General features: G+C 62.4%; 42 protein-coding genes and 13 pseudogenes. 37 read left to right on the top strand and 18 right to left on the bottom strand.

Annotation, left to right across the window (positions count from 1 at the left end):
- Window positions 1-185, top strand: a pseudogene (locus BVER_RS05000) (IS5/IS1182 family transposase); the annotation flags it as partial.
- Between the two features lie 74 nt (window positions 186-259).
- Here BVER_RS05000 and BVER_RS04995 read toward each other — a convergent pair.
- The 3 genes and pseudogenes from BVER_RS04995 to BVER_RS04980 all read right to left on the bottom strand — a co-directional run.
- Window positions 260-1,222: pseudogene (locus BVER_RS04995) on the bottom strand (NAD(P)/FAD-dependent oxidoreductase); the annotation flags it as partial.
- A gap of 31 nt (window positions 1,223-1,253) precedes the next feature.
- Window positions 1,254-1,562: a non-heme iron oxygenase ferredoxin subunit gene (locus BVER_RS04985; RefSeq protein WP_050452336.1), complete on the bottom strand. Its 309-nt coding sequence runs from the start codon at window positions 1,560-1,562 to the stop codon at window positions 1,254-1,256.
- 39 nt (window positions 1,563-1,601) lie between these two features.
- Window positions 1,602-2,673 (bottom strand): annotated as a pseudogene (locus tag BVER_RS04980) (fatty acid desaturase family protein).
- A gap of 146 nt (window positions 2,674-2,819) precedes the next feature.
- On the opposite strand from BVER_RS04980, the gene BVER_RS33425 reads away from it, so the two are divergent.
- Both BVER_RS33425 and BVER_RS33420 read left to right on the top strand, forming a co-directional pair.
- Complete coding sequence (locus BVER_RS33425; protein WP_232316386.1) at window positions 2,820-3,371, top strand: LacI family DNA-binding transcriptional regulator; 552 nt, start codon at window positions 2,820-2,822, stop codon at window positions 3,369-3,371.
- Between the two features lie 3 nt (window positions 3,372-3,374).
- A complete protein-coding gene (locus BVER_RS33420) occupies window positions 3,375-3,872 on the top strand; it encodes a substrate-binding domain-containing protein (protein ID WP_232316385.1) in 498 nt (165 codons plus the stop codon).
- Between the two features lie 4 nt (window positions 3,873-3,876).
- Here BVER_RS33420 and BVER_RS04970 read toward each other — a convergent pair whose 3' ends face one another.
- Complete coding sequence (locus BVER_RS04970) at window positions 3,877-4,515, bottom strand: TetR/AcrR family transcriptional regulator (RefSeq protein ID WP_050452335.1); 639 nt, start codon at window positions 4,513-4,515, stop codon at window positions 3,877-3,879.
- A gap of 101 nt (window positions 4,516-4,616) precedes the next feature.
- On the opposite strand from BVER_RS04970, the gene BVER_RS04965 reads away from it, so the two are divergent.
- Together BVER_RS04965 and BVER_RS04960 are read left to right on the top strand one after the other, a co-directional pair.
- The gene (locus BVER_RS04965) at window positions 4,617-5,456 is read left to right on the top strand and encodes an NmrA family NAD(P)-binding protein (RefSeq protein WP_050452334.1); all 840 of its coding nucleotides are present in this window, start codon (window positions 4,617-4,619) and stop codon (window positions 5,454-5,456) included.
- 60 nt (window positions 5,457-5,516) lie between these two features.
- Window positions 5,517-5,774, top strand: a complete 258-nt coding sequence (locus BVER_RS04960; protein ID WP_050452333.1) for a hypothetical protein — start codon at window positions 5,517-5,519, stop codon at window positions 5,772-5,774.
- Here the strand turns inward: BVER_RS04960 and BVER_RS04955 are convergent.
- Window positions 5,769-7,172, bottom strand: a pseudogene (locus BVER_RS04955) (HdeD family acid-resistance protein). The gene BVER_RS04960 and the pseudogene BVER_RS04955 overlap by 6 nt on opposite strands.
- Window positions 7,173-7,297: 125 nt before the next feature.
- Between BVER_RS04955 and BVER_RS04950 the strand changes: the two are divergent.
- From BVER_RS04950 to BVER_RS04915, 6 genes and pseudogenes are all read left to right on the top strand, one after another.
- Window positions 7,298-7,903 carry a DUF1349 domain-containing protein gene (locus tag BVER_RS04950; RefSeq protein ID WP_232316384.1) on the top strand — a complete coding sequence of 202 codons (606 nt, stop codon included), beginning with the start codon at window positions 7,298-7,300 and terminating at the stop codon, window positions 7,901-7,903.
- Window positions 7,904-7,987: 84 nt separating this feature from the next.
- The gene (locus BVER_RS04945; RefSeq protein ID WP_050452332.1) at window positions 7,988-9,088 is read left to right on the top strand and encodes a LacI family DNA-binding transcriptional regulator; all 1,101 of its coding nucleotides are present in this window, start codon (window positions 7,988-7,990) and stop codon (window positions 9,086-9,088) included.
- 82 nt (window positions 9,089-9,170) lie between these two features.
- Window positions 9,171-10,145, top strand: coding sequence for a substrate-binding domain-containing protein (locus tag BVER_RS04940; protein ID WP_050452331.1), 975 nt, complete (start codon window positions 9,171-9,173; stop codon window positions 10,143-10,145).
- 49 nt (window positions 10,146-10,194) lie between these two features.
- Complete coding sequence (locus BVER_RS32350) at window positions 10,195-10,671, top strand: ATP-binding cassette domain-containing protein (protein WP_050452329.1); 477 nt, start codon at window positions 10,195-10,197, stop codon at window positions 10,669-10,671.
- Between the two features lie 31 nt (window positions 10,672-10,702).
- A pseudogene (locus BVER_RS33415) lies at window positions 10,703-11,443 on the top strand (ATP-binding cassette domain-containing protein); the annotation flags it as partial.
- A 424-nt stretch (window positions 11,444-11,867) separates the two neighbouring features.
- Entirely contained in the window at window positions 11,868-13,049 is a 1,182-nt protein-coding gene (locus tag BVER_RS04915) for an ABC transporter permease (protein ID WP_232316390.1), read from the top strand.
- Here the strand turns inward: BVER_RS04915 and BVER_RS04910 are convergent.
- Window positions 13,050-13,779 (bottom strand): annotated as a pseudogene (locus tag BVER_RS04910) (aldolase).
- Window positions 13,780-14,043: 264 nt separating this feature from the next.
- Here BVER_RS04910 and BVER_RS04905 point away from each other — a divergent pair.
- Together BVER_RS04905 and BVER_RS04900 are read left to right on the top strand one after the other, a co-directional pair.
- Window positions 14,044-14,247: a cold-shock protein gene (locus tag BVER_RS04905; RefSeq protein WP_008347993.1), complete on the top strand. Its 204-nt coding sequence runs from the start codon at window positions 14,044-14,046 to the stop codon at window positions 14,245-14,247.
- A 317-nt stretch (window positions 14,248-14,564) separates the two neighbouring features.
- Window positions 14,565-14,990: a hypothetical protein gene (locus BVER_RS04900; RefSeq protein ID WP_050452325.1), complete on the top strand. Its 426-nt coding sequence runs from the start codon at window positions 14,565-14,567 to the stop codon at window positions 14,988-14,990.
- 139 nt (window positions 14,991-15,129) lie between these two features.
- Here the strand turns inward: BVER_RS04900 and BVER_RS04895 are convergent, their stop codons facing one another.
- The gene (locus BVER_RS04895; RefSeq protein WP_050452324.1) at window positions 15,130-15,897 is read right to left on the bottom strand and encodes a sulfite exporter TauE/SafE family protein; all 768 of its coding nucleotides are present in this window, start codon (window positions 15,895-15,897) and stop codon (window positions 15,130-15,132) included.
- Window positions 15,898-15,978: 81 nt separating this feature from the next.
- On the opposite strand from BVER_RS04895, the gene BVER_RS04890 reads away from it, so the two are divergent.
- The gene (locus tag BVER_RS04890; RefSeq protein WP_050452323.1) at window positions 15,979-16,863 is read left to right on the top strand and encodes a LysR substrate-binding domain-containing protein; all 885 of its coding nucleotides are present in this window, start codon (window positions 15,979-15,981) and stop codon (window positions 16,861-16,863) included.
- Between the two features lie 4 nt (window positions 16,864-16,867).
- On the opposite strand, the gene ppk2 is transcribed toward BVER_RS04890, so the two are convergent.
- Both ppk2 and BVER_RS04880 read right to left on the bottom strand, forming a co-directional pair.
- On the bottom strand, window positions 16,868-17,887 hold the full coding sequence (gene ppk2, locus BVER_RS04885) for a polyphosphate kinase 2 (RefSeq protein ID WP_050452322.1): 1,020 nt from the start codon (window positions 17,885-17,887) through the stop codon (window positions 16,868-16,870).
- A 133-nt stretch (window positions 17,888-18,020) separates the two neighbouring features.
- The gene (locus tag BVER_RS04880; protein ID WP_050452321.1) at window positions 18,021-18,242 is read right to left on the bottom strand and encodes an HP1242/YdcH family protein; all 222 of its coding nucleotides are present in this window, start codon (window positions 18,240-18,242) and stop codon (window positions 18,021-18,023) included.
- Window positions 18,243-18,449: 207 nt separating this feature from the next.
- On the opposite strand from BVER_RS04880, the gene BVER_RS04875 reads away from it, so the two are divergent.
- The 12 genes and pseudogenes from BVER_RS04875 to BVER_RS33380 all read left to right on the top strand — a co-directional run bounded on the left by BVER_RS04875 (window position 18,450) and on the right by BVER_RS33380 (window position 28,829).
- Entirely contained in the window at window positions 18,450-18,752 is a 303-nt protein-coding gene (locus BVER_RS04875) for a hypothetical protein (RefSeq protein WP_050452320.1), read from the top strand.
- Between the two features lie 15 nt (window positions 18,753-18,767).
- A complete protein-coding gene (locus tag BVER_RS04870; RefSeq protein WP_050452319.1) occupies window positions 18,768-19,673 on the top strand; it encodes a LysR family transcriptional regulator in 906 nt (301 codons plus the stop codon).
- A 249-nt stretch (window positions 19,674-19,922) separates the two neighbouring features.
- Window positions 19,923-21,242, top strand: coding sequence for an MFS transporter (locus tag BVER_RS04865; protein ID WP_050452341.1), 1,320 nt, complete (start codon window positions 19,923-19,925; stop codon window positions 21,240-21,242).
- 31 nt (window positions 21,243-21,273) lie between these two features.
- Window positions 21,274-22,300, top strand: a pseudogene (locus BVER_RS31175) (amidohydrolase family protein).
- Window positions 22,198-22,965, top strand: a complete 768-nt coding sequence (locus BVER_RS31170) for an RraA family protein (RefSeq protein ID WP_157055927.1) — start codon at window positions 22,198-22,200, stop codon at window positions 22,963-22,965. The pseudogene BVER_RS31175 and the gene BVER_RS31170 overlap by 103 nt, the downstream one beginning before the upstream one ends.
- A 63-nt stretch (window positions 22,966-23,028) precedes the next feature.
- Window positions 23,029-23,658: a VC0807 family protein gene (locus tag BVER_RS04850; protein WP_050452317.1), complete on the top strand. Its 630-nt coding sequence runs from the start codon at window positions 23,029-23,031 to the stop codon at window positions 23,656-23,658.
- Window positions 23,659-24,016: 358 nt separating this feature from the next.
- Window positions 24,017-24,562 (top strand): annotated as a pseudogene (locus BVER_RS33410) (cache domain-containing protein); the annotation flags it as partial.
- A 142-nt stretch (window positions 24,563-24,704) separates the two neighbouring features.
- Window positions 24,705-25,580: a PAS domain-containing protein gene (locus BVER_RS33405; protein ID WP_232316383.1), complete on the top strand. Its 876-nt coding sequence runs from the start codon at window positions 24,705-24,707 to the stop codon at window positions 25,578-25,580.
- Window positions 25,481-27,139: pseudogene (locus tag BVER_RS33395) on the top strand (response regulator); the annotation flags it as partial. The gene BVER_RS33405 and the pseudogene BVER_RS33395, both read left to right, overlap by 100 nt.
- Before the next feature lie 292 nt (window positions 27,140-27,431).
- Window positions 27,432-27,875: an Hpt domain-containing protein gene (locus BVER_RS33390; RefSeq protein ID WP_332309067.1), complete on the top strand. Its 444-nt coding sequence runs from the start codon at window positions 27,432-27,434 to the stop codon at window positions 27,873-27,875.
- A gap of 2 nt (window positions 27,876-27,877) precedes the next feature.
- Window positions 27,878-28,180, top strand: a pseudogene (locus BVER_RS33385) (response regulator); the annotation flags it as partial.
- A 112-nt stretch (window positions 28,181-28,292) separates the two neighbouring features.
- The gene (locus tag BVER_RS33380; protein WP_232316387.1) at window positions 28,293-28,829 is read left to right on the top strand and encodes a diguanylate cyclase; all 537 of its coding nucleotides are present in this window, start codon (window positions 28,293-28,295) and stop codon (window positions 28,827-28,829) included.
- Here BVER_RS33380 and BVER_RS04830 read toward each other — a convergent pair.
- A complete protein-coding gene (locus BVER_RS04830; protein WP_232316381.1) occupies window positions 28,764-29,402 on the bottom strand; it encodes a response regulator transcription factor in 639 nt (212 codons plus the stop codon). The two genes, BVER_RS33380 and BVER_RS04830, sit on opposite strands and share 66 nt — an antisense overlap.
- Window positions 29,399-29,719 (bottom strand): response regulator, encoded by a 321-nt coding sequence (locus tag BVER_RS33375; RefSeq protein WP_232316380.1) that lies wholly within the window; start codon window positions 29,717-29,719, stop codon window positions 29,399-29,401. The genes BVER_RS04830 and BVER_RS33375 overlap by 4 nt, the downstream gene beginning before the upstream one ends.
- 441 nt (window positions 29,720-30,160) lie before the next feature.
- Between BVER_RS33375 and BVER_RS04825 the strand changes: the two are divergent.
- Window positions 30,161-31,539: pseudogene (locus BVER_RS04825) on the top strand (sigma-54 dependent transcriptional regulator).
- Here BVER_RS04825 and BVER_RS04820 read toward each other — a convergent pair.
- On the bottom strand, window positions 31,481-32,770 hold the full coding sequence (locus BVER_RS04820) for an acyltransferase family protein (protein ID WP_083452040.1): 1,290 nt from the start codon (window positions 32,768-32,770) through the stop codon (window positions 31,481-31,483). The pseudogene BVER_RS04825 and the gene BVER_RS04820 overlap by 59 nt on opposite strands.
- Window positions 32,771-32,911: 141 nt before the next feature.
- Window positions 32,912-34,093, bottom strand: coding sequence for an alpha/beta hydrolase (locus BVER_RS04815; protein WP_198155158.1), 1,182 nt, complete (start codon window positions 34,091-34,093; stop codon window positions 32,912-32,914).
- Window positions 34,094-34,220: 127 nt separating this feature from the next.
- Between BVER_RS04815 and BVER_RS04810 the strand changes: the two genes are divergently transcribed.
- Complete coding sequence (locus BVER_RS04810; protein ID WP_050452314.1) at window positions 34,221-35,099, top strand: isocitrate lyase/PEP mutase family protein; 879 nt, start codon at window positions 34,221-34,223, stop codon at window positions 35,097-35,099.
- Window positions 35,100-35,193: 94 nt separating this feature from the next.
- A complete protein-coding gene (locus BVER_RS04805) occupies window positions 35,194-35,487 on the top strand; it encodes a DUF1330 domain-containing protein (RefSeq protein WP_050452339.1) in 294 nt (97 codons plus the stop codon).
- Window positions 35,488-35,533: 46 nt separating this feature from the next.
- Here BVER_RS04805 and BVER_RS04800 read toward each other — a convergent pair.
- Window positions 35,534-36,256 (bottom strand): annotated as a pseudogene (locus BVER_RS04800) (haloacid dehalogenase type II).
- Window positions 36,257-36,325: 69 nt separating this feature from the next.
- Window positions 36,326-37,918, bottom strand: a complete 1,593-nt coding sequence (gene treA, locus BVER_RS04795) for an alpha,alpha-trehalase TreA (protein ID WP_050452313.1) — start codon at window positions 37,916-37,918, stop codon at window positions 36,326-36,328.
- A gap of 297 nt (window positions 37,919-38,215) precedes the next feature.
- On the opposite strand from treA, the gene BVER_RS04790 reads away from it, so the two are divergent.
- Both BVER_RS04790 and BVER_RS04785 read left to right on the top strand, forming a co-directional pair.
- On the top strand, window positions 38,216-38,506 hold the full coding sequence (locus BVER_RS04790; RefSeq protein WP_050452312.1) for a hypothetical protein: 291 nt from the start codon (window positions 38,216-38,218) through the stop codon (window positions 38,504-38,506).
- A gap of 288 nt (window positions 38,507-38,794) precedes the next feature.
- Window positions 38,795-40,171: a GntT/GntP/DsdX family permease gene (locus BVER_RS04785; protein WP_083452043.1), complete on the top strand. Its 1,377-nt coding sequence runs from the start codon at window positions 38,795-38,797 to the stop codon at window positions 40,169-40,171.
- A gap of 10 nt (window positions 40,172-40,181) precedes the next feature.
- Here BVER_RS04785 and BVER_RS04780 read toward each other — a convergent pair whose 3' ends face one another.
- The gene (locus BVER_RS04780) at window positions 40,182-41,318 is read right to left on the bottom strand and encodes an aldose epimerase family protein (protein ID WP_050452310.1); all 1,137 of its coding nucleotides are present in this window, start codon (window positions 41,316-41,318) and stop codon (window positions 40,182-40,184) included.
- A gap of 148 nt (window positions 41,319-41,466) precedes the next feature.
- On the opposite strand from BVER_RS04780, the gene BVER_RS32340 reads away from it, so the two are divergent.
- The 5 genes from BVER_RS32340 to BVER_RS04770 all read left to right on the top strand — a co-directional run bounded on the left by BVER_RS32340 (window position 41,467) and on the right by BVER_RS04770 (window position 45,114).
- Entirely contained in the window at window positions 41,467-41,643 is a 177-nt protein-coding gene (locus BVER_RS32340) for a hypothetical protein (protein ID WP_198155157.1), read from the top strand.
- 228 nt (window positions 41,644-41,871) lie between these two features.
- Window positions 41,872-42,297: a PAS domain-containing protein gene (locus BVER_RS33370; protein ID WP_232316379.1), complete on the top strand. Its 426-nt coding sequence runs from the start codon at window positions 41,872-41,874 to the stop codon at window positions 42,295-42,297.
- Between the two features lie 70 nt (window positions 42,298-42,367).
- Window positions 42,368-42,571 carry a hypothetical protein gene (locus BVER_RS33365; RefSeq protein ID WP_232316378.1) on the top strand — a complete coding sequence of 68 codons (204 nt, stop codon included), beginning with the start codon at window positions 42,368-42,370 and terminating at the stop codon, window positions 42,569-42,571.
- Window positions 42,568-44,478, top strand: a complete 1,911-nt coding sequence (locus tag BVER_RS04775; protein WP_232316377.1) for a PAS domain-containing hybrid sensor histidine kinase/response regulator — start codon at window positions 42,568-42,570, stop codon at window positions 44,476-44,478. Before BVER_RS33365 ends, BVER_RS04775 begins: the two co-directional genes overlap by 4 nt.
- 48 nt (window positions 44,479-44,526) lie before the next feature.
- Window positions 44,527-45,114: a peroxidase-related enzyme gene (locus BVER_RS04770; RefSeq protein ID WP_050452309.1), complete on the top strand. Its 588-nt coding sequence runs from the start codon at window positions 44,527-44,529 to the stop codon at window positions 45,112-45,114.
- Window positions 45,115-45,124: 10 nt separating this feature from the next.
- Here the strand turns inward: BVER_RS04770 and BVER_RS04765 are convergent, their stop codons facing one another.
- The gene (locus BVER_RS04765) at window positions 45,125-46,933 is read right to left on the bottom strand and encodes a GGDEF domain-containing protein (protein ID WP_050452308.1); all 1,809 of its coding nucleotides are present in this window, start codon (window positions 46,931-46,933) and stop codon (window positions 45,125-45,127) included.
- Window positions 46,934-47,054: 121 nt separating this feature from the next.
- A complete protein-coding gene (locus tag BVER_RS04760) occupies window positions 47,055-48,173 on the bottom strand; it encodes a 3-deoxy-7-phosphoheptulonate synthase (RefSeq protein ID WP_050452307.1) in 1,119 nt (372 codons plus the stop codon).
- 176 nt (window positions 48,174-48,349) lie between these two features.
- Here BVER_RS04760 and BVER_RS04755 point away from each other — a divergent pair.
- Window positions 48,350-49,022, top strand: a pseudogene (locus BVER_RS04755) (HAD family hydrolase).
- The last annotated feature ends 167 nt before the right edge of the window (window positions 49,023-49,189 follow it).

Raw genomic sequence — 49,189 nt, 5'->3', positions numbered from 1 at the left:
TCAAGGGGCAAACCGGCGACGCGCTGCATGCGGTGCTGTGTGCGGCCGGCTACAACCTGCGCTGGCTGCTGCGCGCGATCGTTCGTCTGGGCCTTGGCCCTATATTCTTTTTGCTGCTCGCGTGGGCGCGTTTTCAGCTCAACGTCATGCCTCAACCTCTACTCGTGCGCTGCAGACCTGGCTGAGATGTGCGTTTACGTCTGCACCAGACTGCGTCGTTGGGTCCATTCCGGCAAATTCAATTTTGCAGGCCAGACTATTGATCCGACCAGAACCACGGCGTATCGTCATAGCCTGCATGCTGACCAAGCATGTTGCACGCCGCGATGCGTGCCTGCGTTTCGGCGTTGTGCCATGTCTCCTGACGAATCGGCTGGCCAGACAAGCGGCTTGGAAAGATCGCCACGTCGCCCGCGGCAAAGATGCCTTGTGCAGACGTCTCGAGTTCCGCGTTCACGATCACGCCACGATTCACGGCAAGACCAGAAGCGCGCGCGAGTTCATCGGCTGGCTCGATGCCTATGCCGACCAGAACCGTTTCCGCGCGCAGACTCGAACCATCGGCAAGCAAGACTTCGAGCGTGCCATCGCTCAGGCGTTCGATCGCGACCGGCATCGTATCGACGCGTACGGACACGCCGTTGTGTTCATGCAATGCCTTGACCTTCGACGCGATATCGGCAGGCACCGCACGTCCTAGCAAGCGCGACGCGCCTTCGATCACGCAGACGTCGCAACCGCGCTTGCGCGCCGACGCCGCCACTTCGAGTCCGATGAAGCCACCGCCCACGATCACCACGCGCGCGCCTGCTACGAAGCGTTGCGCGATGCACGCGGCATCGTCGAGCGTGCGCAGCGTGAGCACGCCTTCTAGGTCCGCGCCTGGAATCGTCAGGCGCCGGACATGGCCGCCCGTCGCGAGCAGCAGCGCTTCGTAAGCGATGACACGTCCATCGTTCAAAACGATCTCGCGCGATTCGTGCGCGATGCGTTCGACCTTCGCGACGACATGCTCGATACGATCGGCTTGCTACGCATCGGGCGTGCGCAACTGACAATGCGATGCTTCGCGTTCGCCGGTCAGCAATTGCTTCGACAACGGCGGACACTCATACGGCAGATGCGTCTCCACGCCGATCATCACGATGCGCCCTTGCCAGCCGAATTCGCGCAAGGCCTGCGCCACGCGGCCGCCGACATGTCCTGCGTCGACGATCACCATCGCGCGTGCGTTGGAATCGACGCTCGTCACGTCACACCTCGATCAGAATGCGACCGCCTTCCACTTTGGCGGGATAAGTCCTGAGCTTTTCGCAGACGGGCGCGCAGAGCGGCCGGCCGTCGCGGATATCGAAGCGTCCGTTGTGCTTGGGACATTCGATCACATGGTCCATCACAAAACCATCGCTCAGATGAACGTGCTCGTGCATGCACAGGCCATCGCTCGCATAGACCGCGTCGTCCACGCGATAGATGGCGAAGGTGCGCCCATCGTGATCGAAGCGCGTCACGTCTTCGTCGTCGATATCGTCGAACGCCACGGTGTCGATCCATTGCGTCATGGGGCGTGTCTCCTGCTTCTTAGAATGATGGATATTGCGTCACACTTGCGCGGCAACGGGCATCGGCCGCTCGACGTGATAGGACGGATCGCGCGTCTGCCGCAGCAACGTAGGAATGATTTCCGCGTAAGCGGCAATGGTGCTCGAATAAGGCGGCGGCATATCGTGCTTGACCACTTCATGCAGACGCGGCAACGCGTGATACGGCACCATCGGGAACATGTGATGTTCGACGTGGTAATTCATGTTCAGATAGAGAAACCGGAAGACCGGATTCATGCGGATGGTGCGGCAGTTCTTGCGATGATCGAGCACGTTTTCCGGCATGCCCGCGTGTTGCGTCAAACCGAAATACTAGTAAAGCCACGCGCCGTAAAGACTCGGCAAGCCGACATAAAGCAAGGGCAAGACGCTTTTGAGCACGACGCACATTGCAATCACGACGGCGTAAATCGCCAGCCAGATGCGCGCCTCGCGAATCACCGCTGGCCATTCGGATTCGGGCACGAAGGTCTTTTCTTCATCGCCGATATCGCCGAACGCCGAGCGAACGAACTTCGGCAATTCGTTGACGACATGCTTGAGCGCAAATACGTTAAGCGCCAGACCGAGCCAATCCGTCGGCACTTGCGCGCCGATTTCCGGATCGCGTCCGACAACCAGCGTATCGGTGTGATGACGCGCATGACTCCAGCGCCAGATCGTCGGACGACGAAACACCTGAAACGACGCGGCTTGATACAGCGCCTTGTTCATCCAGCTCGTCTTGAACGCGGTGCCATGACCGGCTTCGTGCCAACGCGAATCGGCTGGGCTGCAATAGAGCGAGAAAAAATGCGGGAACGGCCCACCACGAATGCGCGCGCCAGGCGAAATAGGCCAGCACGCCGCTCGCGACGATGCATGCGTACCAGATCACCGTATCTCGGATCGCGCGTGCGTCTTCGCGCTGAATGAGGGTCTTCATCACGGGACGTGGAACGGCGCACTTGTACCACTCCGCATTGGCTAGGCCTGCCGCCTTGGCACGGTCGCCGGCTCCGCCGATCAACCTATACGCGCGATGACGCGCCTGTGCGTCCGCACCTTCGAAATGCCCTGATTCCATCATGTCGCCTCATCCGATGATTGGATTTACATCATTTAGTTTTTGTTGAATCGATGATAGAAGGCGTAATCAGGCTGCGCAATAACTCTGCGAATTTGCTATCTTTAGGCATCATCGCGCCTTTATAAAATCCATCATTTACATCAAAGATGAGCAAGCGCCCTACGCTGCAATCGGTCGCGGATGCCGCTGGCGTCAGTCCGGCCACGGTGGATCGCGTATTCAATGGTCGGCTTAGCGTGCGCGAAGGCACGGCTTTGCGCGTGATCGAAGCGGCGGAGCGCATCGGCTACCACGGCGCGGATTTGATGCGCGAACGGCTGCGCGCGCAACTCGGCGAACGCAACGAGCGCTATACGCTGGGGTTTTGTCTACAGAAACGTGCCGATCCGTTTTATCAGACATTTGCGCGCATCCTGACCGAAACCGCCGCGTATCACGAACCCGAACGCTGCACTGCGGTGATCGAATATATGGATGAACTCGATCCGGCATCGATCGCGCGCACGTTGCTGTCTCTAGGCGAGCAAGTGGACGCGCTCGGCGTCGTAGCCGTTGATCATCCGCATGTCACGGCGGCCGTCGAGGCGCTGCACGCGCAGGGCAAGCCTACGGTCACGCTGTTATCCGATCTGAGCGCGCCGTTGCGTGCGGGTTATATCGGCGTGGATCCGCGTAAAAGCGGCCGCACGGCAGCATAGGCAGTGAGCCGTCTGACGCGCCGCGACACCGGCACGGTCGGCGTATTCGTCGGCACGCCGCGCTATCTCGGTCAGGAAAGCTGCGAGATCAGTTTCAGGTCTTATCTGCGCGAACATGCGCCGGGGCTGCGCGTGCTCGATACGCAAATTAATCTCGAAGACAAACAACTCGCGTATGAGGCCACGCTTGCCATGCTGGCGCGTCACGACGATCTCGCCGGACTCTACATTCCCGGCGGCGGCGTGGGCGGCGTGATTCGAGCTTTGCGCGAAGAAGCAGCGGGACGGCGCATCGTCACGGTCTGCTCTGATCTGATGCCCGATCGCCATGACGCGCTCGTCGATGGCGTGATCGATCTCGTCATCGATACGCCCTTGCAGCGCATTGCAGAAACCGCCACGCAAGCGATGCTGCGCGCCTTGCAAGATTTGCCGGGCGAAGCCGCGCAAGCGAGTCAGTATCCCTTGCCCGCGCAACTCTATACGCTCGAAAATGTTTAAGCGCTTAGCAATCTTCCATTGCTCGCAGGCTCATTTGCTTGTACGCATCCACTAAAAGCGCACCTTCCGCGCGTTTATGCGCAATGGCGAGCCGCATGGTTTCCTCGCCCAATTGCCAGATCAGAAACGCGAGCGGGCCGACGCGTTTTGCATCGGCGTTCGGCTTGACGCGTCGGATCGCGGCAGCCAGCAGCGCGCCGCATGCCTTGCTCTCCGCGAGCTCGATATTCATCAGTTCCTTGTCCGAACGCATCGCGGACGAGATATCGCGCATCACCGGCTTCTCCATCACGATTCGGTAATACACATCGACGAGATCGGAAAAGGCCTTGAGCAATTCCTTCCGATTGCGCACGGATTCCAGCGCTTCACGCACACATGCCCTGCTTTGCGCGCCATACGTTTCCGCAAGCGAGCGGACGATTGCGCGCTTGTCGGGAAAATATTGATAAAGCGAGCCGATCGATATCTCCGCCAGATCGGCGATCTCGCTCATCTTCACGTGCTCGCTGCCCTTCTCGGCGATCAGGTTCTGCGCGACCTCCAGAATGCGCTCGAGCCGCTCGCGGCTGCGCTGTTGCGTGGGCTGCCGCCGTGACGCCGCGTTGTCGGCATTCGTCTGCCGAGGCTTTTTCTCTTGCATGCTGGTTTTCCCTCGATCGATTCGGCTTGACTCTCAAACGTGAGTATCTATCATGTTTTTAACGTGAGCAACTCTCACGTTTTAATTTCAAGGAGCCAGCCATGTCGATTTCGCATTCAGATGAAGCCCCCATCCTCGTTCTCGGCGCTAACGGCAAGACCGGAAGCCACGTCAGCCAGCGTCTGCGCGAGATGCAACGCAATGTGCGCGCGGTCTCACGATCGACGCATCCGCGCTTCGACTGGAACGATCGCGCGACGTGGGACGCCGCGCTGCAAGGCGCGAACAGCGTCTACGTCACGTATCAACCGGATCTCGCGGTGCCCGGCGCACTGGAAACCGTAAGTGCGTTTTTTGAAATGGCCGTCGAGATGGGAGCGACGCGCATCGTGCTGCTGTCGGGTCGTGGCGAGGAAGAAGCGCAAGCGGCCGAGCATGCATTGACGCAAATCGGCGCGCGCTGGACGATCCTGCGTTGCAGCTGGTTCATGCAGAACTTCAGCGAAAGCTTTCTGCTCGGACCCGTGCTCGATGGCACGCTTGCGCTGCCCATCGGCAACATCGCCGAGCCGTTCGTCGATGTGGACGACATCGCTGACATCGCCGTTGCCGCGCTGACGCAACCCGGACACGAGCAGCAGCTATACGAACTGACCGGCCCGCGCGCGTTGTCCTTCGCCGATGTCGCGGCTTGCATCGCACGTGAAACAGGACGCGAGGTTCGCATCGAGCCTATTGCGCCCGATGCATTCCGCGTGGGCCTGCTGGACGCCGGCGTGCCGCCGCCCGAAGTCGATCTGGTGCTCTATCTATTCACGACCGTACTCGATGGCCGCAACGAAAAGCCCGCCGACGGCGTGCGTCGCGCGCTGAATCGCGAACCGCGCGCGTTCGAGGACTATGCGCGTCGATGTACGGCAAGCGGCGTCTGGAATCCATGAAATAAGGCACCTTGAAGGCACGCTGAACGAATCGGTCACGATTTCGCGTAGACTGTGCAGATGGAAAAGTGCCCTTACTGCGAGCGAATCCGTGACGAATGGGACTGTCACGGGCAAGAGTGCCGCACCGCAATCGCCCGTGCGCTGCGTCGTCAGCGCACGGGTTTGCCATTGGTGGCCAAGGTCATTCGCAACGAGATTCCGCCAGGCGCGAGCACGGGCGAAGTCATCGCTCAGCTTTCGCGGCAACGGTTACGGGCGCGTCGCGCGAACGAAGAACGACGCGCGAAAAAGGAAATGGACGATCTCGATCTATAAGGCGTTCGCAGGCGGATCGATCTGCGAAGCGCGATTCCCTTCATCGCGCCAGGCGCGGCGCGATGCCCGCATCGTCGTCAGCGCCATGCGCGCGACCTTGAGCCATCCGTAAGGACGCGGATCCGCCACCATGCTGAGCGCGCGCGCATAGTCGAGCGTGAGTCCCGGCGTCCACGCCATCGTCACCGCGCGCTTGCGGATTTGCGCGGCCACCCATAGCTCGGGCGTGACGATCATCCTGAACAACACGCCCCAACCCGTACGCGCGCCGTGCAGACGTCCCGCCGCGCCTTCCAGCGCGACTTCGAGCGCGCGCGACACGCTGCTCGAACAATTGCGATGCGTGAGGTTATACGTCGTATCCGTGCGATACACGCGCCAGAAAGACGTCAGCCGCGCCGGATCGTAATTGCGGATACGCACGCGTACCGTCGACGGACACCATGCTTTCGATTCGATCGGATAGCTCGGCTGAAATTGCCCGGGCACGTCGTTCTCGTGCGTGGCGCGTAGCAGTCGCGCAAAATCATCAGGACTACGATCGATTTCGATTGCAGGATACAGACTGATATACACGTCGCCGGGCGCTTCGAGCGCGGCGTGTCCTGTCGATATCACGCCATTGCGATCCACCGCCGCGATATATCGATCCACAATCGGATGCCATTGCGTTTGCGCCTTCGACGAGCCGACCGGCGTCCACACATGCACGGTCAGCGCGGGTTCGTCGTCGGCGGGCGGGCCGTCCCATTCATGCGCATCGAACGCGGGACGATTCGCATCGATCGCCGCGCCCGATGCGCTCGCCACTTCCGCGCTTGCATCGCCCCACACTGCCGGATTGCTCGTCAGCTTGCGCACGCGCAATGCGATCAGAATGACGTTTCATCCCGCGAACATAAACAGCAGGCCGATGCAATACGGCACCGTGCCGACGTAATGCGTCGGATACGGTTGAAACATGAATACGGCAAGGGCAATTTCGAAGATCGCAAAGCCCAACGCAACGCGCCAGCGCCGATAACGCACCACCAACGCGGAAGCGGCCTGCAACAGGCCATCGCTAAGAAAAGCCGCGCCGATCACTAAAGACAAAATGAAATTGCCGTGATGCGAGCCTTCGAGTACGAGCACGGCGGCCAGCACGAACACGATGCCTTTCGCATAACGCAACCTGCGCTGTCCGCCGACGCCCGCCCACGCAACGGAGAGCGTCGCGATGCCTTCGATCAGCAGCACCCAGCCGACCAGCGCGATAGGAAAGCCAAACGCGCCATCGAGCGCATCGATAAATACGCCGATGCCCGCGACGAGCAGCAGCCAGCCGATCGCCATCAGACTGCGCCAGCGGTTGCGCAAATAATCCACGCCCAAAAGGATCATGATCAGTTTGACCATCGCGTCCGTCTCTGGGAAGAAGGTATGCGTATGGTAGTGCAGATACCCACTGGCCGTTTTACTTATGACCATTCGAATCCGGCGCGTGTGACATACTGCTGTCCACTCATCGCGACGAGGCCGCCATGTTCGAACAGTGCCGCTGGATCAACGAACCCGCCGACTGGCGCATCGAAAACGACAGGCTCCTCGTCACCACCGATGCGAACACGGATTTCTGGCGCAAGACGCATTACGGCTTTGTTCGCGATACCGGCCACGTCTTTGCCGCCAGCGTCCAAGGCGATTTCACCGCCGAAGTCACCGTCGACGGCAAGTTTTCCGCGCTCTACGATCAAGCTGGTCTGATGGTGCGCGAAAGCGCCGAACGCTGGGTCAAGGCCGGCGCGGAATACAACGACGGCGCGCTGACCTTCAGCACGGTGCTCACGAACGAGTCGTCCGACTGGTCGCTCGGGTCGACCGCGCGCACGAATCGTTTTCGCTTGCGCATCACCGTCGCGCAAGGCGTGCTCAAAGTGCAAAGCAGCGCCGACGACACCGCCTGGACGCTGATGCGTCTCCCGCCCTTTTCCGCAAGCGATGCCGGCACAGGCTGGCTGGTCGGCCCGATGTGCTGCACGCCGGAACGCAGCGGACTGCAAGTCGGCCTCGGACTTCCGAATCGGTCCGCCCATCGTGAAGGATCTGCACGACGTCTCGCTCTGACGCACGCCTTCCCCGCTCCGTAAAAACACTCACTTGCTCCGTCGGCGAACGCTTCCTAGAATTCTGAAACGTTTCAGAATACGGCGTTTAACACGATCTCGAGCACTGTGGATTCCAGAAAAAAACCGGCCACCACACTCAAGGACGTCGCCAGCACGACGGGCGTCTCGCTCGGCACGGCGTCGAAAGTGCTGGCGGGTGCGGACGGCGTCAGCGAAGCGCGACGGCAACAGGTCTGGCATGCCGCGCGCCAGCTCGGCTATCGGCGCAACAGCCTGGCCGCGGAATTGCGCAGCAGCCGTTCGACGTCGATCGGTTTCGTCGTGCCGGATCTGACCAACTCGTTCTTTATCGAATTGCTGTGCGTGGTCGAGGATCATGCTTTGGCAAGCGGGTATCGATTGCTGCTGGCACATGCGCAGGAAGACCCCGAGCGCGAGGCGGAACGCATCCGCTTCGTGTTGTCGCGGCAGGTGGCGGGCATGATCATCATTCCGTGTCACGGCTACGAACATGCGATCGAAGAACTGCGCGCGTGCGACGTGCCGCTCGTGATGGCCGATCGCGTCGACAATACTTTTCCCGCCGATACGGTCACAACGGACAGCCGTCGCGCCGCGCGCGATGGCACGCAACATCTGATCGCGCTGGGCCACAAGCGCATCACGTTCATCGTCAACGCGCTCGATCTCGTCAACAGTCGCGAGCGCGCCGACGGCTATCTCGATGCAATGAAGCGCGCGGGCCTGACGCGTCACGCGCGCATCGTCGTATGCGGCATGACGGATACAGAAAGCCATGCGGCCACGCTCGGCCTGCTGGCAGAACGCGAGCGTCCGACCGCGCTTTTTACCGGCGCGAACGTCGCGACGCTCGGCGCATTGCGCGCCATTCGCGATGCCGAACTGCACTTGCCCGATGACATCTCGCTGCTCTCCTTCGACGACGCGCCGTGGATGTCCGTGCTGCAGCCGCGCATCAGTTCGATTCATCAGCCGGTCGAGGCCGTCGGGCGCGCGATCTGGCAATTGCTGCACAAGCAACTAGAAGGTGAGGCATCGGAGCCGGTGCATCTGCGCATGAAGGCGGATTTGCTGGTGCACGAAAGTACCGCGCCACCGCCGAGAACAAGCAGCAAGGAGACCATCGCGGCGCAATCGAACGCCGCACGAACGGAGCGTGCGGAGAGGAAACGCCAGGCACTATAACGTTTTAGTTTTTCGAGGGCTGCCACCCAACCAGCGGACCCGCGATGCACGAGGACCGCATCCATAACAGGAGAGAGACGCAATGGACAGCAAACGACGCATCGTGACCGCGAGCCTCATCGCCGCGCCGCTAGCCGACGCGGTGGGAACGTTCTCGGCGCTCTTCACGCAGGCCGCGTTCGCGCAGGGCAAGAAGCTTCGCTTCGGCTTTTCTCAAGTCACGACTGTCGAGCCCTGGCCCGTGCAATTCAACAAGGACATGAAGGCCGAAGCCGCCAAGCATCCCGAAGTGGAATTGATCATCTCGGATGCGGGTGACAGAACCGACAAGCAGAACGCCGACATGGAGAACTTCATCGCGCAGAAAATGGATGCGATCTTCATCTCGCCCAAGGAGTCGGCGGGTCTCACGGGCGTCGTCGAAAAAGCCTTTAAGGCCGGCATTCCCGTCTTCGTGCTCGATCGCGAAGTCAATGGCGACCAGTTCACGCAATTTATCGGCGGCGACAATGTGCAGATCGGTCAGGAAGCCGGCAATTTCATCGTCAAGCTGCTAGGCGGGCAAGGCAAGGCGCAAGGCAATCTGGTGGAAATCTGGGGCGGTTTCGGTGCGCAACCCGCGCATGATCGTCATGACGGCGCGGACAAGGCGATCAGCCCTGAAAAAGGCATCAAACGCGTGGGCGAACGCGTCGATTGCGACTGGAAGCAGGACAAGGCCTACGACTATATGAAGACCGTATTGCGCGTGCAACCGAAGATCGATGTGGTCTACGCGCATAACGATCCGATGGCTTACGGCGCGTATCTCGCCGCCAAGGATGCGGGTCGCGACAAGAGCATCAAGTTCGTCGGCATCGACGGCTTGCCGCAGGAAGGCGCGACATGGGTCGAGCAAGGCCTGCTCGCGGGCACCTTCATGTATCCGACGCCGGGCGCGGAAGGCATTCGTCAATCGCTCAAGGTCTTGCACGGCGACAAGGTGCCTAAGAAAGTCGTGTTGCCTACGCAAGGTATTTTTGCCGATAACGCCAAGCAATATATTGCGAGCCACTAAAGCGCAGACGCGGCGTTCTTAGCAACGCCGCGTTATCTGGAGGACCTCGATGGCAACCAGCACCGCGCCGCTCATCGAAGCCGCCGGCTTGTCCATCTCGTTCAACGGCAGCGCCGCGCTGACCCACGTCGATTTCGATGTGACCGCCGGCGAAGTGCATGCGCTCGTCGGCGAAAACGGCGCGGGCAAATCGAGCCTGATGAAAATACTCGGCGGGCTCTATGCGCCCGATGCGGGCAGCATCCGCGTGCAAGGCGAAAGCGTGCGCCTCGCCAATGTGAACGATGCGGCGCGCGCGGGCGTGGCGATCATTCATCAGGAATTGAATCTCGTCGATACGTTGTCCGCCGTCGACAATATTTTCCTCGGCAAGGAATTGCGCACGCGCATGGGCTTTCCCGATCGTCGCGCGATGCATGCGGCCGCTAAACAGGTACTTGCGCAATTAGGCTTCAAGGAAGGCTGCGCCCACCGCATTGGTCGGGACTTTGCGCGTCGGCGAGAAACAACTCGTCGAGATCGCTAAAGCGCTGCTTGCGGATGCACGCGTGCTGATCATGGATGAACCCACATCCGCCCTATCCGACACGGAAACGAAGGCGCTGTTGTCGCTTACGCGCGATCTGCGCGCGCGTGGCATGGGCATCGTGCTCATCAGTCATCGACTAGGCGAAGTGTTCGAGGTCGCGGATCGCGTGACCGTGCTGCGCGATGGACGACGCATCGCCACGCTACAGATGCGGCAAGTCGAATCATCGCAGGCATTGGTCTCGATGATGATCGGCAAGGACTTCGCGCCGCCCGAACGCAGCGAAGCCGAAGCGCCGCGCGAGCGCGCGCTGGCCGTCGACGTGCGCGGACTCACGCTATGGAGCGCCGCGCGTCCGATCGTCTCCGACGTGTCGTTTGCCGTGCAGCAAGGCGAAGTGTTCGGCATTTCCGGGCTGCTCGGCGCGGGCAAGACCGAGATACTCGAAGCGATCTTCGGCGTGTCGCGTTATCGGCATGAAGGCGAGATTCATGTGGCAGGCAGCGAGCGCGCCTTTGATTCGCCCGAACGCGCGGCGGCGGCCGGTCTTGCTTTCGTCACCGAAGATCGCAAGAAGGACGGCCTCGTGCTCGATCAGTCGCTCGAAGCGAATCTGCTGCTGCCTTCGCTTTCGCGCGCGCCGGGCTTTCCGTTTTATCGACGCAAGCGGCTGCATGCGTGGGCGGCATCGCAGGCGCGCACGTCGAATGTGAAGCATCGCAGTCTCGCGCAGGATGCGAGCACGCTATCGGGCGGCAATCAGCAGAAGCTCATCATCGGCAAATGGCTGATGACGAAACCGCGCGTACTGCTGCTCGACGAACCGACGCGCGGCGTCGATGTCGCGGCGAAAGCAGAAATCTATCGGCAAGTGCTCGCGGCCGCGCGCGAAGGCGTGACGGTGATCGTCGCGAGTTCGGAGATCGACGAACTGATGCTCTTGAGCGATCGCATTCTCGTCATGTGCGAAGGACGCGCGCGCGGCGTGCTCGCACGCGAGCAGTTCTCGGGCGAGTTGCTTGCATGGCTTCGCCCTGACTTCACAGCATACGCACGGCATATGCACGGCATACGATTCGGAGACTCACACCATGCTCGAAGCGTAGGAACAACTCGCGGAACCGGCGGCAACGGCCCGCGCGCGGCACCTGAGCACCTTTCTGACGGTCCTCAAGTTCTATCTCGGCTTGATTGTGCTGCTCGTGGTCGGCGCGCTGACATCGCCGCACGCGGCCGATGGCAGCAACATCTTTCTGTCGAGCGCGAATATCTCCGATGTCTTTCGGCAAGTGGCGAACGTCGGCGTGATTTCGATCGGTATGACGCTCGTCATCATTACGGCGGGCATCGATTTGTCGGTGGGCGCGATCATGGGGCTCGGCAGCGTGCTCACCGCGATGTTGCTTACGACCGATGGATGGAATCGCGCGGTGTATGCATCGCTCGTGCTGGATGCGATCGCCGTGTTCGCGATCATCCTCGCGATGCTCAACGTGCTGCGCGGCTTCATGCGCGCACGCGAAGGTCAGGCGAACCGGCTCGCGCCCGCCGCCCGCACGCCGCTTGCGATGGATGCGGGCATCGCGCTCGGCGTCGCCGCCTTCGCGTGCGCGTATATCGCGCTGCATGGCGGACATCGCATGCCGCTGTTCGCCGTGCTGTGGATCGTGCCGCTCGCGGGCTTCACGCTCGGCGCGCTCAATGGCTGGATCATCACGCGCGGACGCATGCAACCGTTCATCGTGACGCTCGCGGCGATGGTCGGCGTGCTCGGCGCGGCGCGGCTGATCGCGGGACAGGACACGGCCGTCTATTCGATCTATAGCGGCACCAACGCCACATCGGATATCGAAATGCTGCGCGCGCTGCTGTTCAACGTCGTGCCGGTGCCCGCGCTGTTCTTTCTGGTGATCGCGGCAATCGTGAGCTTCGTCATGAATCGCACGGTGTTCGGCAAATATCTTTATGCAATCGGCGGCAACGAGAAATGCACGGTCGTGTCGGGCCTCGACGTCGCGCGCCACAAGATGGCCGCTTATGCGATCTCCGGGCTGTTGTCAGCGCTCGTCGGCGTGCTCTATGCGGCGCAGTATCGGCAAGGCAAGGCCGATGCAGACATGGGCTGGGAACTCGACGCCATCGCCGCCGTGGTGATCGGCGGCACGAGTCTGTCGGGCGGTGTCGGACGCGTGTCGGGCACAGTCGCCGGCGTGCTGATATTCGGTTTCCTAATCAATATCCTTTTGCTAAAAGATATCGACAGCAATACGCAACTCGTGCTCAAGGGTTTGATCATCGTGATTGCCGTGTTTCTGCAGCAGACCGATGTCGGCAAACGGCGCGGCTGGCTCAAGCGCCTGGCCGCGCGCCGATGATCACGCCTCGAACGAAATGCCCTTCGCCCGCAATTGCCGCATGCCGCTGACGAGATGCGCCCGCGCGCATCTGCTCGTAACTGCGCTGGGCGATATCGTGCGGCACCTGCTTGAGCGGGAGATTGCTGCTCATCGCGCGCAACTGCACTTCGGCGGCGCGCTCGAGATAATAGAGATCGTCCCATGCCTCTGCGATGCTCGCGCCCGCGACCATCACGCCATGATTCTTTAGGAATAGGATGTCGGCATCGCCCATCGCCTGCGCGATACGATCGCCTTCCGATTCATCCAGCGCGAGGCCGTTGTAGTCTTCATCGACTGCCGTGCGGCCATAGAACTTCAGCGCGGTTTGTCCGAGCCACAACAGCGGCGGCCCTTCGATCAGACACAGCGACGTCGCAAAAGGCATATGCGTATGAAACGCGGCCTTCACGCGCGGCATCAGCTTATGCACGCGTGCATGAATAAAGAACGCCGTCGCTTCGGGCTGACCTTCGCCGTCGATCACGCGGCCGTCGAAATCGCAGACGAGCAAGCGCGACGCGGTGATCTCGCCGAACGCATAGCCATAAGGATTGACGAAGAACAGATCGTCATGACCCGGCACCACCGCCGAGAAATGATTGCAGATGCCCTCTTCGAGTCCATGCAATGCTGCAAGCTGAAAGCACGCGGCGAGCTGCGTGCGCGACGAAACGAGCGAAGCGGATTGAGCGAGCGTATGAGCCATATCGGTATGCGAATTCCAAGCAAAAGAACGCGAATGCGAAGCTTAACTGGCAGACGTGTCAAAAAACAAATGTCGCAATTGCCGGAAAATTAGACCGACTAGATTTTAAGCATCGAGTAATTTCTACGACTATGACGAGCATATGTCCGCCCTCTTAGCAAAAACGCTTATTGGACTTCGGCTTTCCGGCATGGTAAAAGTCTATGCCGCTCGAGATTTCGAAGCGCATTTTCAACGTAATTCGTCTCAATGGGATTGGGTCAAATGGCAACAGGTACTGTGAAGTGGTTCAACGACGCAAAGGGTTTTGGTTTCATCACGCCGGATGACGGCGGCGAGGACCTGTTTGCGCATTTCTCCGAAATCCAGTCCAAGGGTTTCAAGTCGCTGCAAGAGAACCAGAAGGTGAGCTTCGAAGTCAAGCAAGGCCCCAAGGGCAAGCAAGCTTCGACGATTCAGCCGCTGTAAGCTCAGCGACATTGCCGTAAAAAGCAAGGCGGCCCTGCGGGGCCGTTTTCCTTTTCTTGGCTCGGTATACTTCGATGCGCCCAAGGCGATTGCTTGCCCGTTTCACTAAAGACGTTTTGGTATACCGGCGTTAAATCGCTAAGGATTTATCCGCTTAAGCCAAATTAATCAGTAGAATCAGCGCGACCCAGCCTGCGTCGTTTGAAAAAGCTGCCGGGTGCCCGATAAATTTGTTTATAGCGTGCGTGAATATCCTTAGAACTCTTCCGAGGCGTGAAGCCCCGGCGCGGCTCGCGACTTTCTTCTTGTGTGCTGCCTTGCTCGCATGCCCGGCTATCCGCGCTCAGGCGCAAACGTTTCTCTCCAATGCGCGCGCGGCGGGCTTAGTAACCAGCGTCGTCCTCGACGACTTCCATACTGCTCAGGCCGGCGGCAGCTATGTGTTCTCTTACGACCGCAATGAAACCGACGACACGCTGACCGCCAAACTCGTCCGATGGTTCTCGGGCAAGGAGCCGGGCGCGCTTCGCATGCATCCCGGCGAGAAACAGACGCTATTCAATTTCTATTGGGCGGCGTGCATGATGCCGCCGAACTCGCCCTGCTTTGCCGCCATGACGCGCGACGGCTGTCAGGACCAGCTTTCGACATGGATCGCCCGCGCGTCCGACGACGATCCGCGCTTCGTCGATGCCTACGAATCAGCGCGCAAGCCGTTGGGCCTGCCGCCGCTCGGACGCTAACGGCGTAACGCGTGCTCGTCTCGCAACCACGCGACCTTGGCCGCAATGCTCGCCAGCACTGCCAGCGCACCGAGCGTCTGTAGCAGGACAGTCATCATGATCTTCCTCACCGCACCTTCGCACGCGAGCGCAGGGCGCATCAACGTCGAGCAAGCATCGGCCCGTAGGTCTTCACGAAAAACGCGAGCGTGATGCACGCGCTGAGCAGCAAGGTGCCCGCTCGAATCACCTTGGCGGGTGCGCGTCGGCCGATCTGCGCACCGCCATAACCGCCCGCCACGGCCGCGAGCAGCATCGCCAGCGTCTCGGGCCAGCGCACCGCATGCGCGAAGGCGAAGGTCAGCACCGCGACCGAATTGGCCGCGCTCACCAGCAGCGTGCGCGGCGCATTGAGGCTCTTGATGTCGCGCGTATCGAGCAGGCCCCATACGGCGAGCATCATCAGGCCGACCGCACCGCCGAAATACCCGCCGTAAATGCCGAGCAGAAACTGGATGGACAGCACCACCGCCGCGCCGATTCGCACCCGCCGACGCAACGCGTCGCCGATTCTGCGTCCGAACGCCAGCGCCAAACTCGCGCAAAGCAGCAGCCACGGCAGCAAAAAGGAAAACGTCGCGGACGACGTCGACAACAACAGCACCGCGCCGATGAATCCGCCGATCAGCGTGACGACGAGCATCATCCGGATCGAGACCGGCCCGACCGGCGTCAAGCCCTCGCGATACGCCCACGCGCTCACCACGCCGCCGGGAAACAGCGCCACCGTCGACGATGCGTTCGCCTGTACGGGTGGCAAACCCGCCGCGATCAACGCAGGCAGGCTGACGAACGAGCCGCCGCCCGCCAGCGCGTTCATGGCGCCCGCAACGAAACCCGCAACGATGACAATCAGAATGGCTTCCATGCGGCAAATCGTAGCCGTGCGCGCAGGCTCGTACAATCTGGCAATTCCAATGCGAGACTTCGGCGCAGCCGAACCCAGCCCATGCGCTTCGATCTGACCGATATGCGGCTCTTTCTCACCGTGATCGAACGCGGCAGCATCACAGCCGGCGCGCAGGCGATGCATCTCGCGCTGGCATCGGCGAGCGAGCGTATCGCCGGCATGGAGGCCGCCCTCGGCGCGCCGCTGCTCGAACGCAACCGGCGCGGCGTGCAGGCGACTCCCGCGGGCGAAGCGTTCCTGCGCCACGCGCGCGCCATCCTCGGGCAAGTCGAGCAGATGCGCGGCGAATTGCGCACTTATGCGACGGGACTCAAAGGCCGCATCAAGCTGATGTCGAACACGGCCGCGCTCGCCGCGTTTCTGCCGCCGCGCCTCACGCGCTTTCTGGCGGCTTATCCGGGCCTGTTGATCGATCTCGAGGAACGGCCGAGCTTCGAGATCGTGCCGGCCGTAGCCGAAGGACGCGCCGATCTCGGCATCGTCGCAGATATCACCGATCACGCGAGCCTGGCGACGCATGTCGTCGCGCTGGACCGGCTGGTCGTGGTGGCCGGCCGCGCGCATCGGATCAGCGGGGAACGGGAGGTGTCGTTCGCGGAGATCATCGGCGAGCCGTTCGTCGGACTCGCGGATGCCGCGCTGGAAATGCATCTGGCCGAACGCGCGTCGCGGCTCGGCCGACAGATCGATTACCGCATCCAGATGCGCGCCATCGACAATGTGGGAAACATGGTCGAGGCGGGCATCGGTCTCGCAATTCTCTCGGAAGTGACCGCGAATCTACTGCGCCGCCCGGGCCTCGCGATCGTGCCACTATCCGAGCCGTGGGCGACGCGTCGCCTGCTGTTGTGCGCCCGCGCCTTCGACGCCCTCACGCCGCACGCCAGCCTGCTCGCCCGTCAACTGATGAGCGATACGGCGTGAGCCTTCAAAACGCGCGGCCGACGATCAGCGGATCCACCGGTCCGATCGAATCGATTTCGCGCTTGTCGTAAGGCAGCCGATGCAGCACATAGCGCATGGCGTTCAGACGCGCGCGCTTCTTGCAATCCGAACGCACGACCGTCCACGGCGTATCGGCGGTATCGGTCTGCGCGAACATGGCTTCCTTCGCGCGAGTGTAGTCGTCCCACTTGTCGAGCGACGCGAGATCGACGGGACTGAGCTTCCACTGCTTGAGCGGATGCACCTCGCGCTCCTTGAAGCGGCGACGCTGTTCGTCGCGGCTAACCGAAAACCAGAACTTGACGATATGCACGCCGCTCTGCGTCAACTGCCGCTCGAACGACGGCGCCTGCTGCATGAAGACGTCGTATTCCTGCGACGAGCAGAAGCCCATCACGCGCTCGACGCCCGCGCGGTTATACCAGGAGCGGTCGAACAGCACGATCTCGCCCGCTGTCGGCAGATGCTCGACGTAACGCTGGAAATACCATTGGCCGCGTTCCGCTTCGCTCGGTTTCTCCAGCGCGACCACGCGCGCGCCACGCGGATTCAGATGCTCCATGAAGCGCTTGATCGCGCCGCCCTTGCCCGCCGCATCGCGCCCTTCGAACAGGATCACGACGCGCTGGCCCGTTTCCTTGACCCACGCCTGCAGCTTCAGCAACTTGACTTGCAGACGATACTTCTGCTTCTCGTAGTTCTGCCGCGACATCAGATGCCGGTACGGATAGCCGCCGTGACGCCAGTCCGATGCCAGCTCTTCGTCGCGACGCGGTTTGGCAAGCGCGGCTTCGCCATCGAACAGCGCGGCGCGCAGGCTCGCGACTTCATCCGGCGACAGTCCGCCGATCAGCGCTTTCATGCCGTCGCGCTTCGACTTGCCGCCTGCGGTCAGAATGTCTTCGATGCTGCTATGGATGGCAGTGTGCGCGGCGTCGGTGGCGTCTTGCGTGGCCTGCGTCGCCAGCTTGTCACCGCGCTCCGACGATTCGGCGATACTCACGTCGCCGTCCGTTTCCTCTCGACCCGGTTTCTTCTTTCCATGCCCGGCATGATGCTCTGCGGATGTCACTGTTCTTCTCCTTGTGGTCAGGTGCGGCGTCTCTGCCGGCTACGTCAATCGCGGAACGTCATGGTCAGGCGGCTTCGTGCGCCTTCTTCAATACGACATACAGCTTGTCCTTGAGCAGCAGTTTTTCTTTCTTGAGCGTTTCGATGGCAAACGAATCGGCCGGCGAGACACCCGATTCCATATTCCTGATCTCGTGATCGAGTTCGTTATGACGCTCGAACAAGCGCGAGAAATGCGCGTCTTCGGTTTTCAGGCGAGAGATGAGATCGCGATATTCGGGAAACATGATTCCTCCGTTGCGTGGTTGAAGTCAGTACTTCAAAGAAGATATTACCGAGGGGAAATCACGCGTCCCGTGCGATATCTCAATTTTGCGTGGCGTGTGTGCGCGAAGGCGTTTATCGTCTGCTTTATCGGGCGAAACCCTGCTGCGCGCGGGTATCATCCTTGCGGACAATGTGGTGGAACGTGCATCACATCAAGGAGGCCAACGATGAAAACGAACCGCAAACATAAAGTGGCGAACGCATTGATCATCGGCGCGACGATGCTGGGCGTCGTTGCATCGGCGCATGCGGATAGCGCCGCGCGCAAGCTCGGGCAAGTGGGCCTGATCAATCAGACCTTGCAACCGAAGCCGCCGAAGTCATCGCTGGGATATGAGCCGAACACCAACTCGACCTACAACGCGAACGATGCCGCCAACGCGAACACGCGCAACGCGGTGAACGCCGGCAATCCCGCTGCCGCCGCGCCGCCTGCGGGCGCGTATCCGCTCAAGCCTAATACGCGCTGACGCCTTCTTAAACGCATGAACCTGCACGCGCTGCAATGCTTCATCGTGCTGGCTGAAGAGCTCAACTTCAGCCGCGCGGCCGAGCGTCTGTATATGGCGCAACCCGCGTTGAGCCAGCAGATTCGCGCGCTCGAAGAACGGCTCGGCAGTCAGCTCGTCGATCGCGGCAGCCGCCCGCTGCGTCTGACCGAAGCGGGCAGCTACTTTCACACCGAAGTGCGCACGATTCTCGAACGCATGGAAGCGGCGACGCAAGACGTGCGCGCCATCGATGCAGGCACGCACGGCTGGCTCGCCATCGGCTTCACGCGTTCGGCGATGTACAGCGTCTTGCCGCCCGCGCTGAAGGCTTTTCATGCGGCATATCCGCTGGTCGAGCTCAAGCTCTTTGAAATGCTGACCGAAGAACAAGCCGACGCCTTTCGCGATGCGCGCATTCATATCGGTATCGGCCGCGAAGCGCCCGCGTGGCCCGGTTGCACGACGCGCACCTTGCTCGACGAACGCGTGATGGCCGTGCTGGCGTCCGATCATCCCTTGAGCGCGCGTAGCGAAGTGCGCGTCGACGAACTCATCGATTCGCCGCTGGTCGTGTATCCGAAGCATCCGGCCGCGCAGTTTCCGCGCTTCATCGGCTCGCTGTATCGCGATGCGGGAGTGACGCCGGTCGTCGCGCATGAGGCGTATGAAATTCAGACGGCCATCGCGCTCGTCGCGGCGGGACTGGGCATTACCTTCGTCGGTGAATCGGTGGCGAAGCATGGGCGCGCGGATGTCGTCTATCGGCATCTCACCGGACCGGGCGCCAGGCGCTTCAGCTCTCTGACGGCGAGCTTTCGAACCGGCGACACTTCACCGCATCTGCACGCGTTTCTCGCCTGCCTTCCGCATGCCGACGACATTGCGCGCGAGTCCGCCTGAGCGCTTTTGAAAGCGCTTTGCAATGCTGCGCCCCATGATTGCGGCGCTATAAGCAAAAACGCATAGAAGCATACGCAATCGCTCTTGGACGTTTGCGCACGCGCGTCCTTATCATGTTCGTTCCCCGCCGACGACGCGCGGCTCGTCATCGCTTACGCGCGCGCGACGGGACATTCACAGACGCTTGCATCGAGCGAGCGCAGGGAGACGATCATGATCGAGCAAACCCGGCCCGCGCCGCCTATCGCGGTGACACCCGAGAGCGAAGCCGCGACCATGCGCAAGGTGTACCGCACCATGCCGCTCTTGTTCGCGATGATGTTCTTCAACTACCTCGATCGCATCAACATAGGCTTTGCAGCGCTCGACATGAATCACGCGCTGAACTTCAGCCCCGCCGTGTTCGGCTTCGCGGGCAGCGTGTTCTTCGTCGGCTACATGCTGCTCGAAGTGCCGAGCAATCTGTTGTTGCATCGCGTGGGCGCGCGACGCTGGCTCGCGCGAATTCTCATTACATGGGGCGCGGTGGCGGCGGCCACGGCATTCGTGCGCAACGACACGAGCTTCTATGCCGTGCGCTTTCTGCTCGGCGTGATGGAAGCGGGCTTTCTGCCGGGCGTCGCGGTGTATCTGACCAAGTGGTTTCCCGAGCGCTATCGGGCGCGCGCGGTGGGCGGCTACATCATCGCGGGATCGTTCTCGGCGGTGCTCGGCGGTCCGCTGTCGACCACGCTGATGACCTACGCCGACGGCGCATTCGGTCTCGCGGGATGGCAATGGATGTTCATCTGCGAAGGCGTGCCCGCGATCCTGCTCGGCCTGCTCACTTTGCGCGTGATGCAGGAGCGTCCCGCCGACGCCGACTGGCTCACCGACGCCGAAAAGCAATGGCTCGAAAGCACGCTCGACGCGGAACGCAACGCGCTGGGCACGGCACATGTATCGATCTGGCGCGTGGCGGGCGATATCCGCGTATGGAGTCTCGCGTGCCTGTTCGGCTGCGCGCTGGTCGGCATCTACGGATTGTTTCTGTGGTTGCCGCAGATCGTCAAAAGCATTGGATACCTGAGCAATATCGAAGTCGGCTTTCTGTCCGCCGCGCCGCCTTTGCTCGGCGTGCTCGGCACGTTTCTCATCAGCCGCAGTTCGGACCGCACCGGCGATCGCAAGAAGCATCTCGCCTTCGTCTACGGCATGAGCGCTGTAGCGATCACCGCGAGCGCGTATGCGCCCTCGCCGGTCGTCGCGTATCTGCTGCTGTGCGCGACGGGGTTGTTCATCTATGCGGGCAATCCGCTGTTCTGGAGTCTGGCGGCATCGTTCCGTACGGGTGCGGCGGGCGCGGCGACCATCGCGCTTATCAACACCATCGCGCAGTTCGGCGGACTGGTCGGCCCGTGGAGCATCGGGCTGGTGCGCAACGCGACCGGCAACTTCAAGCTCGCGCTCGTGACCATCGCCGCGTTCCTCGTTATCGCGACGATCATCGCGCTGGTGATGCGCGTGCGTCCTCCCGACGACGAAACCACCGGCAACGAAGAACGCGGCAACACCGCGCATTCGCTCTGACCATCATCATCATCATCACGCGAATCACATCATGATCATTGACTGTCACTGCCATTACACGACTTCGCCCAAGGAACACGAAGCCTGGAGAACGCAACAGATCGCGGCACTGAAGGACGGCACGCCGGTGCCACCGCGTCCATCTATCAGCGACGACCAGATCCGCGAGACCATCGAAAGCGGACAATTGCGCGTGCAAGGCGGGCGCGGCATCGACCTGACGATCTTCTCGCCGCGCGCGGCCGGCATGGGACATCATCTCGGCGATGCGAACGCCAACGCGCTGTGGTTGGCTGAATGCAACGACCTGATTCATCGCGTGGTGTCGCTGTTTCCGACGCATTTCGTCGGCGTGTGCCAGTTGCCGCAAGCGCCGGGCGTCTATCCGTCGAACTGCATCGCGGAGTTGAAGCGCTGTGTCAACGAACTCGGCTTTATCGGCTGCAATCTGAATCCCGATCCGTCGGGCGGCCACTGGTCCGGCCCGCCGATGACGGACAAGCACTGGTATCCGCTCTACGAAGCGCTCGTCGAACTCGACGTGCCCGCGATGATTCACGTCTCATCGTCATGCAATCCTAACTTTCATGCGACGGGCGCGCATTACATCAACGGAGACACGTCGGTGTTCATGCAACTGCTCGCGGGCAATCTCTTCAAGGATTTTCCGACGCTCAAGTTCATCATCCCGCATGGCGGCGGCGCGGTGCCGTATCACTGGGGACGCTATCGCGGGCTCGCGCAGGACATGAAGCAACCGCCGCTCAAGGAACATCTGCTCGACAACGTGTTTTTCGATACCTGCGTCTATCACCAGCCGGGCGGAACTGCTCGCCAAGGTCATTCCGGCAAAGAACATCCTGTTCGCATCGGAGACCATCGGCGCGGTGCAAGGCATCGATCCGGACACGGGACATCACTACGACGACACGCGCCGCTATATCGACGGTATCGAATGGCTCGCGGACGAAGACCGCCGCCGTATCTTCGAGCACAACGCGCACGCCGTGTACGGACGACTGAATACTCAACTCGAACGACAAGGAGTCACGTCATGAGCACTGTCGGATGGCGGCAAAACGAATCCGCTCCGCAAGCCGATGCGCAAATCGTCGCCGCGCTTAAATCGCTCGCGGTCTCGCTATTGAGCGACAACATGGCGCGCGCCTGCGGCACGGTCGGCCTTACGCCTTATCATCGGCCGCGCGCGTTTGCGGGCACGGCCGTGACGGTGCACACGCGTCCCGGCGACAACCTGATGATCCATCGCGTATTCGACTTCTGCCGTCCCGGCGACGTACTGGTGATCGACGGCGGCGGCGATCTGAATCAGGCGCTGATGGGCGACATCATGGCGAGCTACGCGGAAAGCATCGGCGTGGCCGCGCTCGTGATCGACGGCGCGATCCGCGATGTCGCCGCCCTGCGCGCGCGGGATTTTCCGGTGTATGCGCGCGGCGTCACGCATCGCGGGCCGTATAAAAACGGGCCCGGCGAAATCAACGTGCCGGTGACGGTCGGCGGCATGGTGGTGCATCCGGGCGACATCATCGTGGGCGATGAAGACGGCGTGATCGCCATCGCGCCGCAGGACGCGGACGATGTGATCGAGCGTGCGCGGCTTCAGGAGCAGAAGGAAGCGCAGGCGCTGAGCGCGATCGCAGAGGGCCGGCTCGATCGTTCGTGGGTCGAAGCGGCGGTCGAGCGCGCGATGAAGGGATAGCGCTTTAGAAAGGTCACTTTCATTGCGTATACTTGGCACTCACGCCCCGCCCGCCGTGAGTCCATGAAAAAGATCAAGCCAGGCCTCCTGCTCGAACTCGCCGCGAATCTGCTGCTGCCGTGGCTCGCTTACCGACTCGCGCTGCCGCATTGGGGCGAAGTCGGCGCGCTGTACGCATCGGCGCCGCCGCCGCTGGCGTGGAGTCTCATCGAATTCATCCGTTCGCGACGCATCGACGCGCTCTCCGCTCTGGTGCTGTTCGGCATCGCGCTATCCATCGTGACGCTCGCGCTCGGCGGCAGTCCGCGCGTGTTGCTGCTGCGCGAATCGCTCGCGGCGGGCGCGACGGGCATCGTCTTTCTCGCGTCGATGTACTTCGAGCGGCCGCTGATCTTCTATCTGGCGCGCGCCACGGTCACGCGCGAACACGCGGGCGGCGCGGCGCATTTCGAGGCGTACTGGCGCGACAGCGCATCGCTGCGCGCGTCGCTCAGGCTCATGACGCTCGTCTGGGGCATCGGTCTCACGCTGGAGATGCTGCTGCGCGTATGGTTCGCGTGGAACTGGCCGATCGAGCGCTATCTGGTGGTGTCGCCGATCATCAGCTATACGATCTACGGCGGACTGGTCGCGTGGACATTCTGGTTTCGCGGGCGGCTCGTCGCGCGGCAAGCTGCAGCGGTCAGTCAATGATCAGACAAAACAACCGAACCGGCCGAGTCGCGCGGGAAAACCCCGAAAAAATTTCCTTATCAGCTCTATCAAGTTTTGGGACGCCATAGCCGTTAAAGCGTCTTGATCACCACGCAAAACCCCGTACACGCCAGGCCCGCCCTCAAACGGTCTCTCCGAATGGCGCGATAAGATACGGCAGCGTTCGCTATAGAACCCCGGTTTGCGTCTTGCGACATCGGTATTCGGAGAACCCGGTTTGGCCACTCGCCATTCGCTCACTTTCAGGCTGACGAGCTTCATCATCATCGTATGCGTGCTGTTGATCGGCACCGACGTCTGGCGCAGCATCGCCGCGCGCCATGTGCAGATCCACGAGATGACGACGGCGACGTCGAATCTCGCGCGCGCGATGTCGCAGCACGCGAACGACACCTTCAAGGAAGCCGACACCACGCTGATCGGCATGGTGGAACGCGTCGAACAGGACGGCCTCGGGCCCGCCACGATCGAGCGCATGCATCGCTCGCTGGTGGAGCGTTGCGCGCAACTGCCGCAACTCAACGGCCTGTTCATCTACGACAAGACGGGCCAGTGGATCGTCAACTCGCAGCCCACGCTCGATACGCGCTACAACAACTCGGACCGCGAATACTTTCAGTATCACCTGACGCATACGGATCAGAACGCGCATATCGGCCCGCCGGTGCGCAGCCGTTCGACCGGCAAATGGATCGTGCCGATCTCGCGCCGCATCGACGCGCCCGATGGCAGCTTCGCGGGCGTCGCGCTCGCGACTATCGACGTATCGTTCTTCTCGCGCTTCTACGAGAGCCTCGACCTCGGCAAGAACGGCGCGGCGGCGCTCGTCAGCAACAGCGGCCTGATGATCGTGCGCCGTCCGTTCGACGATCGTTTCGTCGGCAAGAGCGTGGTCGATACGACGATGTACCGCACGCACGCCGCGCGGCCCGCGGCCCGCGGCGGGCAACTTTACGATCAACTCGGCGCAGGACGGCATTACGCGCATCAACAGCTATCGCGAACTGGAGGACTATCCGCTGTTCGTGACGGCCGCCCTCTCGCGCGACGAAGGCCTGTGGCCGTGGTGGCACGACACGCTCTGGCATGCGGGCGTGACCGCCATGCTGGCGCTGGTGATCGGCTTCTTCGGCTCCACGCTGGTGCGTCAGACGACCTCGCGCGGCAAGGTGGAACAGGCGCTCACGCGCAGCCTGCTGACCACGCGCACGGTGCTCGATACGGCTATCAATCCGATCATCACCGTGAACGAGCGCGGCGCGATCCGCTCGTTCAACAATGCGGGCGAGCGCGTGTTCGGCTATGCGGCGAGCGAAGTGATCGGACAGAACATCCGCATTCTCGTGCCACCGGTACAACTCGATTCGTACAACGAATATATCAAGCAGTTCATGACGGGCGTCGGCATGCCCAATGCCGAATGCGAACTCGCTGGCTTGCGCAAGGACGGCACCTCGTTCCCCGCGCATGTCTCGACCGGCGCGATGCGCGTGGACGGCGCGCCGCATTTCGTCTCCGTCATCACGGATATCTCGCGTCAGAAGAAGGAACGCAGCGATCTGGCCGACGCGCGCGATCAACTGCTGCTCGCCGCCGATATCGCCGAAATCGGCATCTGGTCGTGGGATCTCGCATCGGGCCGGCTGCACTGGAACGCGCGCATGTTCGAGATTTATCAGTATCCGCGCGAGTTGCTCGATAACGGGCTGAATATCGAACACTGGCGCACGCGTCTGCATCCCGCCGATCGCGAAGCGATGAACACGCGTCTGCAGGCCGCCTCGAAGGCAAGCTGCGCGACATGCCGCCGTTTCGCATCGTGCTGCCCGACGACACCGAGCGCCGTATCCAGACCGGCCTGCACATTCAGCGCGATGCCTATGGCGCGCCGATTGCCATGACCGGCGTGAACTACGACATCACCGCGCAATACGAACTCGAAAGCGCGCTGCGCGAAGCGAAGGAACAGGCCGATGCCGCGAGCGCCGCGAAGTCGTCCTTCCTCGCCAACATGAGCCACGAAATCCGCACGCCGATGAACGCGGTGCTCGGCATGCTGCATCTCGTGCAACTAACGACGCTCAATCGCCGTCAGCAGGACTATGTGAGCAAGGCGGAAACCGCCGCGAAATCGCTGTTGAACCTGCTCAACGACATCCTCGATTATTCGAAGATCGAAGCGGGCAAACTGCAACTCGACAGCCATCCGTTCCAGCCCGAAAACCTGATGGAAGAACTCGGCGTCGTGCTCTCCGGCAATCAGGGGACGAAGGATGTCGAAGTGCTGTTCGACCTCGACCCGGAACTGCCGCGCACGCTGATCGGCGACGGCTTCCGCCTGCAACAGGTGCTGATCAATCTCGCGGGCAACGCGCTCAAGTTCACCTCGGCGGGACAAGTGGTCGTGAGCATGCATCTGCTGCATGGCGCGGACGACCAGGTGCAGGTGCGCGTCGCGGTGTCGGACAGCGGTATCGGCATCAGCGAAACGCAGTTGCAGCGTATTTTCGAAGACTTCACGCAAGCGGAAGCATCGACCACGCGGCGCTTCGGCGGCTCGGGTCTCGGGCTCGTCATCTGCAAGCGGCTCGTCACGATGATGGGCGGTTGCCTCGACGTGGAAAGCCGCGTGAACGAAGGCAGCCGCTTCTGGTTCGACATTCCGCTCGGCGTGCAGCACGATGCCGTCGAACCGCGCGATGCCGACGATCTGCTCGCGCGTCCGGTGCGCATCCTGATCGCGGACGACAACCTCATGGCGGGCGAGATTCTGTCGCGCACGGTGCGATCGCTCGGCTGGCAAGCGGATCTCGTGACCTGCGGTATCGACGCGGTGGAACGCATCGGCGATGCCATGCGCGGCGAGACGCCTTACGACATCGCGCGGCTCGACTGGCGCATGCCCGACCTCGACGGTCTAAACGCGGCCAAACTCATCAACACGATGCGCGGTTACGCCGAGCCGCCGCGCGTGCTGCTCGTCACCGCGTTCGGCCGGGAAGTGCTGCAGGAAACGCAGGACAGCGGCGTCGCGCCATTCGTAGGATTCCTGACTAAACCGGTCACGCCGAAGCAACTGATGTCGGCGATCCGCACCGCGATGTCGCGCGACGTGCATGCGCCGGCCGAAGCGCTCGCGCCGCGTCATGCGAAATCGCGCCGTCTGCGCGGGCTCGACGTGCTCGTCGTCGAAGACAACGCGCTCAATCGTCAGGTCGCGGAAGGCTTGCTGCGTGCGGAAGGCGCCAAGGTCACGCTCGCCGAAAGCGGCCGCGAAGGCATCGAAGCGGTGCTGATGGGCGATACGCGCTTCGATGTCGTGCTGATGGACGTGCAGATGCCCGATCTCGACGGCCTCGAAGCGACGCGCCTGATTCGTGCCGACGGCCGCTTCGATACGCTGCCGATCGTCGCGATGACGGCCAACGCATCGAACGCGGATCGCGATACCTGTCTCGACGCGGGCATGAACGATCACGTCGGCAAGCCGATCGACGTCGAACGGCTGGTGGCGGTGCTGCGTCAGCAGGTCGGGCTCGACACCGTGCAGGACGAACCGGCCGATGCCGCATCGCAGAGTCAGGACGACGACACGCTCACCGAGCCTTACGATTCGATCGTCACGCGCTTCGGCGGCAATGTCGATCTGATTCGCAGCTCGCTGGACGGCTTCGGCGCGCAGACCGAGAAGCAGCTGACGCGCCTCGCCGCCCTGCTCGCGGCCGGCCCGCGATGTTTCCGGCGCGGCCTCCGTGCTGCACGGCGTGAAAGGCACGGCGGGCACCGTGGGCGCAACCGTGCTGGCCAAGCTTGCCAGCAAGCTCGAACGCGATCTGCTCGATACCGGCGACACCGCCCGCACGCTCGCGTCCGTCGCGGAAAACGTGCCGCGCATGCAGCGGCTGCTGGCGGCCAGCGCCGAGCGTCTGACGAATGCGTTCGCGCACGCAAAGCCCGCATCGCGCGAGCCCGCCTATGTCGAGCCGATCGCCGACGACGCCTGGCGCGACCGGCTTCATGCGATCGTCACGCTGCTCGACTCATCGAACCTGCAAGCGATTGCGTTGTCAGAGAATCTATCGCCGCATACGCCGGACACGCATCGCGCCGACTTCGAACGCTTCCTCGCACGCGTTCGGGCGCTGGATTTCCCGCGTGCGTCCGCCATCGCGCGGGAACTGCTGGAGCAAGCCTGATCATGGAAGCGCTGCTGCAAAGCTGGCTACTGCATGCGAATCGTCGGCCCAAGCTGCTGATCGCCGATGACCAGCCGGTGAATATTCGCGTGCTGTACGAGCTGTTCCGCCACGAGTGCGACGTGTTCATGGCGACCACCGGCGCGCAGGCCGTGCAGATCGCGCAGGCGGAATCGCCCGATCTCATCCTGCTCGATGTCGTGATGGACGATCTCGACGGCCACGAGGTCTGCCGCCGTCTCAAGGCCGATCCGCTGACAAGCGATGTGCCGGTGATTTTCATCACGGCGCAGGATCGCGAAGACGACGAGGTGCAGGCGCTCGAACTCGGCGCGGTGGATTTTCTGAGCAAGCCGATCAATCCGGTCATCGCGCGCGCGGGTGCGCACGCATCTGACGCTCAAGCTGCAAGGCGACATGCTGCGTGCCAATGCGCTGCTCGACGGCCTGACCGGCGTCGCGAATCGCCGCAAGTTCGACGAAGACCTGTATGCCGACTGGCGGCATTGCGCGCGCGAAGGCGCGTCGCTCGCGCTCTTGCTGGTCGATGTCGATTACTTCAAGCGCTTCAACGATCAATACGGCCATCAGGCCGGCGACGCGTGCCTCAAGTCGATTGCGAAGGCGCTCGTGCAAGCCTTGCGCTGCCCTTACGACAAGGTCGCGTGTTATGGCGGCGAAGAATTCGCGTGCCTTTTGCCGAATACCGATTTGTCGGGCGCGCAGTCGATCGCGCAACGCATGGTCGATCAGGTGCGCGCGCTCGCGATCGAACATCTGCCGTCCGGCGTCGATCCGCACGTGACGATTTCGGTCGGCGTGGCGGCCCTGCACGCGGCCGCCGCCGACGCCTCGCCCACCGATCTGCTCAAGGCCGCCGACCTGGCGCTATACGAAGCGAAACGCGCTGGACGCGCGCGCATTGCCTGCGCGCCGTCCGCGTCGATCGAATGACGCGCTAGCGCGCGCGTTCGGAAACGGATGCACGCTCGCGTGCTTCGACGGATCGAGCAGCGCGCGAATCTCCTCTTCCGCGCGCAGCGCCGAGGCGAGCGCGGCACGCATGCGCGCCTGCAAAATCGCCGAGCGCACCGGATGCGCGATCATATCGGCCGCGCCGGCATCAAGCGTGGCGCGTTCCGTGCCGATATCACGGTTATCGGCCAGCACGACGACCGGCACATGCGGATGCGCCGCGAGTAGCGCGCGCACGGCATCGCCGGTATCGCCCGCGCAGCAACGCGCGTCGAGCACGATGATGCCCGGCGGCGTGTCGCGCGCCGTGACCAGCGCGCTCGCGCAGTCGCTCGCGAGATCGAGCGCGCCGATGGCTTCGAGCGCGTCGTGATGCGTGTCGGCGGTGGATTTATCGAGAATGGCAAGCACGCGCGTGCTGGCTTGCGGCGGCTCGATAGTCGCGCCGCCACCGTGTTGCAGACGCGCCGCGATGTCCTGCACGCGCTGACGCGGCCGCAGTTGCGCACGCACGCGCGCCTGCAGACGCGCGGCGACGAGCGGCTTGATCACGTATAGTCGGACGCGCCCATGCGGAAGGCGTCGGCTTCGAGCGCGGGCGCATCGTGGCTCGTGACGAAGATGACGGGCACGTTGGCGAGCTTCGCGTCGCGTTTGAGGACTTCGCAGACGTCGAAGCCGGTCATGTTCGGCAGGTTGGCGTCGAGGAGAATCAGATCGGGCATGGATTCGCGGGCCAGTGCAATGGCCGACTCGCCGCTCGTGGCGAAACGCTGGTCGGGGAACTCGGCGAGCATTTCGCCGACGATGCGAATCATCGCGGGATCGTCGTCCACGAGCAACAGGCGCGGCTGGCTGGTCGGGGTCATGGGTTCGGCAGTGTCCATGTTTCGACAGATATTCGTCAGAGGTGAAAGTTCTCGAAGTGCGGGTTGAAGTGCGTATCGCCAGGTTCGAATCGCCGTGTTGATGAACGCGTTTCAGTCTGATGGTTTAATTATCTGATATTTCAGCTAAACGCCAAATCGGGTCGTCACTAATGTACTCACAGAAATTTTCCGCACGATGCGTCGATTCAGTAAAAGCTGCCGACATCATTGCTTAGGCATTTTCATGCGCAAACTGTTTGCTAACGCTTATACCGCATTCTCCATACGAGACAAGCATGTCGAAAAAAATTCCCAAGCGTTTTTAATCGAATTCGGCTGATCAATTCAAACATTCAAATTGCGCCAATCGTTTGCGCCATGTTTTAGGCTGGCCGATAAAAGCGCATACTTGGCGCATATCAAAGAACAACGAGAAAACTCATGAACGGGGAAACAAGAACACTGTATTTCGCCGGTCGGACCGTACCGGAAGATCTATCCGAACGTCTCGGCGCGCGGGGCTGGACGATCGAATATGTCGATCCGGCCAAGCCGCCCAAAAATGGCGGCGCACGCAGCGGCAAGCGCGCGGCGGCGGGCATCGTCGATCTGACGAGCCGCGGCTTTGCGAAGGACACCGGCGCGCTGACCGAATTGCTGTCGTCCATTCAGATCGGCTGGGTCGCGACTGTCGATGCCGAGCATGTCGAGAACCCGGACATCTGCCGTCTGATCCGCGATTTCTGCTTCGATTACGTGACGCTGCCTTCGGGCGCGGACCGTATCGTCGATGCAGTGGGCCATGCATACGGCATGGTGGCACTGCACGACGCCGCAAGCAACGACCCGCGCCGCGACGACGCCAAGGAAAGCGCGATGGTCGGCTCCTGCGACGCGATGCAGGCGCTTTATCGTTCGATTCGCAAGGTTGCGATGACCGACGCGCCCGTGTCATCTCCGGCGAATCCGGCACCGGCAAGGAACTCACCGCGGTCGCCATTCACGAACGTTCGGTGCGTCGCGATCAGCCGTTCGTCGCGATCAACTGCGGCGCGATTCCACCGCATCTGCTGCAATCGGAGCTGTTCGGTTACGAGCGCGGCGCGTTCACGGGCGCGAATCAGCGCAAGATCGGCCGCGTCGAAGCGGCCAACGGCGGCACGCTGTTTCTCGATGAAATCGGCGACTTGCCGCTCGAAAGCCAGGCGAGCCTGTTGCGCTTCCTGCAGGAGCGCAAGATCGAACGGCTCGGCGGACAGACTTCGACCGATGTCGATGTGCGCATCATCTCCGCGACGCACGTCGACATGCAGGCCGCGATGATCGAAGGCCGCTTCCGCGCGGACTTGTATCACCGTCTTTGCGTGTTGCAGATCGACGAGCCGCCGCTGCGCGTGCGCGGCAAGGATATCGAGCTGCTTGCCAATCACATGCTCGAGCGCTTCCGCAAGGATGCGAGCCGCCGTCTGCGCGGTTTCTCGCCGTGCGCGATCGCCGCGATGCATAACTACGGCTGGCCGGGCAACGTGCGCGAGCTTATCAATCGCGTGCGCCGCGCCATCGTCATGTCGGAAGGCCGGCAGATTCTGGCGAGCGATCTCGAACTCGGCGAATACGCCGAAGCGCCGCCGATGACGCTCGCGCAAGCGCGCGAAATGGCGGAGCGTCAGGCGATCGAAGTGGCGCTGCTGCGCCATCGCGGACGCCTCGGCGAAGCGGCCGACGAACTCGGCATCTCGCGCGTCACGCTGTATCGCATGCTTACGGCGTACGGTCTGCGTACGAAGGCCGAACGTCCGCTGGAAGTGTCGGGCGGTTGAGTCGTGCCGTCAGCGTGTCCCGTGCGATGCGTGTATCGCGCATCGCATGGAAACGCCGATCGACCGATGCAAGCAGCCGTCGCGACAAACGCGTCGCGCGTCCCTGAATCAACCGGTCCGATACGCGCGACAACACATACGACGCGAGCAGCACCACGGTAAGCGTCGTCACGTACAGCGCGATCGACGTCTCGTGATCCTCGGCGTGAAAACGGCCTTCGAAGAAATGGAAGGTCACGTACACGCAGATAAAGTGCCACAGATAGATGCCGTAGCTCTCGCGGCCCAGCGCCGCCGCGCATCGACGCACGGCACGTTCGCCCGGCACCGTTCTCTTCTCCCCTTCCGCGCGATGCACGCGCGCGCGCCGCGTGCAGACGAACAGCAGAAACGCCACCGCGCTGCATGCGGCGACGATCGGCGCGAGCGCATGCGCCTTGTCGAGCCACACGCCTAACGCGGCGGTCAACAACGCGAAGCCCGCCGCGAGCGACAGATACATCCACGGCGCGCGGCGCGTCAAGGTCGATGCGCCCAGCAAATGCTCGCGAAACGCATACCATCCCCACATCCCGACGATAAAGCACGGTCCCTGCACGGGCGGCCAGAAATAGCTGAACGAGTTGTTGTGGACGTTGCATTCGAGCGTGCCGTTGCAATCGCTCATCGATAAAACGGCGGCGGATACGGCGAGCAGCACGACGGTCGCGAACATCAAGCGCACGCGATTCATCGCGAGGAAGAACAGCAGCGGCGCGATCATGTAGAACAGCATTTCGACGCCGATCGACCAGCCGCCGGGCACCACGTTGTTGATCGCCGTCGGCGACAGCGCATGCAGGAACAGCATGTTGAGCAGCACATCGACGGGACCGTGCACGCCCAGAACCCATGCCCGCTCGATACCCGAACGCGCCGCGCCGTAACTGATCAGCCCGTAGATCGCGATGGCCGCGTAATAGAGCGGCGCAATGCGGAAGAAACGTTTGATATAGAAACGCAAGGTGACATGACGCACGCCCGCGCAGCGAGCGTGATCCGTTTCGAGCGTCATGAAAATGGTGATCGCGCTGATCACGAAGAAAAGCTGTACGCCGTATTGCCCCATGCGCGCCATCAGCGTGACGCCGCCGGGCAGATTGGGAAACTGGAACGACAAATGTACGGCCACTACCCCGACGATCGCGAGCGCCCGGCCTGCATCGAGCGCGGCAACGCGGTTGTTGTCCATCGGTATTCTCCTCTTGGTTCACGCGCCTTTTATGAATGGCGGGCGCGCGGTGCGTGGACCAAAAGAAAAATGCCTAAGTTCCGATCGTTTCTTTTCGTAGGATGCAGTTACAAGATGAAACGGTTTCAGTTTTCGTGCATATCAGAAGTCCGGCGATTCCTGCCTGAGAAAGCGCACGATGCGATTCGCCACCGTCTTCGGCTGCTCCTGCTGCACCGAATGCCCCGCGCCCTCGATCAGATGCACGTTGCGAAAGCGCGTGCAGACGCGCACGCGCATCTGTTCGACATCGCCGGGGCGCTGGTACACGCCCCAGTCGCTGCTGCCCGCGATGAAACACGCGGGCACATCGATCGTGCAGCCGGACCACAGGCGTAGCGCGGCGACGAAGCGCTCGTCGGTGCCGCATCGATACCAGTTGAGGCCGCCCTGAAAACCCGTGCGCGCGTATTCGCTCGCGTAGATCGCGAGTTCGTCATCCGAAAGCCAAGCGCAGCGCGCGACGTGCTCTGCATCGGGCATATGCTCGGCGACGGTCTCGGGCATGGTGCGATCCGCCTGCATCACGTAATACGCCGGCAATTGCGCCAGTTCCTGCGCCGACATTTCCTTGAGCGGATGCGTCTGATTGCCGGACCAGTCCGCGCTCTTCATATGGAAGTAGGCACGAAGAAACGCGGCGAGTCCTTGAGGCGCGCGCAGCATGTCGTCGTTCGCCTGTGGTCCCGAGTAATACCACTGATAATGCTTGCGCGGCGGCGTGAGCGTGGCGAGTCCCGCGACGGCATGCGCCATCGCGGCAGCAGGCGATTCGGCCGGCTCGTGCGGCAGATCGTCCGATGCGCCGCCGAACGCGAAAGTCGGCGGTCCCGCGAAGGGCGCGCTCATCATCACGACGGCGGCGAACACATCGGGCCGAATCAGCGCGCACCATGCCGCGACCGGCGAACCGAAGTCATGTCCGACGACCGCCGCGACGCGGCCGATGCCCAGCGCCGACAACAGGCCGAGCACATCGCGCACGAGGTTCGGGAATGCGAAGGCATCGAGATCGTTCGTGCCGTACGATGCATCGCCGCCCGTGGTGCGGCCATAGCCGCGCTGATCCGGCGCGATCACGCGATAGCCCGCATCGGCCAGCGGCAGCATCAGCTTGCGCCAGCTATAAGCGAGTTCGGGAAAGCCGTGCAGCAACACGATGCACGGACGCCCCGACGTTTCGAAACCCGCCTCGAGCACATGCATAGCGAGGCCATTGCCGTTATCGACGATGCGCGAGCGGATGCGCTCCGGCAAGGGCAGATCCTTCAGCGGTTCATTCATGCGATGCTCCTGTTTCGTTCGTGCTCATTGTCCATCCAGACGCGCGATCATGCTGCGTGCATCGTGCGGAAGCTTTAGCATGACGGAGGCGCCCAGCGCTCATTCCAACTTTTGCGGACCTCAAGCCATGACCACCACTTCCTCCCGCCGCGCCGCGTTTCGCGAACGCGTGAACGCGCGCAATGCCCTGCTGCTGCCGGGCGCGTTCAACGCGATGAGCGCGCGCGTCGCCGCCGATCTCGGTTTCGAAGCGCTCTACATCACGGGCGCGGGCGTCACCAACATGTCGCTCGGCTTGCCGGATCTGGCGTTTATCGGGCTGACGGAAATCGCGGAGCATACCTCACGCATCCGCGATGCGGTGGACCTGCCGCTGATCGTCGACGCCGATACGGGCTTCGGCAATGCGGTAAACGTGCGTCATACGGTGCGCACGCTGGAGCGCGCCGGCGCCGATGCGATCCAGCTCGAAGATCAGGTGATGCCGAAAAAATGCGGCCACTTCGCGGGCAAGGGCGTCATCACGACGAGCGAAATGGTCGGCAAGATCCGCGCGGCGGTCGATGCGCGCGAGGACCCGAACTTTCAGATCATCGCGCGCACGGATGCCTGTGCGGTCGAAGGCTTCGATGCGGCGATCGAGCGCGCGCGCGCTTTCGTCGACGCGGGCGCGGACATTCTCTTTATCGAAGCGGTGGAAACGCCGGAACAGATCGCGTCCTTGCCCAAGCTGCTCGATGCACCACAACTCATCAATATCGTGATCGGTGGCAAGACGCCCGTCACGGGCCGCGACGAACTCGCGCAACTCGGCTTCAGTCTCGTGCTGTACGCCAATACCGCACTGCAAGGCGCGGTGCGCGGCATGCAGACGGCGCTCTCCGGTCTCAAGCAGCAAGGCCGGCTCGATGAAGACCCAGCTATCGTCGCACCATTCGCGGAACGTCAGCGGCTAGTGAACAAGCCCTTCTTCGACGAACTCGATCGCAAGTACGCCGCCGATTGAAGACGAGCGAAGACATCAAGCGATTCTTTGCTATGCTGGCCGACGCACCGAACGCATCGCGGCACGCGCCGCACAACGAACATAGGAGATGGACATGGCAAAAGGATATTGGGTCAGCGCATACCGAAAGATCAACAAGCCCGAACAGGTGCAGGAATATTCGAAGCTCGCGACGGAAGCCATCAAGGAACACGGCGGCCGTCCGCTCGTGCGCGGTACCGCTGCAATGACGCAAGGCTACGGCATCAAGGAGCGCACCGTGTTGATCGAATTCGATTCGCTCGATCAGGCCATCGCGACCTTCAATAGCGCAAAGTATCAGGAAGCGCTGAAAGTGCTCGGCGATGCATGCGAGCGCGACTTCCGTATCGTCGAAGGCATTGCCTGACGATAAGCGATGACGGCTAACACGCCGTCATCGCGTTTTGACTCAACTAGGCACCGGCCGCATCGGCGAGTTCGTCGATGCCTTTGACGATCACATCCCAATCGCTGTCGGCTTCGAAATCCCTGACCTGTTTCGGGCCATGCTCGTAAGGCCGCGCGATAAACGCGGTTTTGAGCCCGCATGATCGCGCCGCCGCGAGATCGTCGTTATGGGCGGCGACGAAGCACACTTCCTCGGGCTGCATCATCAGCGCGTCGACCGTGCGCTCGTAGACCTCGCGATTCGGCTTGAAGCTGCGCGCGATCTCCGCGCCGAGGATCGTGTCCCACGGCAGGCCGCCGTGCTTCGCCATATCGACCATCAAGCGAATATTGCCGTTCGATGCCGGCGCGATGATGTGCCGCGCCTTCAATCGCGTCAGGCCCGGCACCGAATCCGGCCACGGATCCAGCCGATGTCACGCGAGATTCAGTTCGTCGAGCGCGTCCTTCGGGACCGCTTGCGGATCGGCGCAGAAATCCGCCAGCAAGTCGTCGAGATTCTCGCGATGCAGCACGTCGAGTCGCACGAACGGCCGCTCGCCGCTGCGCACTTTTTTCATCGCGGGGACGTAGCGGCTGCGCCAGGCACCGGCGAAATCGTCGGCTTGCGCGCAGGGCTTGCCATAGCGCTGCAGAAACGGCGCGGCCTCGCGCGCGACGCCGCCGCGCCAGTCCACCACGGTGCCGAATACATCGAATACGAATGCCTTTACGTTGGGAAGCGTCACGGACGTTCTCTCCGATATCGAACTACGTTGCAGTGTAGCGAGTTCTCCGCGACGCCTCCTCGACCGCGCTTACTGCCCCGGCGCGTACAGATCCAGCAGGCGCAGCGTCACGCCGTTGGTCCATCCGAAGCCATCCTGCAGCGGATATTCGCCGCCACCGCCGCCGCCCGTTCCCGCGCCTTCCACGACATACTTCTCGACCAGCTTGTGTTCGGTGTCGTAGACGTGATTGACGTCGCTCAGAAAGCGCGTGCCGATCTGTTGCGCGAGATCGGCGCGGCCATAGCGGCGCAGGCTCTGCACGGCGATCCAATGCAACGGCGCCCAGCCGTTCGGCGCGTCCCATTGCTGCGTGGTGTTGAACGTCGTCGTCGCGAGGCCGCCTTGCTTCAGCAACACGGTCTCGGCCGTGCGCGCGGTCTTGTACGCGCGATCCGGCCACGCCGCATTCGCAAATAGCGGATACAGCATCGCCGCCGACGGATTATTGCGCGGCTGCCCGAGCTTCCAATCGTAGTCGCCGTAATAGCCGTTTTCATTCCACAGATAACGATTGATGCCGATGGCGCGCCTGGCCGCCTGCCGAATGTAATCGCCGACGCAGCGGAAGTCGCGCGCCTCGCCGCAAGCGATCGCGATGGTCGTCTCGAGATGGAACATCAGGCTGTTGAGATCGACCGGTACGATCGATGTCGTGCGGATCGACGTCAGCGTCTGGTTGTCGCCGAACCAGCGCGAACTGAAATCCCAGCCGCTTTCCGCCGCCGCGCGCAGATCGCGATACACCTCGTTCTTCGGGCGGCCCGGCACCATCGCCGCCGTCTGCACGTCTTCGAGATACGACTCGTCGCGCGGCGTGTCGCTTGCATCCCAATAGCGATTGAGGACGGTGCGATCCGGCATCATCACGACATTGCGCACCGCGCCGCCGGGTTGCAGACTGTCAGCGCCCTGCATCCAGTACGCATGTTCGCGGCGCAGTTGCGGCAAGTACTTCTGATAGACGCGACCGCCCTCTTTGCGCGCGGCCAGTTCCACCATGTACGAGAAAAACGGCGGCTGCGAACGGCTCACGTAATACGTGCGATTGCCGTTGGGAATATGGCCGATGGTATCGATCAGATACGCGAAGTTGTCGAGCATGTTGTCGACGAGATCTTCGCGGCCGGCTTCCTGCAAGCCGAGCATCGTGAAATAGGTGTCCCAATAGTAGCCCTCGCGAAAACGTCCGCCGGGCACGACATAAGGCTTGGGCATCGGGATGAGCGAACTGTAGGGCGGCGCGGTGGTCGTCGTGCGCGTGAGTTGCGGCCATAACCAGTCGATGTGTTCGCGCAAGGTCTGATTGGCGGGCGGCGTGAAGTACTGGTTGACGAAGGCCTTGAGCGAGAAGTTCGGCGCGAGCTTCTGCTGCTCGTAAAGCTGGACGATCTGCGCAGGCGCCATCTTCGGCGTCGAGTCGACGAAAGTCTTCTGATCGGGAAAGATCTGCGCCGTTTGCACCGCGACGAACAGATCGCCGTATAGCTCGCTCGGTGGTGGCTGCAATGGCGCCAATGTCTGCGTATCCGCATAAGCCGCGGTACTTGCTGCACCGAACAAAATCCAGGCGCCCAACACGCTGCGCGCGCGATACCTGTGCTGCCTCGTCAGTACGATCATGCTCACTCCTTCCAAGGGTGATGAACCGGACTGGTCTCCCACGGCTTTATGGTTGCTATGGCTGCTGTTTTCTGGGCACGGCGAAGCATCGCACGGCATGCAAGCGCCAAGCAAGCGTTACGGATAAGCATCGAGTCATCCTCAATGTCGGAGCGATGCGGGCATGCCGAATGCTGAGCGCGGCCTTCAAGTTTCTCCACAATGCGCCGTATACATTGCTAAGCGGCCCCGAACCGGGCGCTCGCTTCATACGGCATGCAGAGGAACAAAAAAGGAAAACAGTGCGGGCAGACTGAGATGAAAAAATCGCAAGCCCTCGACTATCCGGCAAGCACGCGCGCGACGCTCAAGCCCGCGCGCGGCGCGGACGCGCAACTCGATCATCTGGAATACATGATCACGTCCTTCGTCAACTCGACGGAGATCGCGCCGCTCGGCTGCCTCGATCGCCCTTACTGGCGCATGCGCCTGCGCGTGCTGTCGGAGGAGAACGACCTCGTTTCCGTGCAGCGGGCGCGCGTGCTCAAGCTGCTGGACATGCTGGATCAGACGGAGCGCAAGACCGGGCCGGAGCAGGAAGCGGCCTGAACGCATCGCGCGTTAGTTTTCCGCTCACCGCTCGATTGCATGCAAAATGCCGGCCGCGCCGGTTGGCATCCTGCATGCAAAACACAAAACGCCTGCTCAGACGCAGCCGCAACGGCCGCACTGAACCGCGCGGTTTTTGACCGATATCTCAAAAAGTGCTATTACGACGGGGCTTCACGCCCGACATGTCGCGCCATCGCGCGCACGGCATGTAAAACGAAAGCAACAACGAAAGTAAATCGTAATCGCATCGGCATGCTCGCCGATCTGCATCAGCACAAGGTCAACGTGAATCCAACGACAACTCTCGCCGCGTGGTCCGCTCACGACACCCAGCTTTTGATCGCCTGCGCGCTCGGGCTCGCCATCATCATCGTTTCCATCGGCGTGCTCAAACTCGCGCCGTTCCTGTCGATACTCGTCGGCACCTTCGTCGCGGGCTTCGCCGCGCATCAACCGCTCGAAGCGATCTCGCAAGCGTTCAGCAAGGGCGCGGGCGCGCTGCTCGGCGATGTCGGCATCATCATCGCGCTGGGCGCCATGCTCGGCGCGCTGATGACCGAATCCGGCGCGGCCAATCGCCTCGTCACCACGCTGCTCGATCACTCGACGCCCAAAACGCTGCCGTGGATGATGGCCGCCGTCGCGATCATCGTCGGGCTGCCGCTGTTCTTCGAAGTCGGCCTCGTGATGATGGTGCCGATCATCTTCGTGATGGCGCGCCGCTCGAAGCAGCCGATTCTGCGCATCGCCATACCCGCGCTCGCCGGGATGACGACCTTGCACGCGCTGTTGCCGCCGCATCCGGGACCGCTGATCGCGGTGAGCGCGCTGCATGCGGACCTGGGCCTGACGCTCGGCCTCGGCCTGATCGTCGCGCTGCCCGCCGTCGTGCTGGCCGGGCCGTTGTACGGCATGTTCATCTCGAAGCGTCTGCATGTGGAAGAGCCCGAGGAAATGGGCAAGCTTTTCACCGAGCAGGCGGGCGGCGCGTCGCAGCCGAGCTTTGCGATCTCGCTCGTCACCATCCTGTTGCCCGTCGTGATGATGCTGGGCCGCACCGTCGCCAAGCTCGCGCTGACGAAAGACACGCTGCTGTACGACGCGCTCGATTTCGTCGGCGAGCCGCTGGTGGCGCTTGCGCTGACCGTGCTGTTCGCCATCGTGATGCTCGGCTGGTCGCGCGGCATGGCGCGCGATCGCGTCGGCGGAATTCTGCGCAAGAGCTTGCCGCCGATAGCCGCGCTCCTGCTGACCATCGGCGCGGGCGGCGGCTTGAAGCAGATGCTGGTCAACGCGGGCATCAGCGCGACCATCGGCAAGATCGCGGTCGGCGCGCATTTGCCCTTGCTGCTGCTGGCGTGGCTGATCGCGGTGGCGCTGCGTCAGGCGACCGGATCCGCGACAGTTGCGACCACGACGACGGCGGGCATCGTGGCGCCGGTGGTGAGCGGCCTGTCCGCGACGCACAACTCGCTGATGGCGCTGGCGATCGGCGCGGGCTCGGTGTTCTTTTGCCACGTCAACGACGCGGGCTTCTGGATGGTCCGCGAATACTTCGGCCTCAAGTTGAAGCAGACGGTCGCGGTGTGGTCGGTGTTGCAGACCATCGTGTCGGTGGTGGGACTCGTGCTGAGGCTGGTGCTGTGGAACGTGCTGACCTGACGCGCTCGCCTTATCGAACCCCAAACTTCCACACCGTTACCTCGTGATATTCCTCGCCGGGCTTGAGCTCGGTCGACGGAAACGCCGGATGATTCGGCGCATCGGGAAAATGCTCGGCTTCCAGCGCGAAGCCGTCCGTCTGCCGATACGCCGAACCCGACTTGCCGACGGCGCTGCCGTCGAGCCCGTTCGACATGTAGAACTGCAAGCCGGGCTGCGTCGTGTAGAAATCGAGCACGCGGCCGCTGGCGGGATCGTAGGCGCGCGCGGCGAAGGCGGGTTCGTCGTTGCGTGGGCCGTTTTTATTGAGCTTCCAGTTGTGGTCGTAACCGCGCGCGTATCGCATCTGCGGGAACGACGAACGCAGACGCGCGCCGATCAGCGTCAACGCGCGCAGATCGAGCGGCGTGCCTTCGACCGATGCGATTTCGCCGGTCGGGATGGAATCGGCGCGCGTCGGCGTATAACTCGACGCCGCGATCATGATCAGCTGATTCTCGACGCTGCCGCTGCCTTCGCCCGCCAGATTGAAATAACTGTGATTGGTGAGATTGACGACCGTCGGCTTGTCCGTCTTCGCGCGATAGTCGATGCGCACTTCGTTGTCTTCGGTCAACGTGTAGGTGACATCGACGGTCAGCGTGCCGGGAAAACCGTTCTCGCCATCGGGACTGACATAGCGCAGTTGCAGGCCCGCGCCCTTCGCGCCCTGAAACGTCTTCACCACGCTCCATATTTTCTCGTCGAAACCGTGCGGGCCGCCGTGCAAGGTATTGGGCGGCTCGTTGACAGGCAGATGATAGGTCTGCCCTTGCAGCACGAATTGCCCGCCCGCGATGCGATTCGCATAGCGCCCGATCAACGCGCCGAAATGGATCTTGCCGTTATTACGCTCGTAATCATTGAGCGAAGCGAAGCCCAGCACGATATCCGCGCGATGCCCGTATCGATCCGGCACTTCGAGCCGCGTAACGATGCCGCCGTATGTGATGCAGTTCATCGTCACGCCGCGCGTGTTGGCGAGCGTGTATTGCACGACCGCCTGCCCTTGTTGGGTCGTGCCGTAAGGCGCCGATCCGATCGATGCGGCTTGCGCGTCGACGGACGAAATGGCGGCGCAGAGCAATAGCGTTTTAAGCGGCTTCATAACGGAGTAAGCAGCGTGCAATAAGAACGCCACGCGATAGCATTCGCTATGCCCAGGCTTCGGCGGCGGCGCGAAGGACAAAGTTTAGGCACGCCTCATGCGCACAGGTTGCGCCCTGATTACAGCCATCATCAATGGAGGTGTGCAGATGAGCGAACAGCACGACCGTACGACGCCGCCGAAGCAGACGCCCGAGGATCCCAATCTCGCGGATCGCCGCTTGAGCGAGGAACAGCGCCGCAACGCGAAAAATCAGCCGGCGCCACCGGAACCCGGCAAGGGCCGCGACTTGCCCGATCCCAAGGATGTCGGCGAAGCGGGCTGATTGAGCGCAACGAGACACAACGATTCAGACCGATCGTGCTATTTCGGCAGATGCCAAAAGACGCATCGGATGGCCGATCGGCAAGACTTGCTGCCGCTGTATGCAATGTGCAGCGATGGGCGGCTTAGCCCTATGGCTTTTGTTGTATGGTATCCCTAATCTATTGCTGAACTTCTAGGGGCGCGCCTGGCGACGCATCGCGCCACATCATTCGAAGCAAGGACGCACATGTACGATCCTGCTCATTTTTTACCGTCGTTCGTCTGGCGCGCGGCACGCGACGGGAGCATTCAGTACGGCAACCCCTGGGCTTGCCGATATCTCGGTATCGCCGCTCCCGACCTGGTCGGGCGGCATTGGCAAGCGTTCGTCCATCCCGAGGATGTCCAGCCCGTGCTCGACGCATTACGCCAGATGCGCGACGGCACGCTGCTGCGCAATGTCGACGTGCGTCTATTGCGCGCGGACGGCACGTTTCGCTGGCATACGCTGCATCTGCAGGCGCGTCGCGACGAGGACGGACAGATCAACGATACGGTCGGCGTCGCGATCGACGTGCACGAGTGCCGTCACGCATGGGCGATGTACGAGGCCGGCGAACGGCGTTTGAAAGCCGCCTTCGCGCGCGCATGGGCGCGTGGGAATGGGACATGAAGACCCGCGTCGTGCGCATGACCGCGCAACTCGCGGCGCTCTACTCGTTTCCGCCCGGCACCGAAGCCGTGTGCTGTCGGAAATCTGGGATCGCGTCGCGCCCGGCTATCGCGAGCCGTTTCAGCGCAAGCTGACCGAAGCGCTGCGCGAAGGCGGTCCGTTCGAATTCGACTTCATGCTGCTCGACGGCGACGAATCCGCGCGCCGCTGGCTGCGCATGCGCGGGCATCCGGAGTTCGATCGTCATGGCGTGCGACGCGCGTGTACGGCGTGAGCTTCGATATCAGCGCGCAACGGGCCGATGAAGAGCGCCTGAGTCTGTCCGAGCGGCGTTATCGCGCGCTGGTCGAATCCACCGGCGCGCTGGTCTGGTCCGCCGATGCCAACGGCGAGATTCGTCCGTCCGGCGGCGAGTGGGAACGCTTCACCGGCGCGCCGCCCGATATGCTCTCCGGCTGGGGCTGGCTCGACTTTATTCATCCCGACGATCGCGACCGCATCCGCGAATCGTGGCTCGATGCCGTCAAGCAAGGCGTCGCGACGACGCTGATCTTTCGCATGCAACGTCTCGATGGCGTGTATCGCACCGTGCAGGCGCATGCCGCGCCGCTGCACGACAGTCGCGGCAATCTGCAGGAATGGTTCGGCACCACCACCGACGTCACCGCGCAATACGAGGCGCAAGCGGCCATCGAGGCGCGCAGCCTGCGTCTGACGGTGGCGATGCAGGCCGCGAAGATTCATATCGTCTCGCTCGAACTGACGACGTGGACCCTGCACTTCGAAACCGGCAGCGAGCCGCTCGTCGATGAAACCATCACGTACGACACGGCCCTCGCGCGCGTGCATCCCGATGACGCGGGCACGCTCGATCGTTATCTGCAACGGCTATCGTCCGGTGAAGATCCGGGCGGTCCGTTCGAGTTTCGCATGCGCAACGTGCACAGCGAGCGCTGGATGCAGGGCAGCGCGCTGCTTCAGCGCGACAATCACGGCGAGCCATTGCGCATCATCGGTTGTCTGATCGATATCACCGATCGCAAGTCGATGGAACTCGCGCTGCGCGAAGCGGGCCGTCGCAAGGACGAGTTTCTCGCAATGCTCGCGCACGAGTTGCGCAATCCGCTTGCGCCGATGCGCACGGCCATCGCGCTGCTGCACAAGGATCGCGAAGTGCAGCCGAACACGCGCGAACTGATCAGCCTGATGAGCCGGCAGGTCGAGCATATGACGCGCATCGTCGACCATCTGCTCGAAGTGTCGCGCATCACGCAGGGGCGCATCGCGTTGCAGCTCGAACCGATTCTCGTGGGCACGGCCGTGTATCACGCGGTCGAGGCCATTGCGGGCATGGTGGAATCGCGCGCGCAGCATATCGCCGTCGATGTCACCGATGTCACGACATGGGTCTGCGGCGACGTCACGCGGCTGTCGCAGATTCTCGTCAACGTGCTCAACAACGCGAGCAAATACACGCCGGAGCAAGGACGCATCACGGTGAGCGTGCATGCGGACGATGCGTCGGTGTCGATCGTCATCGCCGATACGGGCACCGGCATTTCCGCCGATCTGCTGCCGAAGGTGTTCGAATTGTTTTCGCAAGGCGAGCGCACGCTCGATCGGTCGAACGGCGGACTCGGCATCGGCTTGTCGCTGGTGAAGAAGCTGGTCGAGATGCATAAAGGCACGATCACCGTGCACAGTCCGGGGCCGGGTCTCGGCACGACGGTGACGATCAGGCTGCCGCGTCTGCATCATCATGAGCGGCATTCGGCGCATCCGTTATCGGACAACAATGCATCGGAGACGCGACAGGCGCTGCGCATCCTCGTGGTCGACGATAACCGCGACGCCGCCGATTCCCTCGCGATGCTGTGCGAATCGGAGGGACATGTGGCGCGCGTCGCGTATTCGTCGGAGCAGGCGCTCGAAGCGGCCGCGCCGTTCGATCCCGATGTCGCGCTGCTCGATATCGGTCTGCCCGATATCGACGGATACGAGCTCGCGCGGCGGTTGCGGCGCAAGGGGGAAAGTTCGCCGCTCTTGATAGCGGTCACGGGATATGGGCAAGCGGAAGATCGTCTGCGCGCGCAATCGGCGGGCTTCGACTATCACTTCGTCAAGCCTGTGAACGTGGAGAGCTTGCTGAAGCTGTTCGTATCGCTGACGGTGAAGCAGTGACGTGAAGCATAATCAACGCACAATCACCGCACACAACACGGAGACACCATGACCAGCAAGCCGATCAGCCGCTATCCCGTTCCCGAACCGTCGAGCTGGCCCGACGATATCCGCGCGCGCATTCTCGAAGTGCAGGAGAAAGCGGGCTTCGTGCCGAACGTCTTTCTGACGCTCGCGCATCGGCCCGATGAATTCCGCGCGTTCTTCGCCTATCACGATGCGCTGATGCTCAAGGAAGGCGGCCTCACCAAGGGCGAGCGCGAGATGATCGTGGTGGCGACGAGCGCGGTCAACGATTGCCTGTACTGCGTGATTGCACACGGCGCGATCTTGCGCATCTACGAGAAGAATCCGCTGGTGGCGGATCAGGTCGCGATGAATCATCGCAAGGCGGATATCACGCCGCGTCAGCGCGCCATGCTCGATTTCGCACTGAAGGTCTGCACCGAAGCGGGACGTGTCGAGGATGCGGATTTTTCAGCGCTGCGCACGCACGGTTTCAGCGACGAAGACGCGTTGGATATCGCGGCGATCACCGCGTTCTTCGGCTTGTCGAATCGAATGGCGAACGTGATGTCGATGCGGCCGAACGACGAGTTTTATTTGATGGGGCGAGTACCGAAAGAACCGCGATAAGCGCGCACGTTCAATCCATCCCCGCCGCCCTGAACTCCGCCAGTTCGAGCACCGCAAACCCGCTCGCTTCTTTCTTCGCCATCCGCTTGGCGACCGCCGCTGCCGTGCTCACGTGAGCGCTGCCGCGCGCGGCATCCGGACCGATGCGCACCGCGCCCGCCGACAACCGCACGAAGCCGAAGAAAGTCGGACGCGCGAGGCGGTCCTCGCCCTGAATGCCGCCCGCCAGGCGCTCTTCGGGCGAATAGAAACGCTTGATTACTTCGTTGAACATATCGATTGCACGTTCGACGCGCGCACGCCAGTCGTCGCTCTGGAACAGCAGCAGAAAATCGTCGCCGCCGATATGCCCCAGAAAATCGCGCGTCGGCTCGCGTACCGATGCCAGCGTGCTCGCGGTGATCTTCAGCACTTCATCGCCTTGCCAATAGCCGTAGCGATCGTTGAACAGCTTGAAGTGATCGAGATCGAAGTACACCGCGACGAAGGCCGCACCGTTCGCGATCAGGCGGTCGATATGCGAATTGAGCGGCACGTTGCCCGGCAAAAACGTCAGCGGATTCGCGTAGCGCGCCGCTTCGAGCCGCATCTCGGTGACGGCGCGGACCATGCTCGAACCCGTCGCGAGACCTTCGTACACGCCGTCCCGCGTGACGATAAAGCCATCGGACAGTTGCTGATCGTCGTCGGCGAAAAGGTTTGCGATCTGCTCGAGCGTCGAGCCGCGCTCCACGATCAGCGGCTTGAGACTCGCGAACTGCATGCACGGCCGTTTGCCGAACAATTCGCGGTGATACGGCAACGCGTACTGATCCATAAACGCGCGCCGGTTGATCAACGCGACCGGCTTGCCGCCGCCATCGACGATCGCAACCGCGTGCAACGTCGGCGCCTGATTGAACAGCGCGACGACATCGTCGTTGCGCGATTTGACGGTGAGCGTCGGCGCGGCGACCAGCATGCGCTCGAGCATCTCCGCGTTCATGTCGGCGGTCGCGCCCGTGCGCGTATGCGCGGGATACACCGCGATCTGCGCGGAACGCAGCGTGCGCGACACCGCGTCCGGCAAGCGAAGCGCCGGCCGCGCGGCGGGACGTCCGAGCAGAAAACCCTGCGCGCATGCAATGCCCAGATCGCGGACGATTTCCAGGTCGGCTTCGGTCTCGATGCCTTCCGCGATCAGTTGCGCGCCGCTCGCGTTGGCGAACGACACCATCGCTTTCACGGCTTCGAACTTGAGCGCATCGCGCGCGATATCGGAGACGAAGAAGCGATCGATCTTCACGAAGTGCGGCGCGAGCCGTACCCACAGATTCATCGATGCATTCGCCGAACCGTAATCGTCCAGCGCGAATTGCGATCCGGCCGCGCGCAAGGCACGCACGCTCGCGCCGAAACGCTCGGCATCGGCAATCACGCTTTGCTCGGTGAGTTCGACGACCAGACGCCGCGCGTCGAGCCCGCAATCGCGCGCGATATCGCTGGCGGTTTCGCGCGCGTTCGTGCCGGCTTCGATCGCCGATGCGCTGAAGTTGATGAACAGCATGCTCTTGCAATCGAGCGCCGCGAACGCCGCCATGCAGACGCGCGCCGCCGCCTGCTCAAGCTCGATGCCGCGATGCTCGCGCGCCGCCTGCTCGAACAACGCAGCGGGCGATTCCATCGGCGTGCCTTGCGGGCCGCGAATCAGCCCTTCATAGCCGATGATCTCACCATCGGCAAATCGCACGATTGGCTGAAACACAGCCCTGAGCGCGTTCTCCGCGATGAGTTGTTCGATGCTGCGGCGTTGCGTATCGGGAGCGAGGCTTAGGGACATGGGCCTGTATTTCGGCTATCGGTCTATCGTACTGGTTAACGGCCCATGCGTATTACTACTTAAGTGAAGCTTGCGTGAAACGTCGCACCGCATTGGTGCGACGACTGAAACGACCGAACGATTAACCCGCGCGACGCTGCCGCACCGCCTTGGCGAGCAGTTCCAGCACCGGTTCGGTTTGCGTCCAGCCGAGGCAGGCATCGGTGATGGACACGCCGCGCTTGAGCGGCACGCCCGGCTTCTGGTCCTGGCGTCCTCCCTCCAGATGGCTTTCGATCATCACGCCGGTAATGCGCCGTTCGCCCGCCGACAACTGCCCGGCGATATCTTCCGCCACCGCGATCTGCCGCTGATGCGACTTGTTCGAGTTGGCGTGCGAGCAGTCGACCATCACCTGTTCGCGCTGACCGAGCGTTGCCTGCGCGCCGCATGCCGCCGCGACGCTCGCCGCATCGTAATTCGGGCCTTGCTTGCCGCCGCGAAGAATGACGTGGCAATCGTCGTTGCCGCGCGTCTCGAAGATCGCGGCCATGCCCATCTTGGTCATGCCCATGAAGGCATGGCTCGCGCGCGCGGCGACGATCGCATCGGACGCGACCTGCACGCCGCCATCGGTGCCATTCTTGAAGCCGATCGGACACGACAGACCCGACGCCAACTGACGATGACTCTGGCTCTCCGTCGTGCGCGCGCCGATCGCGCCCCACGCGATCAGATCCGCGATGTACTGCGGGCTCAGCAGATCGAGAAACTCGGTGCCGGTCGGCAGGCCGAGCGCGCTGATTTCCAGCAGCAGTTCGCGCGCGCGACGCAGACCTTCGTTGATGCGGAAGCTGCCGTCCAGACGCGGATCGTTGATATAGCCTTTCCAGCCAACCGTCGTACGCGGTTTTTCGAAGTACACGCGCATCACGATCAGCAGATCGTCGCGCAGACGATCGGCGACGGTCTTCAGATGCCGCGCGTAATCCATCGCCTGTTCGTGATCGTGAATGGAGCACGGACCAACCACCACCACGAGGCGGTCATCGCGGCCATGCAGAATATCGGCGATGGCGGCGCGGCTATCTTCGACCAGCGTCTGCACGGTCTGCGTGACCGGCAATTCGTCGAGCAACAGCGCCGGAGAAATCAGCGGACGCACCGCGCCGATGCGCGTGTCGTCGATGCGCGTGGTGTCTTGCGTGGAGTCGGCCACGCCGGTTTCCTGGTCGCGGGAAGGATTGTCGATGCGGCTCAAGGTAGGCTCCGTCATGCGTTATCGATGCAAAATACAGATGTTTTATGCGGGGAATCCGCGTATTGTGGGCCTTGCGGCGCGAACATCCATTATCGCATCTGACGCGGCGGCGACGCCGGATTCGTCTGCCGAAGCGCCGGTATCATGCAGACAGACAGCAACTCAACGGAGCGCACATGCGAATCGAAACATCCTTTCTCTTCGACCTCGACGGCACGCTGGTGGACAGCGTGTATCAGCATGTGCTGGCGTGGAAGGAAGCGCTCGACGCGGAAGGCATCGAGCTGTCCGTATGGCGGATTCATCGCAAGATCGGCATGAGCGGTGGGCTCTTCACCAATCAGCTGCTGCGCGAAACGCATGGCGAGATCAGCGCGGATCGCGTCGAGCGGCTGCGTCAGAAGCATGCGGAAACGTACACGCGGCTGCGCGCGCAAGTGTGTCCGTTGTCGGGCGCGCGAATTGCTCGACGCGCTCACGCAAGCGGGCACCAAATGGGCCATCGCGACCAGCGGACGCATGGAAACCGCCGCCGTGAATCTCGAAGCGCTGGGCGTCGATCCGGCCAAGCAGGTCGTCGTCACGCGCGACATGGTGAAGTACGCCAAGCCCGATCCCGATCTTTTCCTCGCGGCGGCCGCGAAGCTCGGCGTGCCGATCGAGAACACGGTCATGGTCGGCGACAGCATCTGGGACATGCTCGCGGCACGGCGTTGCCGGTCGCTCGGCGTCGGCTTGCTGTCGGGCGGCTACGGCAGCGACGAGCTGAAGCGCTCGGGCGCGCTGCGCGTCTACGAAGACCCCGCCGATCTGCTGCTGCATCTCGACGAGGTCGCGGCGCGTCCGTAACGCGCGTGATCAGAACGATTGCGGTAGGGATGTCCATTATTGAACACCCCCCGCACAGATCCCGGCGTGCCCAATTTAGGCACCGGGCTCCTACCTTGAGTGCTTGACGACAAAGCGCCGATCAGGCCATGGATGAAGAATGCGAGGTTGAGGGAGCCAGGCATCCG

It is taken from the genome of Candidatus Burkholderia verschuerenii (assembly GCF_001189365.1).
GTDB classification, from domain to species: domain Bacteria; phylum Pseudomonadota; class Gammaproteobacteria; order Burkholderiales; family Burkholderiaceae; genus Caballeronia; species Caballeronia verschuerenii.
Note: the sequence above shows the minus strand (reverse complement) of the source record. Positions and strands in the feature narration are given on the sequence as shown.

Bases quoted from the DNA above. Each gene is read 5' to 3' on its own strand.
- BVER_RS04850 (WP_050452317.1), top strand. From the start codon at position 23,029: ATGAAAAAGATCAAGCCAGGCCTCCTGCTCGAACTCGCCGCGAATCTG.
- BVER_RS04780 (WP_050452310.1), bottom strand. From the start codon at position 41,318: ATGAAGCCGCTTAAAACGCTATTGCTCTGCGCCGCCATTTCGTCCGTC.
- BVER_RS04960 (WP_050452333.1), top strand. From the start codon at position 5,517: ATGGAAAAGTGCCCTTACTGCGAGCGAATCCGTGACGAATGGGACTGT.
- BVER_RS32350 (WP_050452329.1), top strand. From the start codon at position 10,195: ATGGCAACCAGCACCGCGCCGCTCATCGAAGCCGCCGGCTTGTCCATC.
- BVER_RS04950 (WP_232316384.1), top strand. From the start codon at position 7,298: ATGTTCGAACAGTGCCGCTGGATCAACGAACCCGCCGACTGGCGCATC.
- BVER_RS04905 (WP_008347993.1), top strand. From the start codon at position 14,044: ATGGCAACAGGTACTGTGAAGTGGTTCAACGACGCAAAGGGTTTTGGT.
- BVER_RS33425 (WP_232316386.1), top strand. From the start codon at position 2,820: ATGAGCAAGCGCCCTACGCTGCAATCGGTCGCGGATGCCGCTGGCGTC.
- BVER_RS04805 (WP_050452339.1), top strand. From the start codon at position 35,194: ATGGCAAAAGGATATTGGGTCAGCGCATACCGAAAGATCAACAAGCCC.
- BVER_RS33380 (WP_232316387.1), top strand. From the start codon at position 28,293: ATGCTGCGTGCCAATGCGCTGCTCGACGGCCTGACCGGCGTCGCGAAT.
- BVER_RS04895 (WP_050452324.1), bottom strand. From the start codon at position 15,897: ATGGAAGCCATTCTGATTGTCATCGTTGCGGGTTTCGTTGCGGGCGCC.
- BVER_RS04790 (WP_050452312.1), top strand. From the start codon at position 38,216: ATGAAAAAATCGCAAGCCCTCGACTATCCGGCAAGCACGCGCGCGACG.
- BVER_RS04890 (WP_050452323.1), top strand. From the start codon at position 15,979: ATGCGCTTCGATCTGACCGATATGCGGCTCTTTCTCACCGTGATCGAA.
- BVER_RS04870 (WP_050452319.1), top strand. From the start codon at position 18,768: ATGAACCTGCACGCGCTGCAATGCTTCATCGTGCTGGCTGAAGAGCTC.
- BVER_RS32340 (WP_198155157.1), top strand. From the start codon at position 41,467: ATGAGCGAACAGCACGACCGTACGACGCCGCCGAAGCAGACGCCCGAG.
- BVER_RS04965 (WP_050452334.1), top strand. From the start codon at position 4,617: ATGTCGATTTCGCATTCAGATGAAGCCCCCATCCTCGTTCTCGGCGCT.
- BVER_RS04815 (WP_198155158.1), bottom strand. From the start codon at position 34,093: ATGAATGAACCGCTGAAGGATCTGCCCTTGCCGGAGCGCATCCGCTCG.
- BVER_RS31170 (WP_157055927.1), top strand. From the start codon at position 22,198: ATGGCTCGCGGACGAAGACCGCCGCCGTATCTTCGAGCACAACGCGCA.
- BVER_RS33370 (WP_232316379.1), top strand. From the start codon at position 41,872: ATGTACGATCCTGCTCATTTTTTACCGTCGTTCGTCTGGCGCGCGGCA.
- BVER_RS04765 (WP_050452308.1), bottom strand. From the start codon at position 46,933: ATGTCCCTAAGCCTCGCTCCCGATACGCAACGCCGCAGCATCGAACAA.
- BVER_RS04880 (WP_050452321.1), bottom strand. From the start codon at position 18,242: ATGTTTCCCGAATATCGCGATCTCATCTCTCGCCTGAAAACCGAAGAC.
- BVER_RS04820 (WP_083452040.1), bottom strand. From the start codon at position 32,770: ATGGACAACAACCGCGTTGCCGCGCTCGATGCAGGCCGGGCGCTCGCG.
- treA (WP_050452313.1), bottom strand. From the start codon at position 37,918: ATGATCGTACTGACGAGGCAGCACAGGTATCGCGCGCGCAGCGTGTTG.
- BVER_RS33375 (WP_232316380.1), bottom strand. From the start codon at position 29,719: ATGACCCCGACCAGCCAGCCGCGCCTGTTGCTCGTGGACGACGATCCC.
- BVER_RS04985 (WP_050452336.1), bottom strand. From the start codon at position 1,562: ATGACGCAATGGATCGACACCGTGGCGTTCGACGATATCGACGACGAA.
- BVER_RS04940 (WP_050452331.1), top strand. From the start codon at position 9,171: ATGGACAGCAAACGACGCATCGTGACCGCGAGCCTCATCGCCGCGCCG.
- BVER_RS04970 (WP_050452335.1), bottom strand. From the start codon at position 4,515: ATGCAAGAGAAAAAGCCTCGGCAGACGAATGCCGACAACGCGGCGTCA.
- BVER_RS04875 (WP_050452320.1), top strand. From the start codon at position 18,450: ATGAAAACGAACCGCAAACATAAAGTGGCGAACGCATTGATCATCGGC.
- BVER_RS04810 (WP_050452314.1), top strand. From the start codon at position 34,221: ATGACCACCACTTCCTCCCGCCGCGCCGCGTTTCGCGAACGCGTGAAC.
- BVER_RS04770 (WP_050452309.1), top strand. From the start codon at position 44,527: ATGACCAGCAAGCCGATCAGCCGCTATCCCGTTCCCGAACCGTCGAGC.